This is a genomic window from Pontixanthobacter aquaemixtae (genome assembly GCF_009827395.1).
GTDB classification, from domain to species: domain Bacteria; phylum Pseudomonadota; class Alphaproteobacteria; order Sphingomonadales; family Sphingomonadaceae; genus Pontixanthobacter; species Pontixanthobacter aquaemixtae.
Window position 1 is genome coordinate 740278 of record NZ_WTYX01000002.1, and the last position, 55112, is coordinate 795389.

At 58.8% G+C, this 55112-nt stretch carries 59 protein-coding genes and 1 tRNA gene (1 of these 60 running past the window's edge); 32 read left to right on the top strand and 28 right to left on the bottom strand.

Annotated features, from left to right (window positions below):
* The first annotated feature begins 79 nt into the window (after positions 1–79).
* The 4 genes from GRI41_RS12490 (at position 80) to GRI41_RS12505 (ending at position 4097) form a co-directional block, all read left to right on the top strand.
* The gene (locus GRI41_RS12490; RefSeq protein WP_160605327.1) at positions 80–1510 is read left to right on the top strand and encodes a hypothetical protein; all 1431 of its coding nucleotides are present in this window, start codon (positions 80–82) and stop codon (positions 1508–1510) included.
* A 28-nt stretch (positions 1511–1538) separates the two neighbouring features.
* Complete coding sequence (locus GRI41_RS12495) at positions 1539–2237, top strand: endonuclease III domain-containing protein (RefSeq protein WP_160605329.1); 699 nt, start codon at positions 1539–1541, stop codon at positions 2235–2237.
* Between the two features lie 119 nt (positions 2238–2356).
* Positions 2357–3358 (top strand): NAD(P)H-dependent flavin oxidoreductase, encoded by a 1002-nt coding sequence (locus GRI41_RS12500; RefSeq protein ID WP_160605331.1) that lies wholly within the window; start codon positions 2357–2359, stop codon positions 3356–3358.
* Positions 3359–3362: 4 nt separating this feature from the next.
* Positions 3363–4097, top strand: a complete 735-nt coding sequence (locus GRI41_RS12505) for a hypothetical protein (RefSeq protein ID WP_160605333.1) — start codon at positions 3363–3365, stop codon at positions 4095–4097.
* Positions 4098–4105: 8 nt separating this feature from the next.
* On the opposite strand, the gene GRI41_RS12510 is transcribed toward GRI41_RS12505, so the two are convergent.
* From GRI41_RS12510 to GRI41_RS14440, 6 genes are all read right to left on the bottom strand, one after another.
* Complete coding sequence (locus tag GRI41_RS12510; RefSeq protein WP_235901224.1) at positions 4106–4657, bottom strand: DUF924 family protein; 552 nt, start codon at positions 4655–4657, stop codon at positions 4106–4108.
* 8 nt (positions 4658–4665) lie between these two features.
* Positions 4666–5082, bottom strand: a complete 417-nt coding sequence (locus GRI41_RS12515; RefSeq protein ID WP_160605335.1) for a hypothetical protein — start codon at positions 5080–5082, stop codon at positions 4666–4668.
* Positions 5083–5109: 27 nt separating this feature from the next.
* Positions 5110–5532, bottom strand: a complete 423-nt coding sequence (locus tag GRI41_RS12520) for a hypothetical protein (protein WP_160605337.1) — start codon at positions 5530–5532, stop codon at positions 5110–5112.
* Between the two features lie 47 nt (positions 5533–5579).
* A complete protein-coding gene (gene tldD / locus GRI41_RS12525) occupies positions 5580–7004 on the bottom strand; it encodes a metalloprotease TldD (RefSeq protein WP_160605339.1) in 1425 nt (474 codons plus the stop codon).
* A 100-nt stretch (positions 7005–7104) separates the two neighbouring features.
* Positions 7105–7311 (bottom strand): zinc-finger domain-containing protein, encoded by a 207-nt coding sequence (locus tag GRI41_RS12530; protein WP_160605341.1) that lies wholly within the window; start codon positions 7309–7311, stop codon positions 7105–7107.
* 55 nt (positions 7312–7366) lie between these two features.
* Entirely contained in the window at positions 7367–7501 is a 135-nt protein-coding gene (locus GRI41_RS14440) for a hypothetical protein (protein WP_268893208.1), read from the bottom strand.
* Positions 7502–7612: 111 nt separating this feature from the next.
* On the opposite strand from GRI41_RS14440, the gene GRI41_RS12535 reads away from it, so the two are divergent.
* Positions 7613–8560: an ABC transporter ATP-binding protein gene (locus GRI41_RS12535; protein ID WP_160605343.1), complete on the top strand. Its 948-nt coding sequence runs from the start codon at positions 7613–7615 to the stop codon at positions 8558–8560.
* Between the two features lie 19 nt (positions 8561–8579).
* Here the strand turns inward: GRI41_RS12535 and GRI41_RS12540 are convergent, their stop codons facing one another.
* Positions 8580–9140, bottom strand: coding sequence for a hypothetical protein (locus GRI41_RS12540; RefSeq protein ID WP_160605345.1), 561 nt, complete (start codon positions 9138–9140; stop codon positions 8580–8582).
* 65 nt (positions 9141–9205) lie between these two features.
* Between GRI41_RS12540 and nadB the strand changes: the two genes are divergently transcribed.
* Positions 9206–10804 carry an L-aspartate oxidase gene (nadB, locus tag GRI41_RS12545; protein ID WP_160605347.1) on the top strand — a complete coding sequence of 533 codons (1599 nt, stop codon included), beginning with the start codon at positions 9206–9208 and terminating at the stop codon, positions 10802–10804.
* A gap of 13 nt (positions 10805–10817) precedes the next feature.
* On the opposite strand, the gene GRI41_RS12550 is transcribed toward nadB, so the two are convergent.
* Positions 10818–11708 carry a tetratricopeptide repeat protein gene (locus GRI41_RS12550; RefSeq protein WP_160605349.1) on the bottom strand — a complete coding sequence of 297 codons (891 nt, stop codon included), beginning with the start codon at positions 11706–11708 and terminating at the stop codon, positions 10818–10820.
* 287 nt (positions 11709–11995) lie between these two features.
* Here GRI41_RS12550 and GRI41_RS12555 point away from each other — a divergent pair, with 287 nt between their 5' ends.
* The 9 genes from GRI41_RS12555 to GRI41_RS12595 all read left to right on the top strand — a co-directional run bounded on the left by GRI41_RS12555 (position 11996) and on the right by GRI41_RS12595 (position 20326).
* Entirely contained in the window at positions 11996–12880 is an 885-nt protein-coding gene (locus GRI41_RS12555; protein WP_160605351.1) for an alpha/beta fold hydrolase, read from the top strand.
* Between the two features lie 752 nt (positions 12881–13632).
* Positions 13633–15546 carry a ribonucleoside-diphosphate reductase subunit alpha gene (locus GRI41_RS12560; RefSeq protein ID WP_407985569.1) on the top strand — a complete coding sequence of 638 codons (1914 nt, stop codon included), beginning with the start codon at positions 13633–13635 and terminating at the stop codon, positions 15544–15546.
* A gap of 58 nt (positions 15547–15604) precedes the next feature.
* On the top strand, positions 15605–15844 hold the full coding sequence (locus GRI41_RS12565; RefSeq protein ID WP_160605355.1) for a hypothetical protein: 240 nt from the start codon (positions 15605–15607) through the stop codon (positions 15842–15844).
* Between the two features lie 78 nt (positions 15845–15922).
* Positions 15923–17281, top strand: coding sequence for a GntP family permease (locus GRI41_RS12570; RefSeq protein WP_160605357.1), 1359 nt, complete (start codon positions 15923–15925; stop codon positions 17279–17281).
* A gap of 19 nt (positions 17282–17300) precedes the next feature.
* Positions 17301–17591, top strand: coding sequence for a hypothetical protein (locus GRI41_RS12575; RefSeq protein ID WP_160605359.1), 291 nt, complete (start codon positions 17301–17303; stop codon positions 17589–17591).
* 6 nt (positions 17592–17597) lie between these two features.
* Positions 17598–17768 carry a hypothetical protein gene (locus GRI41_RS12580; protein WP_160605362.1) on the top strand — a complete coding sequence of 57 codons (171 nt, stop codon included), beginning with the start codon at positions 17598–17600 and terminating at the stop codon, positions 17766–17768.
* Positions 17741–18277: a hypothetical protein gene (locus GRI41_RS12585; protein WP_160605364.1), complete on the top strand. Its 537-nt coding sequence runs from the start codon at positions 17741–17743 to the stop codon at positions 18275–18277. The genes GRI41_RS12580 and GRI41_RS12585 overlap by 28 nt, the downstream gene beginning before the upstream one ends.
* A 186-nt stretch (positions 18278–18463) precedes the next feature.
* Positions 18464–19531 (top strand): ribonucleotide-diphosphate reductase subunit beta, encoded by a 1068-nt coding sequence (locus GRI41_RS12590; RefSeq protein WP_160605366.1) that lies wholly within the window; start codon positions 18464–18466, stop codon positions 19529–19531.
* A gap of 9 nt (positions 19532–19540) precedes the next feature.
* Positions 19541–20326, top strand: coding sequence for a hypothetical protein (locus GRI41_RS12595; protein WP_160605368.1), 786 nt, complete (start codon positions 19541–19543; stop codon positions 20324–20326).
* Positions 20327–20742: 416 nt separating this feature from the next.
* Here the strand turns inward: GRI41_RS12595 and GRI41_RS12600 are convergent, their stop codons facing one another.
* A complete protein-coding gene (locus GRI41_RS12600; RefSeq protein WP_235901225.1) occupies positions 20743–21174 on the bottom strand; it encodes a DUF4870 family protein in 432 nt (143 codons plus the stop codon).
* Positions 21175–21292: 118 nt separating this feature from the next.
* Here GRI41_RS12600 and GRI41_RS12605 point away from each other — a divergent pair, with 118 nt between their 5' ends.
* On the top strand, positions 21293–21466 hold the full coding sequence (locus tag GRI41_RS12605) for a hypothetical protein (protein WP_160605372.1): 174 nt from the start codon (positions 21293–21295) through the stop codon (positions 21464–21466).
* A 335-nt stretch (positions 21467–21801) separates the two neighbouring features.
* Positions 21802–22395: a hypothetical protein gene (locus GRI41_RS12610; RefSeq protein WP_160605374.1), complete on the top strand. Its 594-nt coding sequence runs from the start codon at positions 21802–21804 to the stop codon at positions 22393–22395.
* A gap of 55 nt (positions 22396–22450) precedes the next feature.
* On the opposite strand, the gene GRI41_RS12615 is transcribed toward GRI41_RS12610, so the two are convergent.
* From GRI41_RS12615 to GRI41_RS12625, 3 genes are all read right to left on the bottom strand, one after another.
* The gene (locus tag GRI41_RS12615; protein WP_160605376.1) at positions 22451–22762 is read right to left on the bottom strand and encodes an REDY-like protein HapK; all 312 of its coding nucleotides are present in this window, start codon (positions 22760–22762) and stop codon (positions 22451–22453) included.
* Between the two features lie 6 nt (positions 22763–22768).
* Positions 22769–23296, bottom strand: coding sequence for a hypothetical protein (locus GRI41_RS12620; RefSeq protein ID WP_235901226.1), 528 nt, complete (start codon positions 23294–23296; stop codon positions 22769–22771).
* 158 nt (positions 23297–23454) lie between these two features.
* Positions 23455–23832, bottom strand: a complete 378-nt coding sequence (locus tag GRI41_RS12625) for a DUF4870 family protein (protein WP_160605378.1) — start codon at positions 23830–23832, stop codon at positions 23455–23457.
* A 65-nt stretch (positions 23833–23897) separates the two neighbouring features.
* Between GRI41_RS12625 and GRI41_RS12630 the strand changes: the two genes are divergently transcribed.
* The gene (locus GRI41_RS12630; RefSeq protein ID WP_160605380.1) at positions 23898–24812 is read left to right on the top strand and encodes a sulfotransferase domain-containing protein; all 915 of its coding nucleotides are present in this window, start codon (positions 23898–23900) and stop codon (positions 24810–24812) included.
* Between the two features lie 36 nt (positions 24813–24848).
* Here the strand turns inward: GRI41_RS12630 and GRI41_RS12635 are convergent, their stop codons facing one another.
* On the bottom strand, positions 24849–25283 hold the full coding sequence (locus GRI41_RS12635) for a thermonuclease family protein (protein ID WP_160605382.1): 435 nt from the start codon (positions 25281–25283) through the stop codon (positions 24849–24851).
* A 218-nt stretch (positions 25284–25501) separates the two neighbouring features.
* On the opposite strand from GRI41_RS12635, the gene argB reads away from it, so the two are divergent.
* The 5 genes from argB to GRI41_RS12660 all read left to right on the top strand — a co-directional run bounded on the left by argB (position 25502) and on the right by GRI41_RS12660 (position 29105).
* A complete protein-coding gene (gene argB, locus GRI41_RS12640) occupies positions 25502–26419 on the top strand; it encodes an acetylglutamate kinase (protein WP_160605384.1) in 918 nt (305 codons plus the stop codon).
* A gap of 101 nt (positions 26420–26520) precedes the next feature.
* Entirely contained in the window at positions 26521–26802 is a 282-nt protein-coding gene (locus GRI41_RS12645; protein ID WP_160605386.1) for a YggT family protein, read from the top strand.
* Positions 26799–27695 carry a bifunctional methylenetetrahydrofolate dehydrogenase/methenyltetrahydrofolate cyclohydrolase FolD gene (folD, locus tag GRI41_RS12650; RefSeq protein ID WP_160605388.1) on the top strand — a complete coding sequence of 299 codons (897 nt, stop codon included), beginning with the start codon at positions 26799–26801 and terminating at the stop codon, positions 27693–27695. Before GRI41_RS12645 ends, folD begins: the two co-directional genes overlap by 4 nt.
* Positions 27692–28477, top strand: coding sequence for a hypothetical protein (locus GRI41_RS12655; RefSeq protein ID WP_202388808.1), 786 nt, complete (start codon positions 27692–27694; stop codon positions 28475–28477). The genes folD and GRI41_RS12655 overlap by 4 nt, the downstream gene beginning before the upstream one ends.
* A gap of 4 nt (positions 28478–28481) precedes the next feature.
* On the top strand, positions 28482–29105 hold the full coding sequence (locus GRI41_RS12660; protein WP_160605390.1) for a MarC family protein: 624 nt from the start codon (positions 28482–28484) through the stop codon (positions 29103–29105).
* A gap of 3 nt (positions 29106–29108) precedes the next feature.
* Here GRI41_RS12660 and GRI41_RS12665 read toward each other — a convergent pair whose 3' ends face one another.
* Entirely contained in the window at positions 29109–29720 is a 612-nt protein-coding gene (locus GRI41_RS12665; RefSeq protein WP_160605392.1) for an LON peptidase substrate-binding domain-containing protein, read from the bottom strand.
* Positions 29721–30629 (bottom strand): tetratricopeptide repeat protein, encoded by a 909-nt coding sequence (locus tag GRI41_RS12670; RefSeq protein ID WP_160605873.1) that lies wholly within the window; start codon positions 30627–30629, stop codon positions 29721–29723.
* A gap of 228 nt (positions 30630–30857) precedes the next feature.
* Between GRI41_RS12670 and GRI41_RS12675 the strand changes: the two genes are divergently transcribed.
* Together GRI41_RS12675 and GRI41_RS12680 are read left to right on the top strand one after the other, a co-directional pair.
* Positions 30858–30932 (top strand) — tRNA-Gly (locus GRI41_RS12675).
* A gap of 167 nt (positions 30933–31099) precedes the next feature.
* Positions 31100–33280, top strand: a complete 2181-nt coding sequence (locus GRI41_RS12680; RefSeq protein ID WP_160605393.1) for a TonB-dependent receptor — start codon at positions 31100–31102, stop codon at positions 33278–33280.
* Positions 33281–33315: 35 nt separating this feature from the next.
* Here the strand turns inward: GRI41_RS12680 and GRI41_RS12685 are convergent, their stop codons facing one another.
* The 4 genes from GRI41_RS12685 to putA form a co-directional block, all read right to left on the bottom strand.
* The gene (locus GRI41_RS12685) at positions 33316–34497 is read right to left on the bottom strand and encodes a saccharopine dehydrogenase family protein (RefSeq protein ID WP_160605395.1); all 1182 of its coding nucleotides are present in this window, start codon (positions 34495–34497) and stop codon (positions 33316–33318) included.
* 97 nt (positions 34498–34594) lie between these two features.
* Positions 34595–35149: a dCTP deaminase gene (gene dcd / locus GRI41_RS12690; RefSeq protein ID WP_160605397.1), complete on the bottom strand. Its 555-nt coding sequence runs from the start codon at positions 35147–35149 to the stop codon at positions 34595–34597.
* 76 nt (positions 35150–35225) lie between these two features.
* Positions 35226–35771 (bottom strand): hypothetical protein, encoded by a 546-nt coding sequence (locus GRI41_RS12695; protein WP_235901227.1) that lies wholly within the window; start codon positions 35769–35771, stop codon positions 35226–35228.
* Positions 35772–35821: 50 nt separating this feature from the next.
* Positions 35822–38956: a bifunctional proline dehydrogenase/L-glutamate gamma-semialdehyde dehydrogenase PutA gene (gene putA / locus GRI41_RS12700; RefSeq protein ID WP_160605399.1), complete on the bottom strand. Its 3135-nt coding sequence runs from the start codon at positions 38954–38956 to the stop codon at positions 35822–35824.
* 115 nt (positions 38957–39071) lie between these two features.
* Between putA and GRI41_RS12705 the strand changes: the two genes are divergently transcribed.
* The 4 genes from GRI41_RS12705 (at position 39072) to GRI41_RS12720 (ending at position 43343) form a co-directional block, all read left to right on the top strand.
* Positions 39072–39524, top strand: a complete 453-nt coding sequence (locus tag GRI41_RS12705; RefSeq protein ID WP_160605401.1) for a MaoC family dehydratase — start codon at positions 39072–39074, stop codon at positions 39522–39524.
* 80 nt (positions 39525–39604) lie between these two features.
* Positions 39605–41536, top strand: coding sequence for a DUF3604 domain-containing protein (locus GRI41_RS12710; RefSeq protein WP_160605403.1), 1932 nt, complete (start codon positions 39605–39607; stop codon positions 41534–41536).
* Positions 41533–42354, top strand: a complete 822-nt coding sequence (locus GRI41_RS12715) for a peptidyl-prolyl cis-trans isomerase (RefSeq protein WP_160605405.1) — start codon at positions 41533–41535, stop codon at positions 42352–42354. The genes GRI41_RS12710 and GRI41_RS12715 overlap by 4 nt, the downstream gene beginning before the upstream one ends.
* Complete coding sequence (locus GRI41_RS12720; protein ID WP_160605407.1) at positions 42351–43343, top strand: HupE/UreJ family protein; 993 nt, start codon at positions 42351–42353, stop codon at positions 43341–43343. Before GRI41_RS12715 ends, GRI41_RS12720 begins: the two co-directional genes overlap by 4 nt.
* Here GRI41_RS12720 and GRI41_RS12725 read toward each other — a convergent pair.
* Genes GRI41_RS12725 through GRI41_RS12740 form a run of 4 tightly spaced genes read right to left on the bottom strand, consistent with a single transcriptional unit; the run spans position 43313 to position 47641 of the window.
* Positions 43313–44776, bottom strand: coding sequence for an efflux transporter outer membrane subunit (locus GRI41_RS12725; RefSeq protein WP_160605409.1), 1464 nt, complete (start codon positions 44774–44776; stop codon positions 43313–43315). The genes GRI41_RS12720 and GRI41_RS12725 overlap by 31 nt on opposite strands.
* The gene (locus GRI41_RS12730) at positions 44773–45801 is read right to left on the bottom strand and encodes an efflux RND transporter periplasmic adaptor subunit (RefSeq protein WP_160605411.1); all 1029 of its coding nucleotides are present in this window, start codon (positions 45799–45801) and stop codon (positions 44773–44775) included. Before GRI41_RS12730 ends, GRI41_RS12725 begins: the two co-directional genes overlap by 4 nt.
* A 2-nt stretch (positions 45802–45803) precedes the next feature.
* The gene (locus GRI41_RS12735; protein ID WP_160605413.1) at positions 45804–46532 is read right to left on the bottom strand and encodes an ABC transporter ATP-binding protein; all 729 of its coding nucleotides are present in this window, start codon (positions 46530–46532) and stop codon (positions 45804–45806) included.
* Positions 46529–47641, bottom strand: coding sequence for an ABC transporter permease (locus GRI41_RS12740; protein ID WP_202388809.1), 1113 nt, complete (start codon positions 47639–47641; stop codon positions 46529–46531). The genes GRI41_RS12735 and GRI41_RS12740 overlap by 4 nt, the downstream gene beginning before the upstream one ends.
* A 125-nt stretch (positions 47642–47766) precedes the next feature.
* Here GRI41_RS12740 and GRI41_RS12745 point away from each other — a divergent pair, with 125 nt between their 5' ends.
* Positions 47767–48390 (top strand): TetR/AcrR family transcriptional regulator, encoded by a 624-nt coding sequence (locus GRI41_RS12745; protein WP_202388810.1) that lies wholly within the window; start codon positions 47767–47769, stop codon positions 48388–48390.
* A 22-nt stretch (positions 48391–48412) separates the two neighbouring features.
* On the opposite strand, the gene GRI41_RS12750 is transcribed toward GRI41_RS12745, so the two are convergent.
* The 3 genes from GRI41_RS12750 to GRI41_RS12760 are packed head-to-tail and all read right to left on the bottom strand — an operon-like array spanning position 48413 to position 50033.
* Positions 48413–48805, bottom strand: a complete 393-nt coding sequence (locus GRI41_RS12750; protein ID WP_202388811.1) for a DUF1761 domain-containing protein — start codon at positions 48803–48805, stop codon at positions 48413–48415.
* Positions 48806–48807: 2 nt separating this feature from the next.
* Positions 48808–49434, bottom strand: coding sequence for an SRPBCC family protein (locus GRI41_RS12755; RefSeq protein WP_160605417.1), 627 nt, complete (start codon positions 49432–49434; stop codon positions 48808–48810).
* Positions 49431–50033: a TetR/AcrR family transcriptional regulator gene (locus GRI41_RS12760; RefSeq protein ID WP_235901228.1), complete on the bottom strand. Its 603-nt coding sequence runs from the start codon at positions 50031–50033 to the stop codon at positions 49431–49433. Before GRI41_RS12760 ends, GRI41_RS12755 begins: the two co-directional genes overlap by 4 nt.
* Before the next feature lie 181 nt (positions 50034–50214).
* On the opposite strand from GRI41_RS12760, the gene ftsH reads away from it, so the two are divergent.
* Positions 50215–52164 carry an ATP-dependent zinc metalloprotease FtsH gene (gene ftsH / locus GRI41_RS12765; RefSeq protein ID WP_160605419.1) on the top strand — a complete coding sequence of 650 codons (1950 nt, stop codon included), beginning with the start codon at positions 50215–50217 and terminating at the stop codon, positions 52162–52164.
* Positions 52165–52227: 63 nt separating this feature from the next.
* Here ftsH and GRI41_RS12770 read toward each other — a convergent pair whose 3' ends face one another.
* Both GRI41_RS12770 and rpoZ read right to left on the bottom strand, forming a co-directional pair.
* Positions 52228–53394 carry a DUF3667 domain-containing protein gene (locus GRI41_RS12770; RefSeq protein WP_160605421.1) on the bottom strand — a complete coding sequence of 389 codons (1167 nt, stop codon included), beginning with the start codon at positions 53392–53394 and terminating at the stop codon, positions 52228–52230.
* A gap of 149 nt (positions 53395–53543) precedes the next feature.
* Positions 53544–53888: a DNA-directed RNA polymerase subunit omega gene (gene rpoZ, locus GRI41_RS12775; RefSeq protein ID WP_160605423.1), complete on the bottom strand. Its 345-nt coding sequence runs from the start codon at positions 53886–53888 to the stop codon at positions 53544–53546.
* Between the two features lie 128 nt (positions 53889–54016).
* Here rpoZ and GRI41_RS12780 point away from each other — a divergent pair, with 128 nt between their 5' ends.
* On the top strand, positions 54017–55112 hold the 5' portion of the coding sequence (locus tag GRI41_RS12780; RefSeq protein ID WP_160605425.1) for a phospholipase D-like domain-containing protein. It continues 77 nt past the right edge of the window; 1096 of the gene's 1173 nt are visible here — the first part of the coding sequence; its start codon is at positions 54017–54019; its stop codon lies beyond the right edge, outside the window.

Below are 55112 nucleotides of genomic sequence, written 5' to 3' on the forward strand. Positions count from 1 at the left end.
AACCCCGACCTGACGCGTTCTTGCAAGGCGGCGAAATCGCTTGGTGGTATGCGGAGCGAAATTGTCTGGGGGAATTGCCATGCAAACGCGTTGGATCGGGATCGGGTTGTTGGCTTTGGCGGTCTCCCATCCGGCTTGGGGCCAGACACCCCCGCCGCCGCCGCCGCCGTCATCGTCTCCCTCAACGGAAACGATGACGCTTGTCGAGATCATTGACCGGTGCCGGACGTTCCAGCCCAATACCAAGCTTTCCCGCGAGCATATGTATGATGCCTGCCTCGACGCGGTGGATGCCGCGGAAGACGGGCTGGCATCCAATGCGCCGCGAACCAACAGCAATGTCGCGCGCGATATTGCCAACACCTATCGCTCGCGCGCAGCCGAAACCGCGACGATCGCCATGTATTTCCGGATCGGCATGGATGGGAAGCTGACGCGAAGTTCGTGCGTCATGGCGTCGCATGCGGTGGCCCGTTACAACCAGATTGAGGAAGGGCATTCGGCACGGAACCAGACCGCCTTTCTGGGCCCCGCCAAGACCCGGCTCAACGCCTGCAAGCAGCTTTTCCCCTCCGACAGTCTGGCCGCGCCAGAGCGGTTCGGGTTGATGAAAACAACGGCAGCCAATCCCAAGCAGGAAGCGATAACTGCCTGCCTCGGATTCAAAAGCGCGGTCGGGATACCGCGCAAGCTGATCCATTTTACCTGCCTCCAGGCCTATGACTCGGCGATGGTTCTGGCGGCGCGCGAGAAAACGCCGGGATCGAAAATGAAGGACCTTTATTATGCGCAGGCTTCGCAGGCCGCTGCGCTGGCACTGATCCAGCGGCTCGGCATCGACGGTGAAATCAACTCGGTCAGCTGCACGATGGCCAAGGCTGGTGCGCAAGCGCGGGCAAAAATATCGCAAGACTTCCTCGACGAGGCTTCGTCTCTGCTGACGCGGAGCAACGATTATTATCTGCAAGATTGCCAGACCATGCTTCGCGAAGATGAATTCCTGCCCACTGCCGACCTTTCGCGCTTCGAAAGCGGCCGGATACACACAGAGCTGCGGGACAAGATGAATCGCGAAAGCGCGCTCGCTTTCCTCTACCGCGTGCAAGACAAGGCCTATTGGGAATGCCATGTCGGAACGGTGGTGCCCGAAGCGTCGGTCGGTTCGATCATGCGGGTCACGCAATTGCCGGGAACGAAATTGTCTCTCACATTCGACAATAGCGGGCTGGTTTCGGGCAAGACATATCATTCGCAAGAGCAGGGGTCCGGCGAGGTGTCGGTGCACGAGAACATGCCGCGCATCACCATCGGTTCGATCTCTGTGGTCAAGCGGGACGCGCTTCCCGATGGTCTGAGCTGGAGCGACCCGTCAACGGTGACGATGACGCTCGACCTTGTCCGTGACCCGCCGGAAGGAAAACGCGATTACACCAGCTTCCATCTTGCTGGCACACATCGCGACGGTTTCGGTGAAAAGCCCTATGTCTGCGCAGCAAAGGGATTGACCTGAACCGCGCGAGCACCAAATTTCCGGGGTCATGCAACTTCCCCTCGGCTCTGACCCGCGCACCGAAATTCTCCGCCGCATCCACAGCGCGCTGATAAAGCATTTCGGGCGGATCATCCGGCCCGACGACAAGCGCCGCGATCCTGTATGGACTTTGGTGCAGGGAGTGATTGGCGCGCGCAGCAAGACGGCGGTTTCCAATGCGGCGACTGACGCTTTGCTCGATCGCTTCGGAACGTGGGAAGCGGTCGCCGCCGCGCCGCTGGACGCTGTTAAACAGGTTCTTTCTCGGCAGACCTTTCCCGAGCAATCAGCGCGGCGACTGCGCGATTGCCTGAACCAGATCATGGCCGAACGCGGGCAGGTTGATTTGCGGCATTTGTCCAATCTGCCAACCGGGCACGCGATGGCGTGGCTCGAAACGCTGCCCGGTGTGGCGCGCAAGATCAGCGCAGGCGTGGTCAATACCAGCATCTTTGACCGCCCCGCATTGGTGATCGACGGCAACCACCTGCGGGTGATCAGGCGGATGGGGCTTGTCCCGCCCAAGGCCGATATCACGCGGGCCTATGACGCACTGGCGCCGGTCCTGCCGGGCGAATGGACCGCACGCGATATTGATGAACATCATCTGCTGGTAAAGCGCGCGGGGCAGACGTTCTGCCGGCCTTCGCGAATGGATTGCGGGGCCTGTCCGCTGCGCGATGACTGCGCGACGGCAAAGCGATGATCCGGCACTCTCGGTGTTGATTCCGCCAGAATGTGCGACCTTCCGCAGCGTCAATCTTGCGCAGCCGGTCAATTTGCGACAGGCCAATTCCACACAGAATCGACTGAGAGGAAACACCCATGAAAACCGCCATCACCGAATTGTTCGGCATCGAGCACCCGATCATCCAGGGCGGCATGCACTATGTCGGCTTTGCCGAAATGGCGGCGGCGGTTTCCAATGCCGGCGGTCTCGGCATTATCACCGGCCTGACCCAGAAAACGCCCGATGACCTGGCAAAGGAAATCGCCCGCTGCCGGGAAATGACCGACAAGCCGTTCGGGGTGAATCTGACATTCCTTCCCACGGTCAACGCGCCCGATTATCCCGGCTATGTCCGCGCGATTATCGAAGGCGGGGTGAAAGCGGTTGAAACGGCGGGCAACAACCCGGCGCAAGTCCTCCCCTTCTTCAAGGAAGCCGGGGTCAAGGTCATCCACAAATGCACCAGCGTGCGGCACGCAAAGAAAGCCGAAAGCATCGGCTGCGATGCGGTATCGGTCGACGGTTTCGAATGCGGCGGCCATCCGGGTGAGGACGATGTGCCGAATTTCATCCTGCTGCCGCGCGCGGCGGACGAGCTTGAAATCCCCTTCGTTTCTTCCGGCGGAATGGCAGACGGACGCTCGCTGATGGCCTCCATCGCAATGGGTGCGGCGGGTATGAATATGGGCACGCGCTTTATCGCGACCAAGGAAGCGCCGGTGCATGACAATGTCAAAGCTGCGATCGTTGCCGCAAGCGAGCTTGATACGCGTCTGGTAATGCGGCCCTTGCGCAATACCGAGCGGGTGATGACCAATGAAGCGGTTGAACGCTTGCTCGAAAAGGAACGCGCATTGGGTGCGGATCTCAAATTCGAAGACATCATTGAAGAAGTCGCGGGCGTCTATCCGCGGATCATGATGGAAGGCGATATGGATGCCGGTGCGTGGAGCTGCGGCATGGTCGCCGGTCTGATCAACGATATCCCGACATGTCAGGAACTGATCGACCGGATCATGGGCGAGGCAGAAGATATCAGGCAGCGGATGAATGCCATCTCGGCACAGTTCCGCCGGACTGCCGGATTGCTGATATAGGCCGATGATCTATCTACGCGATCCCGGGCTGATATTTCTCAAGCCGCATAAGGTGGCGGGCACATCTTTCGAGATCGCTCTGTCCAAATATGCCAAGCCGGGCGATATTCTGACCCCGCTCGGCCGCGATGAACAATTGCGCGCGGCGAAGGGGCTACCCGGCCCACAAGGGCACCTCTACGCGCAGGCCGAGCTGGCTTTGGCGACAGATGATGACCGGGCGAGAGCGAAGCGCCAGCAAGCGCGGGGGATGGGCGATGGTCAGCCGCTCAAATTCTATAATCATATCTCCGCAAGCCTTGTGCGCGATCGTTTGACGGACAAGGAATGGAGCGAAGCGATCAAGATATCGATCGTGCGCAACCCGTTCGATTTGGCTGTTTCTACCTATTTCTGGTGGCAAGATCGCAATGCCGAAGAAATGCCGTTTGCGCTGTGGTGTATGGAATTTCACCCGTCATTGCGCCGCAATGGGGAACAATATCTGATCGACGGTCAGATCACGGTCGACAGGTTTATCAGGTTTGAAAAATTCGCCGAAGATATCGCCGCGTTGGAGCGGGATTATCCGGCCCTATCCGGTTTGGCAGAGGCGTTCGCAGGCACGCGCGCGAAGGCCGGGATCAGGCCTGAAGGGGCCAAAGCGGTTCACTTCTTCGGGCAAAACCGCGCATTGCGGCGATTGGTCGAGAAAAGCTGCGCATTCGAAATGGAGCATTTCGGCTACACGCTGGAGTGAGCCGCGGCCTACCAGCTGTTTCCGTCATCAATAGCGCGCTGCTCGGCTGCGGTGGTTTTCCGGCCCAGCACGTCATTGCGGTGCGGGAAACGGCCGAATTGCGCGATCATCTTATGATGGCTTTCCGCGAAAGAGCGATTGTCGGGCAAATGCTCGCTGAAATAGGCAAGGCTTGCCTCCTGATCGGCAAGATCTTCGCTATGCATCAGCGGCATGGCGACAAACTGGCGTTCTTTATCGGGTAATGCGGTGTCCCAACCGCGCGCGATTGCGCCTTTGGCGATTTCCCTTGCGAGAGGATCGAAAGCAAAAGCCCGCGCCGTCCCGCGATAGATATTGCGCGGGACCTGATCGAACAGAAGGATGGCAGCTTGCGCCGATCTGGCGTCAGTCAGAAACGCATTTGCTTTGTGCGCGCTTGCTTTATCGAGAACATCTTCAAACCGCTGCCTGAGAGCGGAATCGACAGAGTCACTGCTGCCGAACCAATCGCTTGGCTCAAGCTCTTCGAACCAGAAATGCAGCAATTCGCCCATCCAAGCGGGCGGCGTGCCAGCCATGGACGGGTTCAGCTCGCTTTGCGGTAGGGAACGAATTTACCGAGATTGATATTGCCGGTGTAGTGCCCCACATGCCGGTCAACGGTGGTAATAATGTCGGTATTGCACCAGCGATTGCCGAATGTCGTGCGGCGGACCATCGTATCGCGATCGTCCAGACTGCGCGCATTATGCGGCACGTTTACATAGAGCGTGCGGCCGCTCTTATAGACCAGCGCGGTGCCATCGATAACTTTGATATCGAGATTGGGTGCGGCGTAAATGCAGCTTTGCGGTTCGCCGGCAACACGGCCCTCCAGCATTTTGGCAAGTTTTGCCTCGCCTTCCGTCATTTCCTCGCTGGATTGCGTTTCAGCGCCGACGGACGGGATCGCGACCAAGGCAGCCGCAGCAAAAGAAGCGGCGATCAGTTTCAGATTGGTCATAATGTGTCTCCCAGTTTTGGCGTGAATTTAGTCGGCGGTATCCACCTTGGTATACGGAACAAAATCGCTCAGCGTTACAATCGGGCCGGTAAAGCGCCCGTCGCGGCTGTACATTTCAATCTGGTCGTGGCGGCACAGATTGTTGCCAAACAGTTTGAATACCGGAACGTCGAAAGTGTCGAGAAACCGCGGTGAATTGGTCCGGTTTACATAAATCGTCTGGCGATCACGGAAAACCAGCGCCGTATCATCGATGACGCGCAAGCGGTCACGCTGCGAACTTCGCAGGCATTTGACAGGCTCTCCGGCCTGATATCCGTCAAGCAGCTCGGCCAATTCAGCCTCGCCTTTGGGAAGCGGCGCCTGTTCGCTATCTTCAGCCGCAGCGGGCATTGCGAACAATGTTGCAAGGGCCGCAAGGGCGGAAATGGCGGTGACGCTACGGGTCATTTTGCCACTTTATACCAAACCGGTCTGAATGTCGCCTGACTCGGTTTTCAGGCGGTTCCGCCCACGGTTAACCCGCCCACCAGCAGAGTCGGTTGACCCACGCCTGCGGGCACGCTTTGGCCGCCTTTGCCGCACATGCCGATGCCTTCATCGAGTGCCATGTCATTGCCGATACCGGTGACGTGTTTGAGCACGCTCGGCCCGTCTCCGATCAGCGTCGCACCCTTGATCGGGGCGGCCAATTTTCCCGCTTCTACCTTGTAAGCTTCGGTGCAGGAGAAAGTGAATCGGCCCGAGACAATATCGACTTGCCCGCCGCCAAAGCTCTTGCAGAAAATGCCGTTCTTCATCCCGGCGAGCAGTTCCGCAGGATCATCCGTCCCGCCGCGCATGAACGTGTTGGTCATTCGCGGCATGGGGGCGTGCTGATAGGATTGGCGGCGGCCATTGCCGGTTGGCTCAACCCCCATCAGCCGCGCATTGAGCCTGTCCTGCATGTATCCTTTCAGGATACCGTCTTCGATCAGCACCGTTTCTTCGGTGGGCGTGCCTTCATCATCAATGCTCAGCGAGCCGCGCCGGTTTTCGATGCTGCCATCATCAATCACGGTGACCCCGGGGGCCGCAACGCGCTCTCCGATACGGCCGGAAAAGGCGCTGGTGCCTTTGCGGTTGAAGTCCCCTTCCAGCCCGTGGCCGACCGCTTCGTGCAGAATGATACCCGGCCAGCCGGGCGCGAGCAGCACGGGCATTTCGCCCGCAGGGGCATCGACACTTTCCAGATTGACCATCGCCTGCCGCACCGCCTCGTCGATTGCGTGGTTCAATTCGCCCTGTTCGAACAGCTTGTCATAAAGATAGCGCCCGCCAAATCCGTAAGAGCCCCTTTCGCGCCGCCCGTTGGCCTCCGCCAGGACCGCGACATTGAGCCGGACCAGCGGACGGATATCGGTTGCACGAAAACCGTCAGCGCGGACAATTTCGATCACGCTCCAGCTTGCAGAGAGCGAAGCGGTTACTTGCGCCACGCGCGGATCACACGCGCGTGCAGCCGCGTCGATCTGTTCCAGCAAGGCGACTTTCTTCGCAAAAGGCACCGCGTCGAGCGGGCTTGCATCGGTGTATAGCCGCTGGTTGCTTTTGCGCGGTTGGGGCGAAGAGCGGCCGGTTGCCGGATCGAGCAATTGCAATGTCTCGCCCGCGCGTTTGATCGCCGCCGCGCTGATATCATTGGCATGGGCAAAGCCAGTCATTTCGCCTGACACGCCGCGAAGGCCAAAGCCCGCGTCGCGCGAATAATCCGCCGTTTTCAACCGGCCATCGTCAAAGGTGAAAGCTTCTGAGACGCTGTGCTGCAGATAGAGCTCGCCATCGTCGCAATTTTTCAGCGTTTCGGCGGTCAGCGCTTGCGCCTCGTCGGGATCGAGTTTGCCGTCAGCATAAAGAAGCGAGCGGGGATCGGTTGCGGTCATGGTGTACACATACACATCACCTCATCCCGGCGAAAGCCGGGATCGGCTGCAGTTGGAGTGCTTGTTTGAGATTGATCCCGGCCTTCGCTGGGATGGTGGCTCAACTGTCTGCCGGCCCGCCCGCCAGCACAAAACGCCGGTCGCAATAGCCGCAATCGACATAGCCATGCTGGTCGATCTCGAGATAGACCTTGGGATGTCCCAAAGCAGCGGGTTTGAACCGGTCCCCGCCACGAATGGCGGTTGCCCCGTCACAGCTGACGCGGCGTGTGTCGACTTTGACTGTTTCGGGTGTCGTAGTGCTCATGGCACACGCCGATAAATCGCATTGCCGCGCTGCGCAAGCGCGACAGTGATCGCGATCAGATAAATTCGGGCGCAGTGACCCCGATTGCGGCCATCGCAACATGGTGCGGGATCGCCTCTTTCGTTTCCGCATTGCGTACATTGCGGGCGTGGCTGAATGTCGCGGCGATATGGCGCATAATCTTGGTCATGGCGCGGCGTCTAATGCGCACCCCCTAAAGTATGGTTAACGGCGCGATAACCATAGCCCCCGCGCGGTTCCCTCTTTACGGATTGCTGCAAGCCATCCTAGGGCGTGCGGCATGAGCACACCCCCCGCAATCCAGATCCGCGATCTCGTCAAACGCTATGCCGGTGTGAAGGGCCCGAACGGCGAGTCTGAGGGTAAGCTTGCGCTCAAGGGTGTGAGTTTTGACGTGCCCCAAGGCGGAATCTTCGGCCTGCTCGGCCCCAATGGCGCGGGAAAGTCCACGCTGATCAATGTGCTTGCCGGTCTGGTCAACAAGACCAGCGGCAGCGCAATCATCTGGGGCTTCGACATTGATGAGCAGCGCCGCAATGCGAAGCGCGCGATTGGCATCGTGCCACAGGAAATCGTTTTCGATCCCTTCTTCACGCCTTTTGAAGTGCTGGAGAATCAGGCGGGCTTTTACGGCATAGCCAAAAGCATGCGCCGGTCCGAAAAGCTGCTGCAAGCCGTCCATCTGGCGGACAAACGCGATGCCTATGCGCGGACATTGTCGGGCGGGATGAAGCGGCGGCTGCTGATTGCCAAGGCGATGGTCCACTCGCCGCCGATCCTTGTGCTCGACGAACCGACCGCGGGTGTCGATGTCGAATTGCGGCGCCTATTGTGGGAACTGGTGCAGGAACTCAATGACGATGGCGTCACGGTGGTGCTGACCACGCACTATCTCGAAGAGGCAGAGCAGCTGTGCGACCGCGTGGCGATTATCAATTACGGCGAGCTGATTGCCAATAAACCGACTCGCGAAATGGTCGATATGGCGCGGGAGAAAATCGTCGCCTTGACGTTTGACAAGGATATGGGCGCGCCGCCGGTCCACCCCCAATTCGTCAAGAGCGAGAAAGCGAGCGAGCGGACGGTCGAGATCACTTACGACAAGGACAAGCTGACCGCAGGGCAGGTTCTGGCGATGGTGCAGGAACAGGGCTTCGTGATCGAGGATGTGACGACTCGCGAAGCCGATCTGGAAGACGTGTTCGTCTCGCTCACCAGCCAGAATTGATAGTGTTTTTTGCTGGCGCCTAGAGCGCCTTTGCGCAGGCGTTGATCTTCGCCATCGCTGCCGCCAGTGCCGATGCGCCAAAGTTCACTTTGGCCTTGGGCCCGCGATCCTTGGTCAAAAGCTCGATCGAGCTGGCATTGGCCAGCATGTTCAGCGCGCCCTTGTTCAGGCTGATCGAGTAGGAAAATTTTTCCTTCGGCTTCGGCGGGTGCTTGCTCGCCTGGACCGCGCCAAAAATCTTCTCCCCGTCTTTCATGGTGATCGCGATCTGGACCGGGAAATTGTTCAGGGTCTGCGGGGATGACATCGCCTCTGCCGGGAAAACGTCACGTGGGGTAAGGAAGGCGATATAGTAGAATACCTTGTCGCCTTTGTCGGTGAAGATCGAAATGCCCAGATCGTCCCGGCTGGTTGGCTGCGAACCGAAATTGAGATTGCAGCGACCCGGTGTCTGGTGCGCAATCCAATTGCCATCGGCGTGGTTGCTGCGCCAAGTGATCGCATCACCGGGAGATTGCCCAAAGGCAGCCGATGCGGATAGCGCGGCAGCCAGCAGGGCTGTTGTGGCAAAAATTTTCATATTCACGACCCTTGCAAGCATGGCGGAGATGGTGAAGACCGCCCGTCTATCTCATCTTTTAGACAATGCGGAAGCGCAAAACCTTGTCAAAACACGACATTCTGATCATTGGCTCCGGCGCGGCAGGCCTTACCGCGGCTCTGGCGCTGGCCGAACACAAGAAAGTTCTGGTGCTCGCCAAAGGCGGGCTCGACACGGGATCGACCGCCTGGGCGCAAGGCGGAATCGCGGCGGTGCTCGATGCGGGCGACACGTTTGACAACCATATCCGCGATACGATGGTCGCGGGCGCGGGGCTCAATCGGCGCGAAACGGTCGAATTTGTGATCGAACGCGCGCCGCGCAGCATTGAACGGCTGGTCGAGCTGGGCGTGCCCTTCAACCAGGATTCGGGCGATCTGCATCTCACGCGCGAAGGCGGGCATTCGCATCGCCGGATCGTCCATGTGAACGATGCAACCGGATGGGCGGTGCAGGAAGCTCTGCTCAAGGCAGCAGAGGCCAATCCCAATATCACCATGCTGGCGGGCCGCGCCTGCGTTGATCTGATCACCGGACGCCACGCGCAGGATTATTCCGGGTCGGGCCGCGTGTGGGGTGCCTATGCGCTCAATCAGGAAACCGGCGAAGTCGAAACCCATATTGCAACCGCGACGATCCTCGCGGCGGGCGGGGCGGGGCGCGTTTACCAGTTCAGCACCGCACCGCGCGGGGCGACGGGCGATGGCATCGCAATGGCGTGGCGCGCGGGCGCGCGCGTTTCCAATATGGAAATGATGCAATTCCACCCGACCTGCCTGTATAATCTGGAAGTCAAAAACTTCCTGATTACAGAGGCGGTGCGCGGCGAAGGCGGGCATTTGCTCCATCCCGAAACCGGCCACCGTTTTATGACCGATTACGATGCGGAGCGGATGGAGTTGGCCCCGCGCGACGTGGTGGCGCGCGCGATCGATGACCAGATCAAGCGCTATGGTCTCGATTATGTCCATCTCGATATCAGCCACCAGCCTGCTGATTTCGTGACGCATCATTTCCCGACAATTCACGAGAAGCTGATGGGGCTGGGCATCGACATGACCAAGGGCCCGATCCCGGTGGTTCCGGCGCAGCATTATACCTGCGGCGGGGTGCATGTCGGGCTGGACGCGCGGACCGATTTGCCGGGACTATGGGCGGCGGGTGAAGTGACCGAAAGCGGCCTGCACGGCGCCAACCGACTGGCGTCGAACAGCTTGCTCGAATGTTTTGTATTCGGCGAAGCGGCGGCGTGCGATATTCTTGGCCGGTGGGACGAATTGCTGACCCCGCCTGCAATCAAGGAATGGGACGAAAGCCGCGTGACCGATTCCGACGAGGAAGTTGTGGTCAAACAGAACTGGACCGAAATCCGCCGCTTCATGTGGAACTATGTCGGCATTGTCCGCACCACCAAACGCCTAGAGCGGGCCCGCAACCGGATCCGCATGCTGACCGAGGAAGTGGAGGATTATTACGGCAATTTCCGTGTGACCACCGATCTGATCGAACTCAGAAACCTGCTTCAGGCAGCGGAGCTGATCGTTCGTTCAGCGCTGGAACGGCACGAGAGCCGCGGGCTGCATTACACGCTCGATTATCCCGATACTGCCGACGAAGCGCGCGATACGGTGTTGGTGCCCTGAGCGGGCTTGCCACTTACAATCGCTTGAGCTGGTTGCAGGCATATTCATATTTTGCCCCGCAGGCGTCTTGCAGCAGCCGCTTGGTCTTCGCCGGATCGCGCGTCGCCGCAGGGCCTCTGGTGAGGCTGACCGCATAAGTCGTGCACCGTTCTGGCGAAGGTGCCAGCGTGCAGGCTTTCTCGAGCGAACCGAGAGCCGATGGAACATCCTTCGCGCCGCCCCAGCCGCCTTCGAGATAGAGGCCGTGATACCAGCAGCTCTCACCCTGCGCCATCCATGATGCCTGGCAAGCGGTCCCCGCCGCCTTGCGGGCGAAGACATAATCGGGGTTGGTTGCAACGTCGGCTGGCTTTTTCAGCGCATCGAAGAAAACCATTCGCGTGGCCTGATAACAGGCCACAGCCACCGTTTCCGAACACGCCTTGCGGTACAGCGCCATCGCTGCCTTTTCATCTTTCGCCACACCGCGCCCGTCTTTCAAAGCCTCGGCATTGAAAGCGCATGCAGTCAGGTTCCCGAAGTCACAGCTGCGCCCGAAATGTGTGAAAGCCGCCGCATTATCGACCGGGCCGCCAACGCCCTGCAGGAACACTTGCCCTGCGCGGTAACATGTACCCCGGCCGGCAATGCGCAATTCGTTGGTTGCGCCACCATTGGCGGCTGCCGCATCGCACCCGATTTTCAGATATTGGCGGCGCTTGGTATCGTGTTCGCCCTTCGGCCCGATTGCCAGATAATGGTTCGAAACCACCACGCAGGAAATCGGCCTTTTGTTCGCGGTGCAATCAGTAATCGCTTTTTGCAGACCGGCGGGTGTCAGCTGCTTCCCCGTGTCGTTCTGCGCTGCAGCCGGTGCGGCGAAAGAGAACGATAACATTGCAGCGAGTACGGCAAGAGTCCGCATAGTCTGATCCTTGTAATATCAAGCGGGTGAGCAGCGGCCTCTACCCCGAATTTCCCGCAAGGCATTGTAAAAGCGCGACAGTTCCCGGATTCATTGGACCGGTTTTCCAGTCATTTCCACCCCTGATCCTCTGCCGGGCCGGCGGTTGCAATCCGCGCAGTATGCGGGTTGTGCCCCGCTCTCTCCGACAGGCCTTGACGCAATTTTTTGAGAGCGATGCTTGCCGCGCAACAACAATTGTGGCCAAACATATCGCAGAACAGACATTGAAGTTTCAGGAGAGGCCAGTGCCCCAGATCACCGCCAACGGAATAACGATCGAATATGACGAGCATGGCGAAAAGGATGCGCCGCCGGTCTTGCTGATCATGGGTTTTGGCGCGCAGATGACCTTGTGGCCGATGGAATTTGTCGAAGCGATGGTGGAGCGCGGCTTTCGCGTCATCCGCTATGACAATCGCGATGTCGGGCTGAGCCACAAATTCGATGGCGTGAAAGCGCCTGGCCTGATCAAGCTGACTCTGCTGGGCAAGTTCGGGATCACGCCGAAGGTTCCCTATACGCTTTCCGATATGGCCAATGATGGCGCCGGGGTTCTCGATGCGCTGGGCATCGACAAGGCGCATATTGTTGGCGCCAGCATGGGCGGCATGATCGCGCAGCATTTTGCGGCGAAACATGCCGATCGCACGCTCAGCCTGACATCGATCTTCTCCACTACCGGCAACCCCAAATTGCCCGCCGCGAAGAAAGAGGCGATGAAAGTCCTGATCACGCGGCCTGCCAGTTTGGAAGAGGATGCGCTGGTTGCGCATGGGATGAAATTATCACGGACAATCGGCAGCCCGGCCTATCCCGCAGATGAGGACAAACTCCGTGAGCGGGTGACCGCCAGCGTCCGGCGCAGCGTCTATCCCGAAGGCGGAACGCGGCATCTCTCCGCGATTGTCGCAGACGGGGATCGCCGCGCGATGAATGCCGGGATTACCGCTTCGACGCTGGTCCTGCATGGCGAAGATGATCCGCTTGTCCCGGTCGATGGCGGACGCGATACCGCCGCAAGCATTCCGGGCGCAAAGATCAAGACTTTCCCGGGTTGGGGGCATGATCTTCCGACAGAGATGGTCCAAACGCTCGCCGATGAAATCGCGGCGCATGCGAAAGCTGCCTAGCCACCAATCGCTCTGCCCAGACCGCTTGCTTTCGCTGGCAGAGTGATTCGCCCAATCATCCGATTCACATGGCCATCGCGCGCGTCGGCGATCGCGCGCGATGCTGAAAACGGCAATCTCGCGCACAAAAATTTCACGGCTCGATTCGATTGAATCAAAACCCCCCGAAGCCAGTTTTCCCGCGAAATATTTTTTCCCAGATTCATTTTCGGGCTTGCGCGATTCAGAACCCTAGGATTTCTGCCGCGTCGCTGCGTTGCAGCAGACTAACACACCGCGATTTTGACTTGCCCGAACATAGTAAATCTGCGTTTACCCTCTTGCGTCTGAATCCATCCTGATTCACATATCTAGTGGTTCTGACTTTGGGGACACCTACTAGACCTTGTTATTCCGGCGATCGCGCCACTCTGCGCGAGAGGGGAAGATTCGGTCCATTTTCGGGTGATAGATTAGCCGGAACTGTGGGTATTGGGGGGATAAATAATCCACCATTGGTGCCCGAAAAATGCTAGGCGGGTGCGATCCTGCCGAATCGAACGGAAGCGGAACATCGCGGCGGGTCGCCCGTTGTTCAAACAGTGAAGACGGGCTGGATAAAAATGGAATTACGAACTGGGGACGACGCAGCGATGGGGCTTGAGCAAGAAGCAGAAGGCACTCTCACCCGCGATGAAAACACATCCGCCAAGACGCCCAAAAAGGCCCCCGAGAAGGCAAACGCGAATGCAAAGGCAAAATCAGCCGTGACAATGGAAAAAACAGACGCCGGTTCGGATGAACTGGTTGCCGAAAAAGCGGGCGAAGCGCTGACCGAAGCGATGAAGGCTGCTGCCGCGCCTGTAGATGAAAGCAAGAAGGTCAATGACCGCCGCTTCACCATTGTCCAGGATGAAAGCCGCGATGAATTGCTGACCGAATTCGGCAAGGAAACGCTGATCGACCGCTACCTGCTTCCCGGAGAGAAGTTCCAGGATCTCTTCGCGCGCGTGGCCGATGCCTATGCCGATGATCAGGATCACGCGCAGCGGCTCTATGATTATATCAGCCGGTTGTGGTTCATGCCCGCAACGCCGGTTCTTTCCAATGGCGGCACATCGCGCGGCCTGCCGATTTCCTGCTATTTGAACTCGGTTTCCGACAGCCTCGACGGGATTGTCGGGACATGGAACGAAAATGTCTGGCTCGCTTCCAAAGGCGGCGGCATCGGCACCTATTGGGGCAATGTCCGCGGCATTGGTGAGCCGGTTGGCCTGAACGGCAAGACCAGCGGCATCATTCCATTCGTGCGCGTGATGGATTCGCTGACACTGGCGATTTCGCAAGGTTCGCTGCGGCGCGGCAGCGCGGCCTGCTATCTCGACATCTCGCACCCAGAGATCGAAGAATTCCTCGAAATCCGTAAGCCTTCGGGCGATTTCAACCGCAAGGCGCTCAACCTCCATCACGGCGTGTTGCTGACCGATGAATTCATGGAAGCGGTCCGTGCGGGCGAGCGGTTTGAGCTCAAATCACCCAAGACCGGCGAAGTGCGCGGCGATGTCGATGCGCGCTCGCTGTTCCAGAAACTGGTCGAAACCCGCCTCGCCACCGGCGAACCCTATATCGTGTTCAACGACACGGTGAACCGGATGATGCCCAAGCATCACCGCGAGCTGGGCCTGAAAGTTTCCACCTCCAACCTGTGCAGCGAAATCACGCTGCCAACGGGTATCGATCACCTTGGCAATGACCGCACCGCGGTTTGTTGCCTCTCCTCGCTCAACCTTGAAAAATGGGATGAGTGGAATGGCGAAAAAGACTTCATCGAAGACGTGATGCGGATGCTCGATAATGTCCTGCAGGACTATATCGACCGTGCGCCGGCAGAAATGGAACGCGCCAAATATTCGGCGATGCGTGAACGGTCTGTCGGCCTTGGCGTGATGGGCTTCCACTCTTTCCTCCAGCAGAAGAACCTGCCGCTCGAAGGCTCCATGGCGAAAGTCTGGAACCTCAAAATGTTCAAGCATATTTCGGGCAAGGCGGAAGAGGCGAGCATGATGCTGGCCAAGGAACGCGGCCCTTGCCCCGATGCCGAAGAAATGGGCGCGATGGAGCGTTTCAGCTGCAAAATGGCGATTGCCCCGACCGCATCGATCAGCATCATTTGCGGTGGTGCCAGCGCCTGTATCGAACCGATTCCGGCCAATATCTACACGCACAAAACCCTGTCGGGCAGCTTCATCGTGAAGAACCCCTATCTGGAAAAACTGCTGCGCGAAAAGAGCAAGGATTCCACCAATGTGTGGAACTCGATTCTGGAGCAGGGCGGCAGCGTGCAGCATCTCGATTTCCTCAGCGACGAGGAAAAAGCGGTGTTCAAAACCAGCTTCGAAGTCGATCAGCGTTACCTGCTCGAATATGCCGCAGACCGCGCGCCGTTCATCGACCAGGCGCAAAGCCTCAACCTGTTTATCCCGGCCGATGTCGATAAATGGGATCTGATGATGCTGCACTTCCAGGCATGGGAAAAAGGCATCAAGTCGCTCTATTACCTCCGCTCGAAATCGATCCAGCGCGCTGGATTTGCCGGCGGGGTTGAAGCGGATAACACCGCCGATGCAGCCAAATACGAATTGGCGGCAGAGCAGACCGATTACGAGGAATGTCTTTCCTGCCAATAGAATGCGCCGTCAGCAAAAGAGCGCATCCAACAAGCAGTAAAGATCAGGGGAGAGGTCTATGACACTCGGTCAATATCTGCCGATCATGGCCCTTATTGCCGGTTTGGTGGTCGCCATTTCGGCAATCCGCCGGTTGCGCGCGATTCCCTCGCCCGGCGAACCTGACTATGATGAAGAGGCTTCGCGCACAGCAAAGTCGGGAGCCATTTTCACTCTCGCTGCGGCGCTTGCGCTTCCCATCCTGATGTATGTCGCGGTGCCGTTCATGGGCGACGTCGCCGACATGACGCTGTTCTAGCGGCAGAGCTTTGGCCAATTTGCGCGCAATGCCTGTGTCCGGTGAGCAGTTTATGATTGCTTGCGGGGGCGCACCGGCATGATCGCAATTCTTGGCCTGTTTTTGGGCATGGGTCTGCTGATCTGGCTCGCATTGCGCGATGTGAACATCATCTTTGCCGCGGTTCTGTGCGCGATGGTGGTGATCCTCACCAACGGATTGCCCTTTGCCCAGAGCATCAATGACACATTCCTGTTTGGCGATCTGGGCGCGTTCACTTTTGCCGGGCGGTTTTTCCTGCTGTTCGCAGCGGGGGCGATGTTTGGCCGGGTCATGAGCGAAAGCCACGCGGCGACTTCGATCGCGATGGCATTGGTCAATGCGCTGGGCGCGCAGCGGGCGCTGTGGATCACGGTTTTGTCTGGGGCGCTGCTGACCTATGGCGGGGTCGTCGTCTTCGTGGTGATCTTCGCGATGTATCCGCTGGGGCTGCGCCTGTTTCAGGCGGCCGATTTGCCCAAGCGCCTGTTTTGCGGCGCGATTACACTGGGCGCGGGGACTTTCACGCTGACCGCGCTTCCCGGAACGCCATCGATCCACAATGTCATCCCCACGCTCAAGCTGGGAACCGATCTGTTTGCCGCACCGCTGCTGGGCATTTTCGGCGGCGCGATTATGTTCATCCTCGGCATGTTTTATCTCGAGCATGAGCGGAAAAAGGCAATCGCGAACGGGGAGGGGTTCGAACCGGGCCCCAATGACTCGATCCCGAGCATGGAAAGCATCGCCAAGGATGTGCCGCATTGGGGCTTGGCCATGATCCCGCTGGTGCTGGTGATCGGGACAATTCTGGCGCCGCGATTTGCGGTGGCGATGGGGGCCGATGCCGAAGCAGGATGGATCGCATTCGCCAGCAGTCAGCCGGTCTTGTGGCCCTCATTTGCGCTTGCTCTCGCAAGTCTGGTTGCGGTCATTCTGTTTTCCTCTGCGCGCGCTGCGCCGGTGCGCTTGATGGGCAATGGCGTGCAGGATTCGATCATCCCGCTGCTCGCGACTTCGGCGGTGATCGGTTTTGGCGGAGTGGTCGCGCAAACGGGCGGTTTTGCCGCTTTCACCCAGGCCATTGTTGGCGCGGATATGCCCCCGCTGGTCTCCATGTTCGCCGCGACCAGCACGATTTCAGGGATCACTGGATCATCATCGGGCGGATTGCAGATATTCATGGCGACTTTCGCCGATTCCTATCTTGCGATGGGGGTTTCGCCGGAAGAGATTCACCGGCTGGCGGCGATGGCCAGCGGCGGTTTCGATTCGCTGCCGCATTGCGGCGCGGTGATCGTGCTGCTGCAGATCTGCCAATTGACCCACCGCCAGGCCTATAAGGATATCGGCGTCGTCACCGTGATCGTCCCTGTCATCGCAACCCTGCTGACATTGGCGCTGGCGATGATAGTGTAGCGCGGCGGAGGAAGTGGTGATGCAGCGAAAATACCCGGTTCTTGTCGCAATAGGCCTGGCCCTGACGCTATCCGCCTGCGCATCGCAGATCGATGCGGGCGTCGCCAAATCCGCCGGCACGCCCGGCTTCTGGTGGGGATTGTGGCACGGGTTCATTTTCCCGTGGTCCTTCATCGGTTCGCTCTTCAGCGCTGACATTGCGGTCTATGCCGTACCCAATCGCGGCGGCTGGTATGATTTCGGCTTTTTCCTCGGCATCACCGTGCTGGGCGGCGGGTCCTTCTTCGGATCGAAAAAGCGTAGCGGGTAGATAGCTTTGCTGGAGATCGCCTTTCTCTCGCTCGCGCTCGTCGCGCTGCTGATACTCGCTTATGTTTTCTGGGGCGGCGTGGGCAAGAAACGCCGCCGGATCGGGCGCGAATTTGCCCTGCTCGGCTTTGCTGCCGCAGCCTATGTCGCGTGGCTGATCTTCGAGAAGCTGACGTGACCTTGTGGCAGCAATTGTCGGGGGCCGCCGAAGCGGTACCGCAATGGGCCTGGGTGTTGGTGCTACTTTCCATTCTTCTGCCGATACCGATGGCCTATCTGCCCCATATCAGGCAGGCTTTCTACCAATGGCGATCGGACCGCCGCCTCGCGCGCGATCCGGAAATTTACCAGTATGAGCTCGACGATTACGAGTACAAGATCGGCGAGGAACTGGACGAAGTCGAATGGCGCGACATTTTGTGGCAGGGGATCGCCAATGCACTGATCGTCTCTGCGGCTTTCATTGTGCAAGAAGCGGGCGGAAGTTGGAGCGTTTTGCTGCCGCTGGTGTTTGGGGGGGTGGTTGCTGCCGTTGGATTGCAGCAGTGGTTCAGAGAAGCCGAAGACAGCGAAGTCGATTGGCGCGAAAGATTTGCAGAGCAATTTCCGCCCGAGGCGATCTGGGGCGCGGTCGGTGCATTTGTGATCGCCGTTTTGATCCTCACTATTGCAGTGTACTTTTTCTAGCGCCGGAGGCTTTTTGCGACCATTGACCGCGCGACTCTGCGGCGGCGCGTGCTTTGCGGCCGGCGCAAGCAAAATTTGCAGCGAATTATCACCAGCAAAGCAGGTGCAATCTTTGCACTTGCACTCGCATTGCGAGTCTGATTCTGTATGGTGCAGCGCTGCACCCAAATCCACGGAGACCACAACATGTCGTTGCTCGAAGCCAGAAAGACCTACAAGCCCTTTGAATATCCATGGGCCTATGATTTCTGGAAACGCCAGCAGCAAATCCACTGGATGCCCGAAGAAGTTCCGCTGGGCGAGGACTGCCGCGACTGGGCGCAGAACCTGACCGATCACGAGCGTAACCTGCTCACGCAGATCTTCCGTTTCTTCACCCAGGCCGATGTCGAAGTGCAGGATTGTTACCACGACAAATATGGCCGGGTGTTCAAACCGACAGAGATCAAGATGATGCTCGCCGCCTTCTCCAATATGGAAACGGTGCATATCGCGGCGTACTCTCATCTGCTCGACACGATCGGCATGCCCGAAAGCGAATATGGCATGTTCCTCGAATATGAGGAGATGAAGGCGAAGCATGATTACATGCAGGATTTCGGCGTCGACAATGATGAAGATATCGCGCGCACTTTGGCCATGTTCGGCGGCTTTACCGAAGGGCTGCAACTGTTCGCCAGCTTCGCGATGCTGATGAACTTCCCGCGCTTCAACAAGATGAAGGGCATGGGGCAAATCGTCAGCTGGTCGGTGCGCGATGAAAGCCTCCACTGCGAAGGCATCATCCGCATGTTCCACGCCTTTGCCGAAGAACGCCAGTGCCTGACCAAAGCGGTCAAGGAAGACATTATCGATTGCTGCCAGAAAGTCGTGCGGCTGGAAGATGCGTTCATCGATCTGGCGTTCGAAGACGGCCCCGTGCCCGGTATGACCGCGAAGGAAATCAAGAAATATATCCGCTACATCGCTGATTGGCGGCTCAGCCAGCTGGGCCTGCCGGAGATTTACATGGTGGAAGACCACCCCCTCCCATGGCTCGCCCCGCTACTCAACGGTGTGGAGCACGCCAACTTCTTCGAAACCCGCGCGACCGAATATTCCAAAGGCGCCACCAAGGGCAATTGGGAAGACGTATGGAGCAGCTTCGACAACCGCAAAAAAGCCAAAGCCGGCGACGAAGCCAACGACGCCGACGTCGATGACGGCCCGGGCCTGTTCGGCGACGAAGGCGGGGAGCCTGTTGCGGCGGAGTGATGCAGCGCGATGCAAGACTCTTCTCAACATCTCGAGAAATTAGTTGCTGAGCGTCATGCGGATGTCGCCAAACGTTATGATGAATTGCTCAATTCGCTTGCCAAAAACAACCAAGATCAAGTCAACTCGGCTAATTCGGCATTATTTGAAGCGCTTGAACAGTTGGGAGCCGTTGTAGCTAGGGGCGATTGGCCAGACTGGCTGGCTGACCTGCACCACCACACCAGAAACTATCGGACTAACCACAAAAATGGACTCGCGACTTGGGTTGCTCACCTCAAGTCAATTATTCGGTATGGCCCTGAAATTCAGGAGCATGTGTGGTTTAGCGGCCCAGCGAATCCAACACCAAAAATAGACGTTGATGAGATAATCCAAGGGGCCCGCAGTCAATTCAAGATCGACGAGCTTTTTGACCGTGTTGTCGAGACTCTCCGGTCTTTGGCCGCGTGCGACGAACTTGATAGTGCTAAGGCGATTGCCGATCTCCAAGAAGTAATATTAATCATGCAAAAGGCGCGCAAAGGTTCGTTTACTGGTCAGGTCGGAACGTGGCAATTTGTGAGGCGTTTTATGCCTAATCTGATATCCGCTTACATAAAGCGGTCAGCAATCTCAGGGCCGGCAATTGAGGCATTTGAGCAAACTGCTAATGAGTTGGACGTCAACCTTGGTGAGGCGAAGGATCAAATTGCCGAACGGCTCATTGGTGCTGCCCGGGACGGCTTCAAGACGGCTGCGTCTGATAATATAACAGCAGTGGACATCCAAGCGCTCTCCGACCTCAGTTCTTAGCCTGAAAATCTTGGTGAAATTTTTCCGGCGCCATCGATTGGGGCACAACCCCGAGCGGTTTCGCCCATGTCCTGAGGTAAGCTAAGTATTCTCTTGTTTGGACATGATTAGCGGCGCAATATGCTGCTATGTTTGACAAACTTGACGCCTACAATCTCGTAGCAAACCTAGTTCCCGGGGCGGCACTGATCTACGCGCTGCACTACTTTGGATTTCCGACCCCAGACCCCAACTCGATAGGAGCGTTTCTGCTCGTCGCTTTTGTTGCTGGGGTCACTACCAATCGGTTGGGTTCTCTAGTCCTTGCTCTGTATCTCCGCCCTTCGACTGGCTGGCGAGTCAGCCGCTCAGGACAGGCTTTACCTTCGGTTCCTCGCGATGACGGCTGAGAAGCGGTCGCGCTTGGCGGTCACCCCCTAAAACAACCACGTCTCCGGTCTCGGCATGGGCTCCTGATTGCCGGCTTTTACCATCGACAGCACGGTGCGGGCGCAGAACCATATTGCGGCGATGATCCCGACAAACACTCCGCTGAACATTGCGGCCAGGAATGTCTCTGACGGCGGGTAATTGCTGCCCGGCTCCGCGAATGCCGCTGGTCCGAAGATCGTCCCGAAGAACAGCGCGAACATCGCCAGGCAAACCACAAAACCGATCCAGAAGGTGCGGATCAGATAGGTGTAATGCGTCTTTTCCCATTCCTGCGTGTCGCGCTCGCTGCGCCAGACATAGGCGAGCACCAGCCCGACAAAGACCGAGAAGCCGAGCACGATATTGAGCAGATAGAGAATCGCGACAATCGTCGGGCGATAGAGCGTCATGCTCTTTGCTTCGCTTCTGTCGTCCATGCCCTGCCTCCCCATGATACACCTGATGCGCAGCCGGTTTGCGCATTCAGGTTGCTCCCTTTCGCTCAGACTAGTGGCGTGAAACCAAATCGCAACCCGCTCGCGTCAAGATGCGGCGATGGGCAAAATTGTTTCGTTCAAATCCAACAGGCCGCGCAAGCTGGGGCAAACGATCTATACCGATCACGGCCCGCGACTGGCGCCGCTCGCCAGCCCGGCCAAAGAGTACTGGTTCATCGGCGCGCTCGCTATGTTTGCGGTAGGTACGTTTCTCATTGTCCTGTTTTGGTGACCGGAAAACGTTCTCCGACATTCTTCACTGTCCTACAGAGCAAGCGCCCTGCTACGCTGCCCGCCATGCGCTTGCTGCCACTCCAGAATCCGCACGAAGCACGGCCTGTTTGGCCCAAGGTCAGCGCGCGTGATTTTTCTCGTTTGAACCCTAGTCCATGTGGTCCATCTGTTCAGTTTGGCGCGCGGTTTCCTGTCTGTCCATTGCGCGAATTGGGCGATAAAGTGCTTAGGTACAACGGGTTACGGCGCGTTCGCGAAAGTGACACGGTGTCACCTTTGTCACCCGCCGCCCCCGCGCTTGCCCGCGCCGCTTTGCGGGCGCATGATGGCGGTATGATAAAACGCACCATTTGCTCGCTGCTGGCCGTGCCGCTCTCCGCAGGCCTGCTGGCTGCGCCCGTTCAGGCGACCTCGATCGCCATGCGGGCCGATCACAATCCGGCCTATGCCTGCGACAGCGTTGACCGGTATCTCGGCGCGTTCAACCGCGCCGATGACAGTTACGGGGCGCTGCCGCTGTTCATCTATCACGATGATTTCGGATTGGTGGAGCGCGGCGAGCGTGCGGCATTTTTCGCTGCAATGCGTACATCGGATGGCAAGCCGGACCGCGAACCGATGGTGCGCGACGCGCTGTTCCGGCTCGATTCGGACAAGCAGGACGGGCTTTATGTCCTGCGGGTCAAACGCATTCGCTGGCGGCTGCAACGCTGGGTCCAGAATGACATGCTGATCGATGATCTGGTGGACGATCCGCATTGGTCGGTCGAATTCGAATATTGGCTGGTCCGCTTCAGCAGCAATTCGCTGACCGAGATGCGGCAGGGCAATTTTCACGGCCTTACGCGGCTGGGCAAACGGATAGAGCGCACATGCACCCGCCCGCTGGACGTGCCTGTATCGGTGCTGCCGGGAAAGGGGGACTGACCCAGCCTATGCCCGCGGCAGACCGGTTACTTGCCGCGCCGCTTGCCGGTCCGGTTCAGACCTTTTCGGCGATCAGAAATTCGGGGTCTTTCACCAGGCCCATAAATTCGCCCATCACGCCTTGCACCAGTTCGCCGGGCATGTCCTCTCCGGTAAAGCCTTCCAGATCGGGGACATCGAACATTTCGACATAGGCCACAGATGCGTCGCCTTCGCCCATCAGTTTGCCGGTGACGCGATAGGTTTCGAAGCTCTCCACCCGGCTGAGCGAGCGCATCGCGGGCTGGTCTTTGGTGCGGACCCAGTCTTCAAACTGGTCGCGGCTTACGCCATCGGCAAGCTGGTACTTGATAATGAGAGCGGCCATCGATGTTTACTCCTCTGTCGGTTGCTGCTTGTTGGTTTCATGACCCCACGGCGCGGGCGGCACTTCGATGGGGCTGGTAAGATCGAACTCGACGCGGAAATTGCGGTCTTCCGGCGCGCCAAGCGCTTTCGAACGAGAGAGCTGATATGCGAATTGCGCGCCGTCCTGATCCGCCGGGTTAACCTCGACGCTCCAGACATTGGTGGTGGATGCGTCCAGACCTTCGCGTTTGAACATGTCGATGCTGAACTGGTCGACGGGAAAGGACTGGCGCTGCGCGGTGCCGGCATCGGCGGTGTCGCCGCCATACATGGTTACATCGTCGCTCTCGCCATCTGCGTGCCGGTGATCGTGCTTCAGGCGCAGGGCGTCATCACCCAGCCGCGTGAAGACCCAAGTGCGCGAACGGTCCCATTCGCCGCCGGTCTGCTTGATATGGAAGGGCACGGTAATCTGTTGATCGTCGCACGTGCGGACATGCATGACCATCTCCGCGCCCTGCATATCGGCATCGGCCGCATCATCGCTGACCAACGTGCCTGCATAGGCCTTGCCGCAATGGGTGCTGAGCGACTGCCAGAATTGGGTTTGGGCAGAGGCGGCGGGCGCGGCAGATTCCGATGGCGGGCTGCCGCAGCCGGTAAGGAGCGCGCAGGCAATTGCTGGCGCAAGAAGAGTTGGGCGGGTGATAATCAGATCGTCCAGCTATCGGGATTGGGCATGGCTTCTTTCTTCTGCGCGGCAATCAGCGACAAAATGCAGCGCACCAGCACCTGAATACCCGTCGCAAGCAGGATCAGAAAACCGATCAGGAATATCGCCGTGGCTATCCCGATCACCGTTCCTGCAAGGCCGATCCAGAATGTGTTGGCGAGATAGCTCATATGCGATGCTGCCCATGTTCCGGCGGTCTCTTCGCGCCAGGAATAGGCCAGCACCACGCCGACAATCGCCGTGATGCCTGTGAAATAGGCGGCGAAATAAAGCAGGGTGATGATGGTTGGCTGGTTGAATTCGAAACCGGGTGCGGGCGGCTGCGGATCGCTGCTGGGCTGCGGTGTTTCGGCCATGATGGTTGTTTCCCTCTCTCGCCAGGGACTATAGCGCGGCAAAGCTTCGTGGCAAATATAACAGAATGGCGGCGATAGGGGTGATGGATCAACCAAAGCGATACGCGCAGTCGATCGCGCAACTGGGCGAAGTGCTTCGGCTGCTGGTCCCTTCCGATGCCCAACGCGCAGCAGCGCGGCCCTATGTGGCACGATCGAGCGATGTAATCATCACCCCGTTCAGCAAATGCGGGACCACTATGATGCAACAGATGTTCCATCAGCTGCGCATGGCCCCGCGCGGCGGCGATATGGATTTTGACGATATCAGCCGCATCGTTCCGTGGATCGAAACTGCGCCAGAGCTTAATCTGGATATCAACGCCGAACAACGCGCCGATCCGCGCGGTTTCAAAAGCCATTTGCATTATGAAGGTCTGCCGCCCGGCGCGCGCTATGTGATCACTTTGCGCGACCCCAAAGAGGCCTTTGTCTCGCTCTATCATTTCTTCAGCGGCTGGTTTTTCAAGCCGGGTTCGATCACCCTCGAAGAGTTTTTCCCGGTCTGGTTCAGGGAGGAAGCGCAGCGTCCGAACTACTACACGCATCTGCTCAGCTGGTGGGCGCGGCGCGGGGAACCCGATACGCTGGTGATGGATTATCGCGCGGTTTTGGCAGACAAACGCGCAGCGATCAGCCGGCTAGCAGAATTCTGCGGCCTCGCCGCAGACGGCGCGGTGATCGATCTGGTCGAGCACCGCACCAGCCGCGATTTCATGATGCAGCACAAGGCGCCTTTCGCCGACCCGATGATGCGCCGGATGAGCGAGGAAAAGGCTGGCCTTCCGCGCGGAAGCGATTCCGCCAAAATCCGCGCCAGGGATGCCGTTCGCGAGCCCTTGCCGCAATCGCTCGCGGAACGGATCGATGCCGAATGGGCCAATCGTATCGCGCCGGTCACCGGCCATGCGGATTATGCCAGCTTGGCCAAGGCCTTGTAATTTTCGCAGCTGTGGCACGCGTTCGGGGGCAGCTGACTAGTCGCACCACCCGCCACGTTCGAAACCCCATCCCGATTCCTGCGCCAGACCGCGTTCGATCATCATGTCTGCCAATGCATCATCGCCGCGCGTCAGGCTGCGCAGCTCGCGGCCATATTGATCGAAAGGCGGTTCATCGCCGCCGCTCATCGCAAAAGTGCCTTGGTTGAGCCAATCGCGAAGCGCGTCGCGCGATTGTCTCGCCAGAGCCACTTCGGCTGCGCAGTCCCCTTTCATCTCGGGCGCATTATAGCCCGCCAGCCGGATTTTGCGGCGGCCGATCATAAAAGTGTCGCCATCGATCACGCATCCTTGGGAACCGCGCACTCCGCACAGGGTGAAATTCATATCCACGGTCTGGACTTCGCCGGTGTCCCGATGAAAACGCATTATCAGCAGCGATGCTGCGGCGATCAGGAGAAGCGTGCCCAATTGTACCAACCGCTTGCGCCAGACGGAGCGCCGCCTTCGGGTCTTGATATGAAAACGCGCAGGACGAACCATCTGCGCCTTGTTCCAGAAAGCGCCGCTTCGCACCAGTTTGTGCTGCCGCTGTTCCACCGTTGTGCCAAAGTGATGCGCTCGACCGCGCTTTTCACGCCTCGGCGAAGCCGCTAAGGGCGCATTCGAAACGCGAGAAGGACCACGCGATGAGCGCCACCGGCAGCAAAACGGACGACCAGATCAATCTGAACAAGGCGGAAACGCTGATCGAGGCTTTGCCCTATTTCCAGCGCTATGCTGGGCGAACTTTCGTGGTCAAATATGGCGGCCATGCGATGGGCGATCCCAAGGCCGCGCGCGAATTTGCCGAGGATATCGTGCTGCTCAAGGCGGTGGGTATCAATCCCGTGGTGGTCCATGGCGGCGGCCCGCAAATCGGCGCAATGCTGAAAAAGCTGGGAGTGGAAAGCGAATTTGTCGACGGCCTTCGCGTAACCGACAAGGCCACAGCAGATGTCGCCGAAATGGTCCTGTCCGGTGCGATCAATAAAGAACTGGTTGGCTGGATCGCGCAAGCGGGCGGCAAGGCCATAGGCATTTCGGGCAAGGATGGCGGCCTAGTCACGGCGACCAAGGTTGAGCGGACTACACGCGATCCGGAAAGCAATATTGAGAAGATCATCGATCTGGGTTTCGTCGGTGAGCCATCGCATGTTGATACCAGTGTGATCGACACCGCTGTTGCCGCTGGAATGATCCCGATTATCGCCCCCATCGGTGCCGGTGAAGATGGCCACACTTACAATATCAACGCCGATACAATGGCTGGCGCGATTGCGGCGGCTTTGGGTGCGGCACGCCTATTCCTGCTGACCGATGTAACTGGAGTGCTCGACAAGGAAGGCGCGTTGCTGACAGATTTGAAGCCCGATGATGTTGCCAATTTGCGCGATGACGGCACGATCAGCGGCGGGATGATCCCCAAGCTGGAAACCTGCGTCAAAGCGGTTGAGGCTGGTTGCGATGCGGCTGTGGTGCTCGATGGCCGGGTCCCGCATGCGATGTTGCTCGAATTCTTCACATCGCGCGGGGCGGGTACGCTGATAAGCTCGGGGGGCAGCTAGCGTGTCAGCGCGGATTAATCCCGATGCGCACAACCGTATTGTACCATTGATACACCGGGGCCGGTTGCGCTAGAGAGCTGCCAAGGTCGCTAGAGGAAATTATGAACGCATTTATCGGTATTCTGGGCATGCTGGCACAAACGCTCAGCATGATTGTCATTATCTGGTTTATCCTGGGCCTGCTGTTCGCATTCAATGTTATCGGACGCGACAATCATTTCCTTGTTCAGGTGGAACATTCGATCTCGTCTCTGCTTGCCCCGCTTCTCAACCCGATCCGCCGGATCATGCCCAATACCGGCGCAATCGATTTTTCCCCGATGGTTCTGTTGCTGCTGATCAATGCGGTGATGATCGTCCTGGCCGAAGTTGCGCGCGGATGAGCGCGACACGTATCGATGGCAAGGCCTTTGCCGCCGGATTGCGCGAGCGAGTTGGTGTTCTGGCCGAAGAATTCTCCGCAAAGGCAGGGCGCAAGGCCGGGCTGGCGGTGGTGTTGGTCGGCGATGATCCTGCCAGCCAAGTCTATGTCGGAAGCAAAGGCAAAGCCACCGTTGCGGCCAACATGGCGAGCTTCGAACACAAGCTGGCCGGCGATACCAGCCAGGCGGATTTGCTGGCTCTGATCGACCGGCTCAATGGCGATGACAGCGTTGACGGCATTCTTGTGCAATTGCCGCTCCCGGATCATTTGGACGAGCAAGCCGTGGTCGACCGGATCGTGCCCAACAAGGATGTCGACGGGCTTACTCCGGTCAGCACCGGACGTCTTGCGCTTGGGCTCAACGGTATGGTTCCCTGCACACCGCTGGGCAGTTTGATGTTGCTCAAGGATCAGCTCGGCTCGCTCGAAGGCCTGAATGCGGTTGTGATCGGGCGCTCGATATTGGTGGGCAAACCGATGGCGCAATTGCTGCTCGATGCCAATGCGACGGTGACCATCGCGCATAGCCGGACGAAGGATCTGCCCGAGATTGTCCGCCGCGCGGATATAGTGGTCGCCGCGGTCGGGCGGCCCGAAATGGTCAAGAGGGATTGGCTCAAGGAAGGGGCCACGGTGATCGATGTGGGCATCAATCGCCTCGCCCCGGCAGAGGGCGAAACCAAAGGCAGATTGGTTGGCGATGTCGATTTCGGCGAAGCGAGCGAGGTCGCGGGCGCGATCACGCCGGTTCCGGGCGGCGTCGGCCCGATGACGATCGCTGTCTTGCTGCGCAACACCATCGTTGCCGCGCATCACAATGCCGGTATCGATCTGGCGGAGGGCGCGATTTGAAACGTCTGGTGTCGGTAGTTCTATTGGCAGCGCTTGTCGCGGGCTGTTCCGGACCGCGCGGCGGCGGCGCCGCGACACTCGATCAGAGGATCAAACGCGCGCTTGTTGGCGCTCCGGGTGAGGCGCAGCCTACCCGCGTCGTCGCAACCGAACTCGCCTTTGCGCGCGCAGCGCGGGAAGACGGCCAATGGACCGCCTTTCGCGCATTCGCTGCGCCCGGTGCGGTCATTCATGCGCGCAGCGGCGTTGTCGATGCGGGCGCGTATCTTTCCGGTCTCGCTGATCCGGCAGAAGCCGTGCAATGGGCACCGCGCGCTGTATGGATGAGCTGCGACAGCTTGATCGCGGTAAGCCAAGGCCGGTTTCGTGATCCGGAAGGCAAGGTCGGCACCTATACAACGGCGTGGAAGCGCCAATCCGATGGCGACTATCGCTGGACCTACGATGTCGCGGTTCTCGATGATCCCCAGCCTCCGCCGCGTCCCGAACTGGGGCCGGCAAGCGAAGACGAAATTGTGGTCAGCGCGCTGAGCTCGATCAAAGGCCTGGTGTCTGATTGCCCGAGAGAAGCCGAGCCTGTTCCGCAGCCGCCCGAATTTGCGGTTGCACCGGGCGTCAGTCACGCCATGGCAACCTCGCCGGACAGAACGCTCCGTTGGCGCTGGGAGCATAAGGCTGGCGGCGACAGACGCTTTATTCTTGAATATCTGACCAGCGGGAAATGGGTGACTGCGATCGATCAGTCGCTCGGCATGGCTTCGCCCGAAAAGGCTGGCGAATAACGCTATGATGGAACTCTTTGTCTCTGCCTTTATCACGCTGTTCGTGGTGATCGATCCGCCCGGCTGCGCACCGATCTATGCCGGGCTGACCAAAACCGCCAGCGCTGCGCAGGCGCGTATCATGGCCATCCGCGCATGCATCATTGCGGCAGTGATTTTGCTGATCTTCGCCTTGTTCGGCGAACAATTGCTCGGCGCGCTGCATATCCAGCTCGACAGTTTCCGCATCGCTGGCGGATTGATGCTGTTCTGGATCGCGTTTGAAATGGTGTTCGAAAAGCGCACGCAGCGCCGCGAGGAACGCGCCGACAAGGTCAACGCCAACCCCGAGGTCGAAGACGTGTCGGTGTTTCCGATGGCGATGCCGATGCTGGCGGGGCCCGGCGCGATTGCGGCGATTATGCTGCTTCAGAACGAAGCCGAAGGAACAGAGGAAACGCTGGTGGTGCTCGGCGCTCTTGGCGCGGTGCTGCTTATCACTATGCTCGCGCTGATCGCCGCAGGCCCGCTGATCCGCTTGTTGGGGGACCGCGTTGAAGCGGTGATTACACGTCTGCTGGGCGTATTGCTGGCTGCGTTGGCGGCGCAATATGTGATCGATGGCCTGAAAGGCAGCTTCGGGATTTAGGCTCTATTGCAGCGTTACCTTGTCGTCGTCGCCATCGCGGCGCGCGTAGAATTGCATCAGCTGCACCAGCAGTTCGCAGCGTTCATTCAGAGTGTTGGCCTCGAGCAAAGCTTGCTTTGACGCCGGATCAAACGGCGCGATTTGCGACACGCCGTCGATCAGGGAAACATCGTCCAGCCGCGCGACCGAATCCCAATCCACGCTGTATCCCTGAGCGTCGGCAAAGCGTTTCGCCTCTCGTTCAAAACTGGCGCGTTCGATGCTGCTGAGAAATTCGTCTTCGGGCTCGTCGATCAGCTCTGCTTCGACTTGCCGGAATTGCGTGGTGACATCCAGTTCGCGCAGGATGCGGAACCGGTTTTCGCCTTCCAGCACAATATTGAAGCGCCCATCATCGAGCGCTTCGACATCGCCGATCCGGCCCACGCAGCCGACCGCGAACAAGGGCGCGCCTTCTTCCGCGCGCTGCGGCTGGATCATCGCAATCCGCCGGTCGCGCGCCAGCGAATCGCTAACCAAGGCGCGATAACGCGGCTCGAAAATATGCAGCGGAATCTGCAGCCCGGGAAACAGCAAAGCGCCGCTCAGCGGGAATATGGATAGCCGCTGCGTCATTTAGTCAAACAGGATCTTCGACAAGCGTCGGCGGGTTGCGCTGACCCATTCGTCTTCGAGTCCGACCGCTTCAAATATCTGCAGCAATTTGGTGCGCGCCGCGCTGTCATTCCACTCGCGGTCGGCCCTGACCATTTCCAAAAGAGTATCGGCGGCGTCATCGCGCTGTCCCGCGGCAAAGGCGGCTTCGGCGAAGGCAAGCCGCGCGTCCATATCCGCCGGTTCGGCCTCAGCTACCGCGCGGAGCTTCGCCAACTCGCCATCGTCAACCTGCGTTGCTGCAAGTTCGAGCGCAGACAAAGCCTGCTGCACTGCCGGATCCTCTTTGATCTCCGGCTGCAAAGCATCGGCAATCGCTTGCGCTTCGTCAGCTCTGCCGCCGGCCACGAATGAGCGAATCAGCCCGGCATGTGCAGCGGCATTGTCGGGTGCCATTTCGACGACTTGCATAAAGACGCCGGCGGCGCGTTCTGCGTCGCCTTCGGCCAGCACCTGCTCCGCCATGGTGATGAATTGCTCGACATCGGGGGCCTGCTGCCCGCCATCTCCGCCCGCTTGCAGCGGAAGCTTCGCGATCAATTGGTCGAGCACTTCCTTCATTTGCGATTCGCTGCGTGCCTGCGTCAGATCGGCGACGGGTTGCCCCTGGAACATTGCATAGACGGTGGGGATCGATTGGACCTGGAACTGGCTCGCGATGAACTTTTCTTCGTCAACGTCCACTTTGACCAGAACAACGCCCTTATCGGCATATTCGGCGGCGACTTTTTCCAGCATCGGCGCCAGCGCTTTGCATGGTCCGCACCATTCGGCCCAGAAATCGAGGATGACCAGCTTGGTCATCGATGGTTCGACGACATCGGTTTTAAACCGCTCAACCGCTTTCTGTTCGTCGATATTGAGGCCCATGCTTGCCAAGATCCGGCTCCTTACTATGGATTTGTCTGTGCGCTATGTGGTGCTTCTAACCGATTTGTGAAGGGCGAAACAGGGCCGGGGCACAGAGTATTACCAGACCCTTTCACAAGCGCATTTTTGGCCTTGCGGGGCAGCGAAACCGCTGCTAGTTGCCCGCTTCCCCACCGAGGGATGATGATTCATCTGCTTCGGGGCCGGTTATCCGGAAACGTCTAGTGAGCGGGCGTAGCTCAGGGGTAGAGCACAACCTTGCCAAGGTTGGGGTCGGGCGTTCGAATCGCCTCGCCCGCTCCAGTTTCTTTTCACATCGCGAAGATCATTGCTCCGGATCCGCATTGCGGCTGCCGGAAAGAGCCGTTCATGGATCGCTAGCAACCTTTCGTCGATATGAGGCGTTGCAATGTGATGCTATATCGTTATGGGGCGCGATACGTTGTATCATTATGTGAGTTTCCTACCCGATGTCAAAACTGTCTGTCCGTTTGTTGTTGAGCACTGCGCTGGTCCCCTCGCTTGCCATGATTGTGGCTGCCCCGGCGGCGGCGCAAGATCAGGGGGCCGATGAAACGGCCGACGAGCGGGTCGAGGATGATTTCCACGATCGGCGGGTCAATGCAGCCGGTGAAATCGTGGTCACAGCTGCTGGTGTGACCCAGCTCGACATATTGGCGGGCAGCGCAATCCTCGAAACCAACGATCTTCAGCGCAATCTTGACGGGCAATTGGGCACGGTTCTGGAGAAGCTCCCGGGCGTTGCGTCGTCGGGCTTTTCTCCCGGCGCCTCGCGTCCGATCCTGCGCGGCTTTTCGGGTGAGCGGGTGAAAGTGCTGGTCGACGGAATCGGTGCAATCGATGCGTCCAACACTTCGGATGACCACGCCGTTTCAATTGATCCGCTGACCGCCGAACGGATCGAAGTGCTGCGCGGCCCGGCGGTCATTCTTTATGGTAGTCAGGCCATTGGTGGTGCAGTCAATGTGATCGACAAACGTATCCCGCAGCGCGTGCCGAACGAGCCATTCCATCTCGATACGATCATCACCGCCGATACAGCTTCCAATTTGCTGCAGGGCGGGGCCTCGCTCGACGTTCCGATCGGGCCCAATTTTGTTGTCCATATGAACGGATCCTATCGCAACAGCGACGATATCGACGTGCCTGGCTTTACCGCTTCGTCCGCATTGCGCGCAGACTTGCTTGCAGATGCGGTAGAGGAGGAGGACGAAGGCGAATTTGAAGAGGCCGAAGAGCTTCGCGAAGCTGCCAACCAAAGCGGCTTTCTTCCAAATAGCGGCGTAGAAACCTGGAGCGGCGATATCGGCTTCGCTGTGTTTGCCGGCGAAAGCAATCTGGGCGCATCTTTCGGCATGTATGGCACGCTCTATGGTGTTCCCGGACGTCCGGGCGCGGGCCACCATCATGGGGAAGAAGAAGGCGGCGAAGGCGAAGCAGAAGAAGAGGAAGGCGAAGAACTCGTCACCATCGACCTGCGCCAATATCGCGCCGATCTTCGCGGTAAACTGGCCTTTGGCGGCGGAATCTTTTCGGAATTGCGCACCCGCGTCGGTTACAGCGATTACACCCATACCGAATTCGAGGGCGACGCGGTTGGGACCGTTTTCGAAGTACAAGGCATCGAAGCGCGCGCAGAGCTGGTCCAGACGCCGCAAGACAATTGGCGCGGCTCGATCGGGCTCCAATATACTTTCCGCGATTTCAAAGCGATCGGCGAAGAAGCATTCGTCGCGCCGAACAGGACCAACCAGATCGCGCTGTCCGGCCTGCAGGAATTTGAACTGACCGACAATGTCCAGCTCGAAGGCGCGCTGCGCTATGAAAAGACCGATGTCAGTTCCAACGCGTTGGGGGTCGAGCGCGACTACGGCACTGTGTCAGGCGCGATTTCTCTCGCCTATGAGACCAATGACGGCCTTCGATTTGGTGTAACGGGATCGCGCGCCGAACGGGCACCAGCGGCGGAAGAGCTGTTCTCGAACGGACCGCATATTGCCACCCAGGCATTCGAAATCGGCGACATCAATCTTGATACCGAGAAAGCATGGGGCGTCGAGGCATTCGTCAGAGGAAATGTCGGACCTGCCAGCGTCAACTTCGCGGTGTTCCACAATGCGTTCGACGATTACATTTTCCTCGCGGGGACCGGTCTCGAAGAAGATGATCTTCCGGTTTTCCAGTTCCTTCAAGATGACGCAAATTACTTCGGGATCGAAGGCCAGGTGACCATGCCGCTGGTGGATAGCGGGCCGTTTACTCTGCTTGCCGATTTGCGCGGCGATTACATCAAAGCAGAGCTTTCTGACGGCACACCGTTGCCGCGCATTCCGGCGCTCAATTTCCTCGGCGCGCTAGAGGCGCAAACCAGCCAGATTGATGGCCGCATCGAGGCCCAGTGGTTTGATAGCCAGAACGATGTCGCGCCATTCGAAACACCCACCGACAGCTTCACGCTGGTCAATGCCTCGATCGCGTGGCGGCCGCTCAAATATCGTTCGAACATCACAGTGATGCTGCAAGCAGACAATATCTTCGATGTCGAAGGGCGCCGGCACACCAGCTTCACCAAAGACTTTGTCCCCAATATCGGGCGCAATTTCAAAGTGAGCGTGCGGACCAGTTTCTGACCGCTTTGGGCGGGCCTCTCCCGGCAGCGTCGAGATCAGCTTTCAAGCGCGAAACTGATCTCGGCGTTGTCCTGCAGGCGTTTGACCAGATGTTCGCCAAGGAATGATCCGGGCGTTCCCACACCGCCATCGACTTTGCTCGCGAGCAAAGCGATGCCGGTCTCTGCGATCATGCGGCTGGTGGAGCCATAGCCCGGATCATAGCGGCCTTTGACGCCGTAGCGGATGATTTCGCCATCTTCCATTTCGCCCACGAACAGCACATCGTAATGGCCGTTTGCGCGTTCTTCCGCGCTGGGCCCTTCGCCCGGTTTGGGAGGCTTGGCACCGAACGGGTTCTTGAGCATTTCGGTTGCCGCTTTGGCAGCCTTTTCACCCAATTCGCCCGCGCTGGTGAGCATCATCTCGTCATATTTGAAATCTTCGCCATAGGGATGGCCAAGCAGGAAGTTGGTGCGGTGCACATTCTTGGTGTTGATCGTCGCCATGATGAAGGGCGCGGCCCATTTGCCGATCGTCTCGTCATATTCGGGGACCAGACCCATTGGCTGGTCCGGTCCTTCAAATCCCGGTGTAAGGCCGAAGGGGCTTTGCAAGACCGAGATCAGTTTGGGGTTCTTGGCGACCGATTTCATCGTCGCGGTCAAGCTGGCGGCGGTCCCGCCTGAAAATGTCCCTACCATTGATCGCACGCGGCCCTTTACGCGCGGCGCAGGCTTGCCGAATTTCGCAATCGCTTCCTTCTGCAGCATGTAAACACCAAGATCGAAAGGGATCGAATCGAAGCCTGAAGAGAAGCAGATCCGCGCGCCGCTGGCTTTCGCGGCCTCATGATGTTCGTTGATCTTCTCGTGCATCCAGCCGGGTTCGCCGCACAGATCGGCATAGTCGGTCCCCGTCTCTACGCAGGCGGTGACCAGCGCATCGCCATAAAGCTGGTACGGGCCGACAGTTGTCAGGACGACCTTGGTGCGTTCGCACATTGCTTTCAAACTGGCCGGATCGTCCGAATTGGCAACGATCAGCGCGGTGTCGGCAGGCACGCCGATTTCGTCGCGCACTTCCTGCAATTTGGTCAGGCTGCGCCCCGCCATCGCCCATTGCGGCTCGTCATCGAGCTCATTGTAATGTTGGTGCAAATACTCGGCGACAAGGCGTCCGGTATAGCCGGTCGCGCCATAAATTATAATGTCGAATTCGCGCTCTGACTTGCTCATGCTGTCTCTCCTTTCCTGCCTGAATGCGCGTGCAAAGCAGGAGAGTCAAAGACGTAACGGCATCGCGGAGTTCAGGACGAATTCCTGCCCGTTTCTGTCACAGTTTTGGCAGCGTCACGCCTCTTTGCCCCATATATTTGCCCGCGCGGTCGGCATAGGTGACCTCGGGGCGTTCGTTGCCTTGCAGGAACAGGAACTGGCACGCGCCTTCATTGGCATAGATTTTCGCTGGCAGCGGGGTCGTGTTCGAAAATTCCAGCGTCACGTGGCCCTCCCAGCCCGGCTCCAGCGGGGTCACGTTCACGATAATCCCGCAGCGCGCATAGGTGCTTTTGCCCAAACAGATCACCAGCACATCTTCGGGGATGCGGAAATATTCGACTGTGCGGGCAAGCGCGAAGGAATTGGGCGGGATGATGCAGACATCCGTTTCGCGATCGACAAAGTTCTTCGGGTCGAATTCCTTGGGATCGACCACGCTGCTGTCGACATTGGTGAAAATCTTGAATTCGGGCGCGACGCGCGCGTCATAACCGAAAGAGCTGAGCCCGTAGGAAATATTGCCGTCGCGCCGCTGCGCTTCGACGAAGGGCTCAATCATGCCCTTTTCCTGAGCTGCGGACCGTATCCATTTATCGCTGAGAATCGCCATGGCCGAGTGATTCCCCACTTATGCGTGCGGGGCAAGCAGCAGAGCCCGCTTTTCCCCTCTGATGATCGCGATCAAGCTAGCGGATACGCTTTGCACCAAGCTGCGGATTTTGCGCGGCGATGTGGTTGAGCCACTTTTTCGGGCGGCGCAGCATGTTTTTCGGATAGTCCACTTTGAGCCCGGCAATCTGCGCCATCGCTCCGACAAAATGGATGCAATTGCGCGTGTCGAGATCGTAATATTTGCCCGGAGCATCGCGCCATTTGCGCATGGTCGCGCGGACTTTGCCAACCTGTGCATCGGTTAGGGTCACGGTGAAATGGACGTTGGTTTTCTGGATATAGCTGGCGTTCTCGACCTGTATGTCATGCTCGACCGGGCCATTGAGGATGGCGGTGGTGACTTTCTTGGCGGTGAAGCCGTAATTTTCTTCGACTTTGGTGCCGTCCTGCATCGTGCCCGACAGCCGCACGAAAGTATGCGGGTAACGCCCGAACAAGACAGAGCCGTTGAAACTGTGAAAGGCCATTTTCACTTCGGCAGCGGCAGGCAGCGACCAACCCGACAGAACGAGTGCAATGGCAAGCGTCACCAGGCGGAACAGGGCTTTCAATCGGGTCATAATGCGTTCTCTAATACCCAACCAACGGCGCGCGCAATGAAATCCTCTGCCTAACTCGCCAGCAGGCTCGCATTGCCGCCTGCCGCCGTGGTGTCGATGCACACGACGCGTTCGGTGGCGAAGCGCGCGACATAATGCGGTCCGCCGGCTTTGGGGCCAGTGCCCGACAGGCCTTCCCCGCCGAATGGCTGGCTTTCCACCACCGCGCCGATCTGGTTGCGGTTGACGTAGAAATTGCCAACCCGGGCGCGCGCTTCAACAAAGCGCCGTGTCTCCTCGATCCGGCTGTGCAGCCCCAAGGTCAGGCCAAAACCGGTTGCGTTTATATCGTCGATTATTTGCCCAAGCTGGTCACCGCCAAACCGCGCAACATGCAGGACCGGGCCGAAATTCTCCCGTTTCAGATCCAGAATGGAATCAAGCTCGATAATCGTCGGCGCGACAAAACAGCCTGCGCCGGTCCCTTTGGGCAGCTTGCGCCGCCAGACTCTGCGCCCGGCTTTCTTGCGGCGCGCAATATGGCGTTCAAGAGCGGCCTTTGCATCCGGATCAATCACCGGCCCGACATCGACTTTGAGCTGCACCGGATCGCCGATCTCGAGCGCTTCGAACGCGCCCTGGATCATTGCCAATGTCTCGTCATAGATGTCGTCCTGCAAATAAAGCATGCGCAGCGCCGAGCAGCGCTGACCGGCGCTCTGGAATGCGCTGGCGACAACATCGCGGGTAACCTGTTCGGGCAGGGCAGAGGAGTCGACAATCATCGCGTTCTGGCCGCCGGTTTCAGCGATGAAAGTCGCAATCGGCCCTTCGCGCGCGGCGAGAGAGCGGTTGATCGCGCGGGCCGTATCGGTAGATCCGGTAAAGGCAACGCCCGCCAGCCGCGGATCGCTGGTGATAAATTCGCCAACATCGCCCGCACCGGGCAGCAATTGCAGGACTTTCTCGGGAATGCCCGCCTCGTGGCACAGCTTGACCGCGAGCGCGGCGATCAGCGGTGTCTGTTCTGCAGGCTTTGCAACAACGGCGTTGCCCGCTGCGAGCGCCGCTGCCGCAGGGCCGATAAAGATCGCCAAGGGGAAGTTCCACGGGCTGATCGTGGCGAACACGCCGCGTCCTGCCAGACTAAGCCGGTTTTCCTCGCCCGTGGGACCGGGCAGGAGAAACGGCTCGGCACACAAATGGCGCGCTTCGGCAGCGTAATAGCGCAGGAAATCGACCGCCTCGCGCAGTTCCAGCACCGCATCGACCAAGGTTTTGCCTGCCTCGCGCTGGCACAGCGAAAGAAATTCGTCCGTATGCGCTTCAAAGGCATCGGCCGCAGCTTCGAGCAGGAGCGCGCGTTTCTCTCCGCCCATTGCATTCCAGCCGGGCTGGATTGCCTCGGCCCGTCCGATGGCCTCCTCGACTTCTTCCTGCAAACTGTCGCGCCGTGTGCCGACTTCGCTGGTCAGATCCTGCGGCTTGGTAATCGGGGCGATTTCCGCTTCCATTTCTGAGGGGAATGTTGGCTCGGCATGCCAAGAGACAGAAGCCAGTTTCTCCAGCCTCCCCATCAGCGGTTCGCGGACCAGCGGATCGGACAGATCGATACCGGCGCTGTTGGTCCGGTCGGGGAAAATGTCAGCTGGCAGCGGGATTGCCGGGTTCCGTTTGGGGTACAGCGCAGCCATTTCCGCAACCGGATCGGTGGCGAGATCTTTGGCGGGCACTTCGGCATCTGCCATGCGGTTGACGAAAGAGGAATTTGCCCCGTTTTCAAGCAACCGCCGGACAAGATAGGCCAGCAGATCCTTGTGGCTGCCAACGGGGGCGTAAATGCGCACGGGGGTCCGGGCATCTCCCTCCAGCTTGGCCAGTTCCTCGTAAATATCCTCGCCCATTCCGTGCAGGCGCTGGAATTCAAAATCGGCCTCATGCTTGGCGTCTTCGGCAAGCGCCTTGATTGCGCCGACCGTATAGGCGTTGTGCGTGGCAAAAGCGGGATAGATCGCGTCGCCTGCATCGATCAGCTTGGACGCGCAGGCGAGATAGGACACGTCGGTCGCGATCTTGCGGGTAAACACAGGATAATCGGTGTAGCCGCCAACTTGCGATACCTTGATTTCAGTATCCCAATAGGCGCCTTTGACCAGCCGGACCATCAGCCGCCGGGCATGCCGCCGGGCCAGTTTGACAACCCAGTCGCAAAGCGGCGCAGCGCGTTTTTGATAGGCCTGCACTGCCATTCCGAACCCTTCCCAGCGGGTACCGTCAGCTCTCACGAAAATCTGGTCGTCGGCCACCAGCGTTTCGATAATATCCATCGATATTTCGAGTCGTTCGGCTTCTTCCGCGTCGATGGTGAAATGCATGTTCGCATCGCGCGCCTTGATCGCCAGCGCTTTGAGAATGGGCAGCAGGGCTGCGGTCACTTCCGCTGCATGGGTGAAGAAATATTTGGGGTGCAGGGCCGACAGTTTGACCGAAATTCCGGGCGATGTGCCAATCCCGCCATCGGTCTCGCTGGCGAGCCGTTCGATCGCCCTTTCATAGGCCACCCGGTACCGTTCGGCATCGGCATAGGTCATTGCCGCTTCGCCCAGCATGTCGAAGCTGTGCGTCAAGCCTTGCTTGCGTTCGGGCACCGCGCGTTTCAGCGCCTCGCCGATTGACCGGCCGAAAACAAACTGGCCGCCAAGAATGCGCATCGCCTGCAAAGTCGCTTTGCGGATTACCGGCTCACCCAACCGGTTCATTGTCTGTTTAAAGGTTTTGGTCATGCCGCGCTGATGTTCTTCGGGCCGCTCCAAAACCTCGCCGGTCAGCATCAAAGAGAACGTCGCCGCATTGACGAAAGTGGAAGAGCTTTCGCCCAGATGTTCACCCCAGTCGATATCGCCGATTTTGTCGCGGATCAGCATGTCTGCGGTCTCGCTGTCGGGCACGCGCAGCAATGCCTCGGCAAGGCACATCAGCGCGATGCCTTCTTCGGTGTCGAGACCAAATTGATGGAGAAAGGCATCTATCCCGCTGGCCTTGCGGCGGCGCGCGCCCTCGATCAATTGGATAGCAATTGCGGCGGATTGGTCATGCAAGTTGGTTGCAGGGGCCGCTTGCTTGATCCGTTCCGCAACGCAGGCATTTTCTTCCTGACGATAAGCCAGACGGAATGCAATGCGGTCTAGCGGGGCGGGCCGGGTCATAGGCGACTCAATCTATAGAGGGGTTGGTAATTCTTGGGCGATCTGAACCTAGTTTCAGTTGCAATCAAGTGGCAGCGTGCGCCATGGCTTTGAAAAGCAAATATGGAGCGGTGCAATGGCAGGACGATTTTTTGACGAATGGCAGGTCGGAGACCGGATCGAACACGAATTGCGCCGCACGGTGACCGAAACGGACAATCTGCTGTTCACAACGATGACCCACAATCCGCAGCCGCTGCATCTCGACATAGAGGCTGCGAAAGAGTCGGAATTCGGCAAGATTCTGGTCAATGGCACTTTCACCTTTGCGTTGATGATCGGCCTGTCAGTCGGCGATACGACTGTGGGAACATTGGTTGCCAATCTGGGATACGACAAAGTGATGATGCCGCACCCTGTGGCAATCGGCGATACGCTTCGCGCGACCAGCGAAGTGGCCGCGCTGAAGGAATCGAAATCGCGGCCCAATGCAGGGATCGTTACGTTCCAGCACGAGCTGCTCAACCAAAGAGATGAAGTGGTGTGCAAATGCTCCCGCGCCGCGCTGTTGCTGCGGTCGGGCGCCTGACCCGGACTTGACCTGAGCGGAGACTATGGCATCACCAGTGCCACAAGTTTGCGAGGGAATCGCAGCGCAGGAGGGGTGTCATGAAGAAAATTCTGGGTGTCTTGGTTGTGATTGCGGCCGTTGCTGGTGCGGTGTGGTACCTGTTTTTGCGCGATGATCCCGTTGCCGCCGCGCAGGATGTTGCCGAAGCCGAGGCAGCCGTCACACTCAGCGAATATCCCGAGAAAGTGCTGTGGGGAGACACGCATCTTCACACCGACAATTCGATCGATGCGTTCGGCTTTGGCACGCGGCTCGGCCCCGATGCGGCGCTCCAATTCGCGCGTGGTGACATGGTTACGTCGACCACCGGCATTGATGCACAACTCTCGCGCCCGCTCGATTTCCTGGTGATTGCCGATCATAGCGACGGTCTGGGGTCAACCCGCCGTCTCTACGATGCGCCGCGCGCCTTGATCCAAGACGAAACGCTGCTGCGTTGGCACGATATGATGCATGAATCGCCCGAGCAGTCGCAACTGGCGATCGCGGAATTGATTACTGCCGCTTCGAACGGGACTTTGCCCGAAGCCCTGCGCGATCCGGAGACACAGGCAGAAGCAACCAAAGATATTTGGACCACCCATCTGGCAACGCTCGACAAATATTACGAGCCGGGCAAATTCACCCCGATCGCCGGATATGAATGGACCGCCATGCCCGGCGGCAACAATCTGCACCGGGTCGTGATGTATCGCGACGGTTTTGAGCGTACATCTGCCACGCTCCCATATCCGGGGATCGACGGAGAGATTGACGGGTTGTTCGATTATATGGACGCCTATGAGGCAGCGACGGGTGGCCGCGTGCTGGCCATTCCGCATAACTCCAATCTCTCGAACGGGCTGATGTTCGAACTGACGCAGGCCGATGGCGGGCCGATGACGGCGGAAACCTCGCGCCGGCGCGCGCACCGCGAACCGGTTGTCGAAGCGACGCAGATCAAAGGCGATAGCGAGTCTCATCCGTTTCTTTCACCCAATGACGAATTCGCCAGCTTCGGCGATGCAGGGTGGGAAATCGGCAATCTCTCGCTCACTGCACCCAAAGACAATTCGATGCTCGCCGGGGAGTATTTGCGCGAAGCGCTCAAGCGCGGGCTGTCGATTGAACAGCAGACCGGGGTGAACCCGTACAAGTTCGGGATGATCGGATCGACCGACAGCCACACCACGCTCGCGACCGCTGACGAGGATAATTTCTTCGGCAAGCATACCGGCACGGAACCCGATGCGGAACGCGCCAATGCGCCGCAGAATCTGGGAACCAGGGTGGGGCGGTTCGGCTGGAACTATCTTGCCAGCGGCTATGCGGCGGTCTGGGCCAAAGCCAACACGCGCGCGGAAATCTTTGACGCGATGATGCGGCGCGAAGTCTACGCGACAACCGGCCCGCGCATGACCGTGCGGTTTTTTGGCGGGGCGGATTTTTCCGGCACGGATTTTTCGGGTGATTGGGTTGCCAGCGCCTATGCAAACGGCGTGCCGATGGGCGGGGAGCTGGAAGATACCGGCAGCGCTCCGCAATTCATCGTATCGGCGCTGAAAGACCCCGAGGGCGCGCATCTTGACCGCGTTCAAATTGTCAAAGGCTGGATCAATTCCGATGGCACAACCAGCGAGAAAGTGTTCGACGTGATCTGGTCAGACCAGGACACGCGCCGCACAGTCGGCGGGAAAGTGCCCGCGGTTGGCGATACGGTTGACCGCGCAAAAGCAACCTACACCAACGATATCGGGGCGGCCGAGTTGCAGACCGTCTGGACCGACCCCGAATATCGTGCCGGGCAGAACGCGTTTTATTATGTGCGCGTGCTGGAGATCCCGACGCCGCGCTGGGTCTTGTTTGATGCATTACGCTTTGGATTCGAATTGAGCGAAGAGGCAAAGGCAAATTCGGTCGGTCAGGAACGCGCCTACACGTCACCGATCTGGGTGAACCAGCCGGCATCAGGCGCAGCCAACGCGCCATGACCATACCCCAATGGGCCCGAACGGGGCTGCGCGAACCGCTGGTCCAATTCCTGATAGCGGGCGCCGCCCTGTTCGTGTTTTTTGCATGGAAGGGCGAACCCGTTGATCCGGCAAGCCGGACTATCGAAATCTCGCTTGAAGACCGCGCGCGGCTCTCGCTCCAATGGGAACGGACCATGCAACGCCCGCCCACCGATGCCGAGTTGGACCGGTTGACGGAGACCTGGTTGCGCGAGGAAATCCTGTACCGTGAAGCGCTCAGGCTGGGGCTCGATCGCGATGATGCGGTGGTGCGCAAGCGGCTCGCCAACAAGATGAACTTTCTCGCATCGAGCATGGTGGAAACCGCGCAGCCTTCGGATGAAACGTTGAGCACATGGCTGGCCGACAATCCGCAGCGCTTTGCCGATGACACGACCTATAGTTTCGACCAGCTCTATTTTGCCGAGAAAGACGACGCGGAAGCGGCTCTGGCAAAAATTAGCTCCGCAGATAACTGGAAGGGTTTGGGTGAGGCAATCTCCTTGCCTCCCGCATCGGATAATCTCCCGTCGCGGCAGGTCGAAGGGCACTTCGGGTCAGCCTTCCTCGACAATTTGCGGTCTATCGAGACGCCAGGGGCGTGGTCTGGCCCGGTCGTGTCGGGTTTCGGCTGGCATCTGATCCGTTTGCGCGCGCGCAATGTGGGCAAAGTCCCCCCGCTGGAGGATATCCGCCAGCGAGTAGAAAATGATTGGCGCACCCAAACTCTCGAGACCCGGCAGGACGAAGCGTACCAACTTCTCCGCGATGCCTATGAGGTGTCTGTCGAGAGATGAGATTTCTGGCATGCCTCTTCGCCGCGCTGGCGGCGGCATGGGCGCTGCTACCTGCAACGGCGCAGGCGGACGAGCTGCGCCCCGGCTATCTCGAGCTTACCGAGCAGTCTCAAGGTGTGTGGCAGCTGTCATGGAAGCAAACTTTCACCAAACCGCCGGCAGAGACTCCCGCGCCCCCTTTGATACCCGAGCCGTGCGATTTTGAGGCCGACCCGCAGATTGGCGCGGCGCAGGGCGCGGTGATCGGATCTGCGACGCTGCGCTGTTCGGCCCCGCTTGGCGGGCAATCAATCGCCATGCCCGGTCTGATCGGGCAATCGGATATGCTGGTTCGGGTTCAACCGTTAGGCGAACCGGTTCAGGCGCTCCGCCTGACTGCCAAGGAACCAACCGCTGCAATCGCGGCGCAGCCTGACACTTTCCAAGTGCTGCGAACCTATTTCATCATCGGCGTGGAACATATTCTGGCCGGGTGGGACCATCTGCTTTTCGTGATTGCGCTGGTTTTGCTGATCAAGAATTGGCGGGCAGTCATTCTTGCGGCGACTGCGTTCACGATTGCGCACTCGATCACGCTGGCAGTGGCGGCGCTGGGCTATGTCGGGCTGCCGCAAGCCCCGGTCGAAGCCTTGATTGCGCTGTCGATCCTGTTTCTCGCCTTGGAAATCCTGCGGCCAGAGGGTGAAAAGCTGACACTCACAAGGAGATTTCCATGGGTGGTCGCATTTCTGTTCGGTCTGCTGCACGGGTTCGGTTTCGCTGGCGCGCTCAATTCGATTGGATTGCCGGAGGAAGATATCCTTGCGGCCTTGCTTGCCTTTAATATCGGCGTTGAGGCGGGACAGTTGCTGGTGATCGCAGTGTTGCTTGCTTTGCTCGCCGTTCTTCGCCGCATGGCCGTTCAAGCGCTCGCTCCGACGGTTCGCTTTTCGGCCTATGGCATCGGAATAATCGGGGCTTACTGGCTGGTTGACCGGGTGATCGCCTGATCGTTCACAAAGCCATTATTGCCGCCAAGCGCCTGCCACAGGAGCAAACGCGATCTTAGCGCCTGCCCGCGTGTCACCGCGACTCTTTCGCCAGACGCATCGGCAGCACGCCGCGCATCGAGCACGGTGAGAAAATTCGAAAGGCCTGCGCGGAAGCGCACCTCTGCCAGTTCGGCTGCGCGGTTGGCGCTGGCGCGCTCGCGCTCGGCTGCGACCAGCTGGCGATCACTGGACTGCACCAGGCCATAGGCTGTTTCGGCTTCTCCCAACGCTGCGAAAACGCGCCCGCGATAAGCTTGAAACGCCGCGCGCTTGTCTGCCGCTGCGCCATCAATTTGCGCTTCGATCCGCCCGAAATCGAGCAGCGGCGCAAGCAGAGAACCACCGGCAGACCCGACCGCCGCGTCGCCGTCAAACAGACCGCCCACATCAAATGCGAGCAGGCCCAGAGCTGCCGAAAGCGTGAATTTCGGAAAACGATCTGCGGCCGCCGCGTAAAGCTGCGCATCGCTTGCCGCCAGACGCGCGGCTGCGGCTTGGATGTCGGGCCGGTTCGCCAGCAGCTGCGACGGGGTGGTGGATGGAGCATCCGGGATCGAAGCCGCCGGACCCGGCTGCGCGAGCGCTTCTTTCACGCTTTGCGCCGGTTGCGCGGTCAGCGTCACCAGCCGGCCGACTATCCGCACGCGTTCGCTGTCCAATGCGGCGATCCTGGCGCGGCTCGATTCGGCAACAGTCTCTGCGCGAACACGATCAAAACCCGGGGCAATTCCCGCACGCTCGCGGATATCGGCCAAGGTGACGAGTGTCTCTGCCGCGACCAGATCTTCTTTCAGCGAAGCCTCGCGTGCCTTTAGGGTGCGCCAATCGACCACTGCGGCGGCAATTTCAGCCATGATCGAGATGCGCAGCGCCGCGGCATCGGCGCCTGCTGCGTCCACCAGACTGTCCGCCGCCCGTTCCCGTGCGCGAAGCTGGCCAAACAGATCGGGATCCCAAGACCCGGAAATATTCGCGCCATATCGCATCCGCTCGCTGTCGATACCAAAGGCAGCGGGAAGATTGCTTCCGAATTGAGCAGGGCTTGTCCGCGTGCCTGCAACCGATGCGTCACCCGAAACCACCGGCATACGATTGGCGCCTGCGCCCGCAGCATTGGCGATGGCCTTGTCGATCCTTGCCGCGGCTTCGAGCAGGCTTGGCGAACCGGCGAGCGCGGCGTCGGACAAGGTAAGGAAAGCCGGATCATTGACGGGCAATAATGCGTCGACCGATGCCTCCGTTTCGCCCGATGCGGTATAGGCAAAGCTTTGCGGCAAAGCGGGTGGCGGCGTTGCAATTTCGGGGGCGGGCCCGGCCACGCATGCGCTCACCGCGATGCTCGCACCGGCTGTCAGCAAGAGGCGCGCAAAGAGCGGACGGTGCCGTGTCATTGCGCTTCCGCCTCACTATCAGCGGGTTTTGCTTGGCCGGCCTTTTTCGTGTTCGTCGTCTTTGCCGGAATGAACGCATCAATCTGTTGGCCGACCCGGAACAGACCGTCGGTTTCGGGTAGTTCATACAACACTTGCAGCACGCGCACATCGACTCGCTCGCTGGCGCTATTGGTCAGCGATCTTTTTGGCACGACAAGCGGCTCTGCGCGGACGAATTTTGCTTCGACCTGCTCACCCGCCGCGCCGCGCGGTGACACGATGGCGGATGCGCCCATATCCATCCGCGCGACTTCGGATTCGTCGATATCGACACGGATATAGAGCGGCCGTGTTTCGCCCATGCGAATGAAGGGCAGCCCGCTCCCGCCCATGGTGGAGACGAATTCGCCCGGCCGGATATTCACTTCCAGAATTTCGCCTGCCATGGGCGCGCGAACGGTAAGCCGGCCCAATTCGGTGCGGGCACTGCCGGCAGCGGCTTGTGCGGCGGAAAGCCTGGCGCGGGCGACTTTCAAACGGCTGTTGGCGGCATCGGCATCGCCTTGTGCGCGAATGACTTCAGCGCGCGAAACGGCGGCTGGATCTTCAACCTGATTGTAAAGGCTAAGCTGCCTTTGTGCGGTCGCTCTGGCGGATTGCGCTTCGCTGATCGCTGCGCGGGCTTCGCCGATGGCAGCTTGTGTTTCGCTGATGCGCGCCCGGACCGCGCGGTCATCAACGGTGAACAGGACCTGCCCCTTTTCGACATAATCGCCCGGCTGAACGCGCAGATCGCTGACGAGGCCGGACAAGGCCGTGCCGATATCGACGATCTCGCTCGACGGTTCGACCAGGCCTGCGCCTGCGACCCGCGCCGAATTGGCAAGCTCGCCGGTTGCGCGTGGCGGCTCGTTCTCCGGCTCGGACAATTCGCGGTCGGGCAGGCCGTTCCAGATGAACACGATTGCCAAGAGCAGACCGGCCACCGCAATGATCGGCAGAATCTTGCGCGAGAAGCTGAGATTTTCAGGTAGCAATGCCATTACTAGTGGTCCTCCGGCATGTCGGTGCCGTCATGTGTTATCCGCCCGTCCTCCAGCACGAGGATGCGGTCGGCGAGATCAAAAATGCGGTTGTCATGGGTCACGATAATAACCGAGCGGTCTTCGGCCACGCCTACTTCGCGCAGCAGATCCATCACCCGGCGGCCGGACTTGGCATCGAGCGCGGCGGTCGGCTCGTCGCACACCACAAGGCGCGGTTCGTGAACAAGCGCGCGGGCGATTGCGACGCGTTGCTGCTGGCCGCCCGAAAGCTGGTTGGGGAGCTTGCCCGCCTGATCGGCAATATTGAGCTTGTCGAGCATTGCCACCGCACGCTCGCGCGCTTCAAGCCGGTCCATTCCCTGCGCGATCAACGGCACTGCCGCATTGGACGCGGCATCGATGGAGGGAATCAGATTATACTGCTGGAAAATAAAGCCGATATTCTGCAACCGGAAATTGACCAGATCGGTATCGGACAGGCTGTAAATATCGGTGCCGAACACTTCGACATCGCCATCGGTCGGCCACAAAATGCCGCACATGATCGAAATCATGGTGGTTTTGCCGGAGCCAGACTCGCCGACCAGATAAGTCAGTTCGCCGGGGCATACATCCAGATCGATACCGTGGAGCACCCGGATGGTCTGCTGGCCCGCCTGAAAATCGCGTGTCACGCCGCGGGTGCGGATGGCGGGTTGGCGTTCGGCCTGGTTGCCAGTTTCGGTCATCGGAACACCGCCGCAGGTTCGGTATTCATCACACCGCGCAGCGCGATCCATCCCGTCAGCACAATAATCAACACCATCGCCGCAAAGGAAATGAGCGGAATTTGCCACGGAATGTAAAAGCCTTTGAATGTCGGATCATTGGAGAAGGCCGATATAAAGCCCACCGTGCCAAGCACGCCTAGGCCATAGCCGATCATTCCGACCATCCCGGCCTGCACCGCGACCATTTGCGCTATCTTGCCATTGGTCACTCCGATAGCTTTGAGCGCGCCAAACTGTTTGATGTTGTCGCGGATGAACAGGCTGAATGTCAGCCCGACAATCGCCACGCCGACAATAAATCCAAGCAACACGGTAATCCCGAAATTGAGCGGGATTCCGGTGTTTTCGATGATGAAATCGACGCCGTCGCGAGCGAATTCGTCTCGAGTCTGCGCTTTGAGGCCGGTTTGTTCTTCGATCCGTTCGGACAGGCTCTTGGCATCAATCCCGTCAGCCGCACCAACCAGCACAAAGCTCAGCCGGTTCCGCGTTCCGGGGACATAGCGCAGCGCCTGGCTATATTTGGTGTAGAGCACAACCGTGCTGGTGAAGCTGGGTATCGCATCGGCAATTCCGCGCACCACTGCGCGTTGGTCATTGAGTTCCAGCCTCTCGCCGATCGGGCTCTGCCCCGGGAACATCCGTTCCGCGCCCACATCATCGATAATGACCGAATCGGGCTGGGAGAGAACATCGGTGCTGCCTTCGATCATGCCTTTGGGAAGGCCAATCAGCGTCGCATCATCGACGCCGATGATTGCCACGCCTTCCAAATCGCCATCCTTGGTTCTGACCGAGGCATTGGCGCGCAAATGCGGCACGGCCCAGTCAACGCCGGGAACGCCGCGCACCTGATCGAGCGCGGTGGAAGGAAGCGCATAAGCGACATCGGTAGTCCGGCTGACCGGGTCCATCACCCAAACGTCAGCGCTGGAGACATTATATGTGCCGCTTGCCCCGCGTTCGAGCAGGTTCACAAAAATGGTCAGCTGCTGCGTAATCAGCAGAGTCGAGAATGCGATGCCGAACAGAAGCCCGTAAAACTTCTGCTTGTCACCGGTTAGCATTCGAATTGCGATCCACAGCACTCGATCACCTCGGTTTCGCTAGCGGGAGAGGTTGGCAACTTGCACTAGTGAAGTTCTTGCCCCATTAGTGAACGGTAGCGTTTAATTGAACGGAGTCGTTCATTTTGTCAATAGGTAGCGAAAAGAAACTGGGTCGGCCATCGGACGAGGCCAAACGTGCGGCCATTATCGAGGCTGCGTCGCTATCTTTCTTCAATGTCGGCTTCGCGGCAACCGCTATCGAACAAGTCGCTGCGAATGCCGGTGTTTCCAAAGTCACGATCTATAATCACTTTGGCGACAAGCGCGGGCTGTTTGCCGCATCGGTCGATCGCGAATGCGAGAATATGCGCGGGCATTTTTCGATCGATTTCACCGGAGGCGAAGATTTGCCGGCGCTGTTCCGCCGTATCGGGGAAGCTATGGTGGCTTTTCTCTCGCGCCCGGAAATGATCCAGTTTGACCGCCGTATCGCGGCCGAAACCGAACACGATCCCGAAATTGGCGCCGCCTTTCTCAATGCCGGCCCCCACCGGATGAAAAGCGCCTTTATTGCCTTGCTCGACCGGTTGGTGAGCGCCGGGCGGCTGCAGATCGAGGACACCGGCCTTGCGGCCGAACAATTCGTTTCAATGTGCAAAGGCATGGGCGATCTGGAGCGCCGCTTCGGTGCCGAGGTGGATCCGCAACGCGATCAAGATCGCATCGCGGGTGCGGTGGATGTTTTCCTGAAGGCGTATTCGCGATAGGAACTGGCCCTCGGCCAGCAATCTACCCCAACCAACCAATCAGCAATCCATACAATGTAAACTGTAGGGTCGCATATCCGCCATCGATGAGCCACAGTCCAAGCGGACGGCGGGCGAAGAGGTAGTTGATGCCGAAGGTTGCAGCGACCCAGCATAGACCCGCAGCAAAACCGGCTGCGGTCGCAAACTGGATACCCGGTTTCGTGCCCAAAAACATCGCGAAGACGAGCGCTGCGATCAATGACAGCACCAGCGCGCCACCATAGATGATCGCGGGACTGCCTGAGGCAATCTGTTCATCGCTGAGGCCATTCAGATTTTGCCACTTCTTGCCGAAGAGTGGTCCGTACCAGATTCCGCCCAGAACGAATGCTGACAGTGCCGCGGCAACCACCGCTATCCAATTTACTTCCATGGCTATTCTCCCTCTTTTGGTGGTGATCCGGCGTGTGCGCCCATCTGGGCCTCTAGGTTTTTGCGCATGGTCTCGATCGACCAGACATTGCCCTGTTCGAAGAACTCAAGCAGTTTGGTTGATGCTTCGTCCGTGCCGTAACCAAGGCCGCTGATGCGTAGGCTGGTATGGCCGTTTCCCCCCGGCTCAAGCTCGTAGACCCCCCATAATTTGGTCACCAGTGCGGGGTCGATCGGGCCGGGCGGTGCATATTCCACGCGAATTGCCATGATCCGTTCGGGGACAAAGGCCAGGATGCGGTGCCGGATGTTGCGCTCGTCACCAACCGCGGCATTCTTGTGGTAGCCAGTTTCGATAGAACCGCCTTGGCGCAGGTCGAATTTGGCGAAGGAAGGCCCCCACATTGCCCAGCCTTCTGCGGTTGAAAGTGTTTTCCAAACCTCGGCCACCGGCGCGGCGATCACAGTCTCGTGGACCAGCGTAAGGGTGCCGTCATTTTCCTCGATGATCTCAGTTGTGACAGCAGCATTGCCTTCTGGCGGCGCACTATCCGGTTGCGCTGAAGCAGATGCGCCCAGAAGCAGAAGGGCTGCTGCCGACAGGGAACGAATTGTGCTGCGAATGTTCATGTGTGTGCGCTTGCTTTCTCGGTAAGAATGTCGATGTGACTGCGCAGCACGGCAACATTGCGGTCAAACACGCCGATATCGCGGGCAGTGCGCGCCTGCATGATCGCGCCTTCCATTGTGGTCAGAATGAACTCGGCCAGTGCGTGCCGATCGGTGTCGCCCGGTAGCCGATTCGCGGCTTCGTCAAGGCAGTGCTCAACCGCCTCGATCCAGTTTTCGAAATTGAGCTGGATAAGATCGCGGATGCGCGGATCGGGTTCTGAAAGCTCAAGCGCGAGATTGCCGATGGGGCAGCCATGCGCAAAATCGCTCATCAACAACCCCGTGCGATAGCCGCCCAAGAGTGCGAAAATCTTCTCGATCGGGTCGTCGACTTGGCCCCATGCGATGTCGAGCAGGTTCTCCTTGATCCCGTCGCGGTAGAATTCCAGCACCGCCACAAGCAGATCCTGCTTACCGGGGAAGAAGTGATAGAGACTACCCGAATGGACTTGGCTGCGGCTGAGAATATCGGCGATTGATGTGGAGTTATAACCCTTAACGAAGAACATCTCGAGCGCAGTCATGACGATCTTCTGGCGGGTTGCTGTGTTCATCATGGCAAGCCTCTTGGTTGAACGTTCATTCAAGCAGAAGTTGATTGATCAATCAAGAGAAAACTTGAACACGCTGGATACGCGCTAAAATCCCGAACTTCACAAATCCCGTGATTGCCAGGTCATTATCTTGCCATTCACCTATGCCACCCTACATAATGCAGGTGAAAAGGAATTCTCGCCGATGAACGACGAAAACGAACCGCAAACCCCGAACCCCTGGATCAAAAGCATGATGGTCTGGGGCGGGATCTTTCTCGCCCTGCTGCTGGTGGTGACAATGTTCGGCAATGCCGGACAGCCCGCTGCAACGCAGATCGAATATTCGGACTTCCGCGGCAAAGTGGTCGAAGGGTCGGTCAAAAGCGTCGAGATCGGGCCGGAGCTGATTTCCGGCGAATATAAGGACGGCAAGAAATTCACCACGGTCCCGGCCGGCGTTGATACCGGCTTGGGCGAATTGCTGGATGAGAAAGGCGTTCGCTATTCGGGCGTCCCGCGCGAGACGATGAATCCGCTTCTGGTGGTGTTGATCCAGTCGCTGCCGTTTATCCTGATTTTGGGCATCGCCTTCTTCGCCTTGCGCCAGGTTCAAAAAGGCGGCGGTGCCGGCGGCGCGATGGGTTTCGGCAAATCGAAAGCCAAATTGCTGACCGAACGGCAGGGCAAAGTCACATTTGAAGACGTTGCCGGTATCGATGAAGCGCGCGAAGAGCTGGAGGAGATTGTCGAGTTCCTCAAAGATCCGCAGCGCTTTTCCAAGCTGGGGGGCCAGATTCCCAAAGGGGCATTGCTGGTCGGTTCGCCGGGTACCGGTAAGACGTTGCTTGCGCGCGCGATCGCCGGTGAAGCAGAAGTTCCGTTCTTCACGATCTCCGGTTCCGATTTTGTCGAAATGTTTGTTGGTGTCGGTGCCAGCCGCGTCCGCGACATGTTCGAGCAAGCGAAGAAGAACGCGCCCTGTATCGTTTTCATTGACGAAATCGATGCCGTGGGTCGCCATCGCGGCAACGGTATCGGCAATTCCAACGATGAACGCGAACAGACACTCAACCAGCTGCTGGTCGAGATGGACGGTTTTGAAGCGAATGAAGGCATCATCATCATTGCCGCAACCAACCGCCCCGATGTTCTCGATCCGGCTCTGCTGCGCCCGGGCCGGTTTGACCGCCAGGTTGTTGTTCCAATCCCCGATATCGATGGCCGGGAGAAAATCCTCGGCGTGCACATGAAGAAGGTGCCGCTGGCGCCCGACGTGAATGCGCGCACGATCGCACGCGGGACACCGGGTTTCTCCGGCGCTGATCTGGCCAATCTGGTCAACGAAGCGGCCCTGCTCGCCGCGCGCCGTAACAAGCGCCTGGTCGCGATGCAGGAATTCGAAGACGCCAAAGACAAAGTCATGATGGGCAGCGAACGACGCAGCATGGTCATGACCGATGACGAGAAGAAGATGACCGCCTATCACGAAGCTGGTCACGCGCTGGTTTCTATCAACGAACCTGCTTCGGATCCGATTCACAAGGCAACCATCATCCCGCGCGGACGGGCGCTGGGCATGGTGATGCGTTTGCCCGAACGCGACAATTATTCGTACCACCGCGACAAAATGCACGCCAACCTTGCGGTTGCGATGGGTGGCCGCGTGGCGGAAGAGATCATTTTTGGACACGACAAAGTGTCGAGCGGCGCGCAAGGCGATATCCAATATGCGACCGATCTGGCGCGCAATATGGTGACCAAATGGGGCATGTCGGACAAGCTTGGCCCGCTTCAATATGAAGCAAGCCAGGAAGGCTATCTTGGCATGGGTTCAACCCAGCGCACGATGGCCGGTTCGGAGACCAACAAGCTGATCGATGCAGAGATCAAGGATCTGGTCGAAGGCGGGTTGAAGCGTGCCGAGGAAATTCTGAAAAGTCAGGAAGACAAGCTGCACCTGCTGGCCCAAGCCATGCTGGAATATGAAACGCTGAGCGGTGATGAGATCGATCAGTTGATCGAAACCGGCAAGTTTGACCGTCCGGACAAACCTTCCGGTCCGGGGGCGATCAAGCCTGTCACCGGATCATCGATTCCCAAGGCGGGCAAGAAGTTCGGCGGACCAGGCGGCGCGGCACCGCAAGGCGCGTGACCATTCCGGCCTAGAACTGTTCGGACCGGTGCTGCGGCCTACCGGCGTATGCCCGCTTGTCCGCTATGATGTGGTGACGATGCTGATCATGATCAGCACGAACAGCATGAGCGCGACCCAGATAAAGGCGCTCAACACCACCATCCGCCACAGCGCGCCAAATCGGCTGAGACCATATGTTCCGCGCAAGGAGCGGTAGAGATGGAACGGTGCATAGGCCAAAGGCGCGGCGACCAATGGCCAAAACTGCCATGCCGCGCCCAATGATGCGGCAACCACCAGCATCGTCATAAAGCTGATCGAATAGGTCACGAAGACCGTATGATCATACATGCGAAACTTGCGGCTGAACGGGAACAGCAGCCAAACGAATGGCAGGCTTAGCGGGATTAGAAGCCAGCTCAGCTTATAAGCGTTGGTTTGCAGCCGATAGACCGTCAGCCCGGGATTGGATGTCGCTTCGTCCCATACATCCTCCAGCGAGTGCCCCGAACCGCCGGCATCGGAATTGGCCTGCTCCTGCGCAGTTTCGCTGGCTTCCTCGCCTTCGCTTGGGGTTTCGTTGTTGATCGTGACGGTTGGCCGGAACAGCGAAGAATCACCCGTTGCGCCCCGGCTGGCATCGACCAGCCGCTCAAGCAGGTCGCGCTCTGTCGTCGCGCTCCGGATGTCTTCGCGCAGCTTGGCCTTTTCATCGGGCGACAATTCGGCATCGACCAATTGCGCGTTCAGTTCAGCAATTTGGGAATCGGCTTCGTTCAGGCTGGCCTGAAGCTCTTGCGTGGTGGCGCCTTTGACTTCGGGATCGATGTCGCCAAAGCCGCCCGATAGGCTGAACAATGCAAAGCTGACGAAAACGGTGAACAGAAAAAGCGCGATCGGCGAAACGTAACGGGCGCGCTTCCCATCGATATATTCGCGCATCAGCTTACCGGGGCGCCACGCAAGCAGCGGCAAAGTCCGCCAAAACTTCCCCTCGAAATGTAAGACGCCGTGGACAAGATCATGAAAAAATGCGCGCAGCGTGCGGTGGATATGCGCCTTTTGCCCGCAATTGTAACAATGCGCGCCGAGCAAAGCGGTGCCGCAATTGAGGCAGGTTTCCCCGCCTGTACCGCCGTGGTTGTCGGATCCATTTCCGCCGGTGTCCGGCTCAACGCTTTTAGCCGCTGCAGCGCCTAGGCCGACATCGCCGACCGCGCCTGGTATATCGCTAATATCCCCGCTCATGCCGCCAGCTTAGAACGCTGCGGGCAATCGGTCGAGGCTTGGCGGCAGATTGAACCGATCTTTGCCGCCGCGGCTTCGCCCAAACGACAAAGGCCGCCCCGAACAGGAGCGGCCTTCATGCGTCTCTTACTGACGGAGCCTTTTTGAGATCAGCCCTCGTAATCGGAGCCGATCGACGTCGAGCGAGTCGGTGCCGATGCGGTAATCCGCAGCGCTTCGGCCGATTGGCTGAGCGAAGACACTTCATCCGCTTCATCTTCATCATCGGGCAGGATTTTCTGCAGGCCGGTGATGACGCTTTCTTTCAGATCTTTGGGCTTGATCGTTTGCTCGGCGACTTCGCGCAGTGCAACAACGGGGTTCTTATCCCGGTCACGATCAAGGGTCAGTTCGGCACCGCCGGAAATCTCGCGAGCGCGCTGCGCAGCGAGGAGAACGAGGTCAAAACGATTTGGAACTTTGTCGACACAATCTTCGACGGTAACGCGCGCCATGGGCACTCCGATAAAACTAGTGTTTCGGGAAGAGGCGGCAAATAGTCGGCAGACCGGCGAGAGTCAAGGATTTGCGAGGTATCAAAGACGCTTGCTGTCCGCACGTTCGCGCGCCAAAGAGCGCAGCCATGCCGACTAGCGATGCTCCCGAAGAATATACCGATACCGAACCGTTCGATGTCGAGGCGCAAGGGCTGGAAATGACATTCTATCCGGCGGGCGCGGACCGGTTCGAAGCACTGCTCGACACAATCGGGAAAACGCAAAATTCGCTGAAAATCTTCTACTACATGTTCCAAAGCGACGATGCGGGAACGAAAGTGCGCGATGCGTTGGTTGATGCGGCGAAGCGCGGCGTTGATGTGCATCTGATTGTCGACCGGTTCGGCACCGACGCGCCCGATGAGTTTTTCGAGCCTATCGTCAGCGAAGGTGGCCGATTTGCTGTGTTCAGCCCCCATTGGAGCAGGCGCTATTTCATTCGCAACCATCAGAAAATCCTGATTTCGGATGAATGCGTCGCAATGGTTGGCGGCTTCAATGTGTCTGACCATTATTTCAATCCCCCCAGCGAGAATGGCTGGTGCGATCTGGGCTGCAGGATGAAGGGACCAGCGGTGGATCAACTCCTCCGCTGGTATGGCCAGCTGAGTGAGTGGACAGAGAATCCCAAGGCGCAGTTTCGCTCCATTCGCAAATTGATCAGGGAGTGGCAGCCGGGCGATGGCCCGGTGCGCTTGACCTTGGGCGGTCCGACGCGCGTTGCAAATAATTGGGCGCGGATGGTGAAGCGCGATTTGGCGCAAGCCATGCGGCTGGATCTGGCGATGGCCTATTTTTCACCCCCGCGCAGTTTTCGCGGTTTGATCGGCAAAGTCGCGCGGCGGGGTTCGGTGCGGCTGATGCTTGCGGGCAAGTCAGACAATGGCGCCACAATCGGGGCAGCGCGGGCGCTTTATGGATCGCTGCTTCGCCGCGGCGCCACGATCTATGAATTCCAGCCCTGCAAATTGCACATGAAGCTGGTTGTGATCGATGACATCGTCTATTTCGGCAGCGCGAATTTCGACCATCGTTCAATCCGCCTCAATCTGGAGCTAATGTTCCGGATTGAAGATGCGGGGCTGGCCGCAAAAATGCGCGCGCTGATCGATGCGATGGAGGAAGCATCGGTGCAAGTGACGCCAGAGCTCCATCGCAAACGGCGATCGATTTTCAGCCGAA

Excerpts from the sequence above, each read along its gene's own strand:
- GRI41_RS12725 (WP_160605409.1), bottom strand. The coding sequence starts at position 44,776 with ATGACACGGCACCGTCCGCTCTTTGCGCGCCTCTTGCTGACAGCCGGT.
- GRI41_RS12560 (WP_407985569.1), top strand. The coding sequence starts at position 13,633 with ATGGAAAAAACAGACGCCGGTTCGGATGAACTGGTTGCCGAAAAAGCG.
- GRI41_RS12715 (WP_160605405.1), top strand. The coding sequence starts at position 41,533 with ATGACCATACCCCAATGGGCCCGAACGGGGCTGCGCGAACCGCTGGTC.
- GRI41_RS12645 (WP_160605386.1), top strand. The coding sequence starts at position 26,521 with ATGAACGCATTTATCGGTATTCTGGGCATGCTGGCACAAACGCTCAGC.
- GRI41_RS12520 (WP_160605337.1), bottom strand. The coding sequence starts at position 5,532 with ATGACCCGTAGCGTCACCGCCATTTCCGCCCTTGCGGCCCTTGCAACA.
- GRI41_RS12495 (WP_160605329.1), top strand. The coding sequence starts at position 1,539 with ATGCAACTTCCCCTCGGCTCTGACCCGCGCACCGAAATTCTCCGCCGC.
- GRI41_RS12695 (WP_235901227.1), bottom strand. The coding sequence starts at position 35,771 with ATGACCCGATTGAAAGCCCTGTTCCGCCTGGTGACGCTTGCCATTGCA.
- GRI41_RS12570 (WP_160605357.1), top strand. The coding sequence starts at position 15,923 with ATGATCGCAATTCTTGGCCTGTTTTTGGGCATGGGTCTGCTGATCTGG.
- GRI41_RS12590 (WP_160605366.1), top strand. The coding sequence starts at position 18,464 with ATGTCGTTGCTCGAAGCCAGAAAGACCTACAAGCCCTTTGAATATCCA.
- GRI41_RS12670 (WP_160605873.1), bottom strand. The coding sequence starts at position 30,629 with ATGGGCCTCAATATCGACGAACAGAAAGCGGTTGAGCGGTTTAAAACC.
- folD (WP_160605388.1), top strand. The coding sequence starts at position 26,799 with ATGAGCGCGACACGTATCGATGGCAAGGCCTTTGCCGCCGGATTGCGC.
- GRI41_RS12770 (WP_160605421.1), bottom strand. The coding sequence starts at position 53,394 with ATGAGCGGGGATATTAGCGATATACCAGGCGCGGTCGGCGATGTCGGC.
- GRI41_RS12660 (WP_160605390.1), top strand. The coding sequence starts at position 28,482 with ATGATGGAACTCTTTGTCTCTGCCTTTATCACGCTGTTCGTGGTGATC.
- GRI41_RS12565 (WP_160605355.1), top strand. The coding sequence starts at position 15,605 with ATGACACTCGGTCAATATCTGCCGATCATGGCCCTTATTGCCGGTTTG.
- GRI41_RS12535 (WP_160605343.1), top strand. The coding sequence starts at position 7,613 with ATGAGCACACCCCCCGCAATCCAGATCCGCGATCTCGTCAAACGCTAT.
- GRI41_RS14440 (WP_268893208.1), bottom strand. The coding sequence starts at position 7,501 with ATGACCAAGATTATGCGCCATATCGCCGCGACATTCAGCCACGCCCGC.
- putA (WP_160605399.1), bottom strand. The coding sequence starts at position 38,956 with ATGACCCGGCCCGCCCCGCTAGACCGCATTGCATTCCGTCTGGCTTAT.
- GRI41_RS12500 (WP_160605331.1), top strand. The coding sequence starts at position 2,357 with ATGAAAACCGCCATCACCGAATTGTTCGGCATCGAGCACCCGATCATC.
- GRI41_RS12750 (WP_202388811.1), bottom strand. The coding sequence starts at position 48,805 with ATGGAAGTAAATTGGATAGCGGTGGTTGCCGCGGCACTGTCAGCATTC.
- GRI41_RS12530 (WP_160605341.1), bottom strand. The coding sequence starts at position 7,311 with ATGAGCACTACGACACCCGAAACAGTCAAAGTCGACACACGCCGCGTC.
- GRI41_RS12595 (WP_160605368.1), top strand. The coding sequence starts at position 19,541 with ATGCAAGACTCTTCTCAACATCTCGAGAAATTAGTTGCTGAGCGTCAT.
- ftsH (WP_160605419.1), top strand. The coding sequence starts at position 50,215 with ATGAACGACGAAAACGAACCGCAAACCCCGAACCCCTGGATCAAAAGC.
- GRI41_RS12505 (WP_160605333.1), top strand. The coding sequence starts at position 3,363 with ATGATCTATCTACGCGATCCCGGGCTGATATTTCTCAAGCCGCATAAG.
- GRI41_RS12665 (WP_160605392.1), bottom strand. The coding sequence starts at position 29,720 with ATGACGCAGCGGCTATCCATATTCCCGCTGAGCGGCGCTTTGCTGTTT.
- GRI41_RS12575 (WP_160605359.1), top strand. The coding sequence starts at position 17,301 with ATGCAGCGAAAATACCCGGTTCTTGTCGCAATAGGCCTGGCCCTGACG.
- GRI41_RS12615 (WP_160605376.1), bottom strand. The coding sequence starts at position 22,762 with ATGGCCGCTCTCATTATCAAGTACCAGCTTGCCGATGGCGTAAGCCGC.
- GRI41_RS12760 (WP_235901228.1), bottom strand. The coding sequence starts at position 50,033 with ATGATGAACACAGCAACCCGCCAGAAGATCGTCATGACTGCGCTCGAG.
- GRI41_RS12490 (WP_160605327.1), top strand. The coding sequence starts at position 80 with ATGCAAACGCGTTGGATCGGGATCGGGTTGTTGGCTTTGGCGGTCTCC.
- nadB (WP_160605347.1), top strand. The coding sequence starts at position 9,206 with ATGCGGAAGCGCAAAACCTTGTCAAAACACGACATTCTGATCATTGGC.
- GRI41_RS12740 (WP_202388809.1), bottom strand. The coding sequence starts at position 47,641 with ATGCTAACCGGTGACAAGCAGAAGTTTTACGGGCTTCTGTTCGGCATC.
- dcd (WP_160605397.1), bottom strand. The coding sequence starts at position 35,149 with ATGGCGATTCTCAGCGATAAATGGATACGGTCCGCAGCTCAGGAAAAG.
- GRI41_RS12625 (WP_160605378.1), bottom strand. The coding sequence starts at position 23,832 with ATGGCCGAAACACCGCAGCCCAGCAGCGATCCGCAGCCGCCCGCACCC.
- GRI41_RS12755 (WP_160605417.1), bottom strand. The coding sequence starts at position 49,434 with ATGAACATTCGCAGCACAATTCGTTCCCTGTCGGCAGCAGCCCTTCTG.
- rpoZ (WP_160605423.1), bottom strand. The coding sequence starts at position 53,888 with ATGGCGCGCGTTACCGTCGAAGATTGTGTCGACAAAGTTCCAAATCGT.
- GRI41_RS12705 (WP_160605401.1), top strand. The coding sequence starts at position 39,072 with ATGGCAGGACGATTTTTTGACGAATGGCAGGTCGGAGACCGGATCGAA.
- GRI41_RS12515 (WP_160605335.1), bottom strand. The coding sequence starts at position 5,082 with ATGACCAATCTGAAACTGATCGCCGCTTCTTTTGCTGCGGCTGCCTTG.
- GRI41_RS12600 (WP_235901225.1), bottom strand. The coding sequence starts at position 21,174 with ATGGACGACAGAAGCGAAGCAAAGAGCATGACGCTCTATCGCCCGACG.
- GRI41_RS12730 (WP_160605411.1), bottom strand. The coding sequence starts at position 45,801 with ATGGCATTGCTACCTGAAAATCTCAGCTTCTCGCGCAAGATTCTGCCG.
- GRI41_RS12710 (WP_160605403.1), top strand. The coding sequence starts at position 39,605 with ATGAAGAAAATTCTGGGTGTCTTGGTTGTGATTGCGGCCGTTGCTGGT.
- argB (WP_160605384.1), top strand. The coding sequence starts at position 25,502 with ATGAGCGCCACCGGCAGCAAAACGGACGACCAGATCAATCTGAACAAG.
- GRI41_RS12540 (WP_160605345.1), bottom strand. The coding sequence starts at position 9,140 with ATGAAAATTTTTGCCACAACAGCCCTGCTGGCTGCCGCGCTATCCGCA.
- GRI41_RS12680 (WP_160605393.1), top strand. The coding sequence starts at position 31,100 with ATGTCAAAACTGTCTGTCCGTTTGTTGTTGAGCACTGCGCTGGTCCCC.
- GRI41_RS12735 (WP_160605413.1), bottom strand. The coding sequence starts at position 46,532 with ATGACCGAAACTGGCAACCAGGCCGAACGCCAACCCGCCATCCGCACC.
- GRI41_RS12510 (WP_235901224.1), bottom strand. The coding sequence starts at position 4,657 with ATGGCTGGCACGCCGCCCGCTTGGATGGGCGAATTGCTGCATTTCTGG.
- GRI41_RS12720 (WP_160605407.1), top strand. The coding sequence starts at position 42,351 with ATGAGATTTCTGGCATGCCTCTTCGCCGCGCTGGCGGCGGCATGGGCG.
- GRI41_RS12550 (WP_160605349.1), bottom strand. The coding sequence starts at position 11,708 with ATGCGGACTCTTGCCGTACTCGCTGCAATGTTATCGTTCTCTTTCGCC.
- GRI41_RS12610 (WP_160605374.1), top strand. The coding sequence starts at position 21,802 with ATGATAAAACGCACCATTTGCTCGCTGCTGGCCGTGCCGCTCTCCGCA.
- GRI41_RS12630 (WP_160605380.1), top strand. The coding sequence starts at position 23,898 with ATGGCGGCGATAGGGGTGATGGATCAACCAAAGCGATACGCGCAGTCG.
- GRI41_RS12605 (WP_160605372.1), top strand. The coding sequence starts at position 21,293 with ATGGGCAAAATTGTTTCGTTCAAATCCAACAGGCCGCGCAAGCTGGGG.
- tldD (WP_160605339.1), bottom strand. The coding sequence starts at position 7,004 with ATGACCGCAACCGATCCCCGCTCGCTTCTTTATGCTGACGGCAAACTC.
- GRI41_RS12685 (WP_160605395.1), bottom strand. The coding sequence starts at position 34,497 with ATGAGCAAGTCAGAGCGCGAATTCGACATTATAATTTATGGCGCGACC.